This window comes from Roseateles puraquae, assembly GCF_002205845.1.
Classification (GTDB): Bacteria; Pseudomonadota; Gammaproteobacteria; order Burkholderiales; family Burkholderiaceae_C; genus Pelomonas; species Pelomonas puraquae.
The window spans coordinates 112423-169582 of sequence record NZ_NISI01000004.1 but is presented as its reverse complement, the minus strand read 5'-3'; the positions used below and the strand labels follow the sequence as shown (position 1 = coordinate 169582).

The 57160-nt window shown below is 68.8% G+C and carries 48 protein-coding genes and 1 tRNA gene (2 of these 49 running past the window's edge); 37 read left to right on the top strand and 12 right to left on the bottom strand.

Annotated features, from left to right (window positions below):
- The 14 genes from CDO81_RS12245 to CDO81_RS12180 form a co-directional block, all read left to right on the top strand.
- On the top strand, window positions 1–697 hold the 3' portion of the coding sequence (locus CDO81_RS12245; protein WP_088483502.1) for a histone deacetylase family protein. The gene continues 242 nt to the left of window position 1, outside the view; the window shows 697 of its 939 coding nt (coding positions 243–939); the start codon falls outside the window, past its left edge; the stop codon is at window positions 695–697.
- Window positions 694–1143: an acyl-CoA thioesterase gene (locus tag CDO81_RS12240; RefSeq protein ID WP_088483501.1), complete on the top strand. Its 450-nt coding sequence runs from the start codon at window positions 694–696 to the stop codon at window positions 1141–1143. Before CDO81_RS12245 ends, CDO81_RS12240 begins: the two co-directional genes overlap by 4 nt.
- Window positions 1140–1853 (top strand): nitroreductase, encoded by a 714-nt coding sequence (locus CDO81_RS12235; RefSeq protein ID WP_088483500.1) that lies wholly within the window; start codon window positions 1140–1142, stop codon window positions 1851–1853. The genes CDO81_RS12240 and CDO81_RS12235 overlap by 4 nt, the downstream gene beginning before the upstream one ends.
- Window positions 1850–2845 carry a 2-hydroxyacid dehydrogenase gene (locus CDO81_RS12230; RefSeq protein ID WP_088483499.1) on the top strand — a complete coding sequence of 332 codons (996 nt, stop codon included), beginning with the start codon at window positions 1850–1852 and terminating at the stop codon, window positions 2843–2845. Before CDO81_RS12235 ends, CDO81_RS12230 begins: the two co-directional genes overlap by 4 nt.
- On the top strand, window positions 2842–3633 hold the full coding sequence (locus CDO81_RS12225; protein WP_088483498.1) for a hypothetical protein: 792 nt from the start codon (window positions 2842–2844) through the stop codon (window positions 3631–3633). The genes CDO81_RS12230 and CDO81_RS12225 overlap by 4 nt, the downstream gene beginning before the upstream one ends.
- Window positions 3630–4997: a DNA recombination protein RmuC gene (locus CDO81_RS12220; RefSeq protein ID WP_088483497.1), complete on the top strand. Its 1368-nt coding sequence runs from the start codon at window positions 3630–3632 to the stop codon at window positions 4995–4997. The genes CDO81_RS12225 and CDO81_RS12220 overlap by 4 nt, the downstream gene beginning before the upstream one ends.
- Window positions 4994–6157: an MFS transporter gene (locus CDO81_RS12215; RefSeq protein ID WP_088483496.1), complete on the top strand. Its 1164-nt coding sequence runs from the start codon at window positions 4994–4996 to the stop codon at window positions 6155–6157. Before CDO81_RS12220 ends, CDO81_RS12215 begins: the two co-directional genes overlap by 4 nt.
- A gap of 220 nt (window positions 6158–6377) precedes the next feature.
- Window positions 6378–6779, top strand: coding sequence for a response regulator (locus tag CDO81_RS12210; RefSeq protein WP_158218259.1), 402 nt, complete (start codon window positions 6378–6380; stop codon window positions 6777–6779).
- Window positions 6780–6853: 74 nt separating this feature from the next.
- Window positions 6854–9670 (top strand): M16 family metallopeptidase, encoded by a 2817-nt coding sequence (locus CDO81_RS12205; RefSeq protein ID WP_158218258.1) that lies wholly within the window; start codon window positions 6854–6856, stop codon window positions 9668–9670.
- 9 nt (window positions 9671–9679) lie between these two features.
- Window positions 9680–10213 (top strand): hypothetical protein, encoded by a 534-nt coding sequence (locus CDO81_RS12200; RefSeq protein WP_088483493.1) that lies wholly within the window; start codon window positions 9680–9682, stop codon window positions 10211–10213.
- A gap of 4 nt (window positions 10214–10217) precedes the next feature.
- Window positions 10218–10724: a hypothetical protein gene (locus tag CDO81_RS12195; RefSeq protein ID WP_088483492.1), complete on the top strand. Its 507-nt coding sequence runs from the start codon at window positions 10218–10220 to the stop codon at window positions 10722–10724.
- Window positions 10721–11359, top strand: a complete 639-nt coding sequence (locus CDO81_RS12190; RefSeq protein ID WP_088483491.1) for a glutathione S-transferase — start codon at window positions 10721–10723, stop codon at window positions 11357–11359. Before CDO81_RS12195 ends, CDO81_RS12190 begins: the two co-directional genes overlap by 4 nt.
- Window positions 11359–12462, top strand: a complete 1104-nt coding sequence (locus tag CDO81_RS12185; protein ID WP_088483490.1) for a patatin-like phospholipase family protein — start codon at window positions 11359–11361, stop codon at window positions 12460–12462. The genes CDO81_RS12190 and CDO81_RS12185 overlap by 1 nt, the downstream gene beginning before the upstream one ends.
- A 113-nt stretch (window positions 12463–12575) precedes the next feature.
- On the top strand, window positions 12576–13394 hold the full coding sequence (locus CDO81_RS12180) for a substrate-binding periplasmic protein (protein ID WP_088483489.1): 819 nt from the start codon (window positions 12576–12578) through the stop codon (window positions 13392–13394).
- Window positions 13395–13478: 84 nt separating this feature from the next.
- On the opposite strand, the gene CDO81_RS12175 is transcribed toward CDO81_RS12180, so the two are convergent.
- The 4 genes from CDO81_RS12175 to CDO81_RS12160 form a co-directional block, all read right to left on the bottom strand.
- Entirely contained in the window at window positions 13479–15467 is a 1989-nt protein-coding gene (locus CDO81_RS12175) for a M3 family metallopeptidase (protein WP_088483488.1), read from the bottom strand.
- 19 nt (window positions 15468–15486) lie between these two features.
- Window positions 15487–16347, bottom strand: a complete 861-nt coding sequence (gene folD / locus CDO81_RS12170) for a bifunctional methylenetetrahydrofolate dehydrogenase/methenyltetrahydrofolate cyclohydrolase FolD (protein WP_088483487.1) — start codon at window positions 16345–16347, stop codon at window positions 15487–15489.
- Window positions 16348–16507: 160 nt separating this feature from the next.
- The gene (locus CDO81_RS12165) at window positions 16508–17131 is read right to left on the bottom strand and encodes a response regulator transcription factor (protein ID WP_088483486.1); all 624 of its coding nucleotides are present in this window, start codon (window positions 17129–17131) and stop codon (window positions 16508–16510) included.
- Window positions 17128–19719 carry a PAS domain S-box protein gene (locus tag CDO81_RS12160; RefSeq protein WP_088483485.1) on the bottom strand — a complete coding sequence of 864 codons (2592 nt, stop codon included), beginning with the start codon at window positions 19717–19719 and terminating at the stop codon, window positions 17128–17130. The genes CDO81_RS12165 and CDO81_RS12160 overlap by 4 nt, the downstream gene beginning before the upstream one ends.
- Window positions 19720–19914: 195 nt before the next feature.
- On the opposite strand from CDO81_RS12160, the gene aceE reads away from it, so the two are divergent.
- The 4 genes from aceE to CDO81_RS12140 all read left to right on the top strand — a co-directional run bounded on the left by aceE (window position 19915) and on the right by CDO81_RS12140 (window position 26487).
- Window positions 19915–22626, top strand: a complete 2712-nt coding sequence (gene aceE / locus CDO81_RS12155; RefSeq protein ID WP_088483484.1) for a pyruvate dehydrogenase (acetyl-transferring), homodimeric type — start codon at window positions 19915–19917, stop codon at window positions 22624–22626.
- A gap of 19 nt (window positions 22627–22645) precedes the next feature.
- Window positions 22646–24313 (top strand): dihydrolipoyllysine-residue acetyltransferase, encoded by a 1668-nt coding sequence (gene aceF, locus CDO81_RS12150; protein WP_088483483.1) that lies wholly within the window; start codon window positions 22646–22648, stop codon window positions 24311–24313.
- Between the two features lie 15 nt (window positions 24314–24328).
- The gene (gene lpdA, locus CDO81_RS12145; protein ID WP_088483482.1) at window positions 24329–26134 is read left to right on the top strand and encodes a dihydrolipoyl dehydrogenase; all 1806 of its coding nucleotides are present in this window, start codon (window positions 24329–24331) and stop codon (window positions 26132–26134) included.
- Window positions 26135–26274: 140 nt separating this feature from the next.
- A complete protein-coding gene (locus tag CDO81_RS12140; protein ID WP_088483481.1) occupies window positions 26275–26487 on the top strand; it encodes a hypothetical protein in 213 nt (70 codons plus the stop codon).
- A gap of 1 nt (window position 26488) precedes the next feature.
- Here CDO81_RS12140 and CDO81_RS12135 read toward each other — a convergent pair whose 3' ends face one another.
- On the bottom strand, window positions 26489–27055 hold the full coding sequence (locus tag CDO81_RS12135; RefSeq protein WP_088483480.1) for a hypothetical protein: 567 nt from the start codon (window positions 27053–27055) through the stop codon (window positions 26489–26491).
- A complete protein-coding gene (locus CDO81_RS12130) occupies window positions 27052–27942 on the bottom strand; it encodes an HDOD domain-containing protein (protein ID WP_088483479.1) in 891 nt (296 codons plus the stop codon). The genes CDO81_RS12135 and CDO81_RS12130 overlap by 4 nt, the downstream gene beginning before the upstream one ends.
- 65 nt (window positions 27943–28007) lie before the next feature.
- Here CDO81_RS12130 and CDO81_RS12125 point away from each other — a divergent pair, with 65 nt between their 5' ends.
- Window positions 28008–28682, top strand: coding sequence for a transglutaminase-like cysteine peptidase (locus CDO81_RS12125; protein ID WP_241516973.1), 675 nt, complete (start codon window positions 28008–28010; stop codon window positions 28680–28682).
- Window positions 28683–28695: 13 nt separating this feature from the next.
- Window positions 28696–30618, top strand: a complete 1923-nt coding sequence (locus tag CDO81_RS12120; RefSeq protein ID WP_088483478.1) for a bifunctional diguanylate cyclase/phosphodiesterase — start codon at window positions 28696–28698, stop codon at window positions 30616–30618.
- A 52-nt stretch (window positions 30619–30670) separates the two neighbouring features.
- Here the strand turns inward: CDO81_RS12120 and CDO81_RS12115 are convergent, their stop codons facing one another.
- On the bottom strand, window positions 30671–32932 hold the full coding sequence (locus CDO81_RS12115) for a TonB-dependent receptor plug domain-containing protein (RefSeq protein WP_158218257.1): 2262 nt from the start codon (window positions 32930–32932) through the stop codon (window positions 30671–30673).
- A gap of 122 nt (window positions 32933–33054) precedes the next feature.
- Window positions 33055–33954, bottom strand: a complete 900-nt coding sequence (locus CDO81_RS12110; RefSeq protein WP_088483476.1) for a DUF3034 family protein — start codon at window positions 33952–33954, stop codon at window positions 33055–33057.
- Between the two features lie 120 nt (window positions 33955–34074).
- Here CDO81_RS12110 and apbC point away from each other — a divergent pair, with 120 nt between their 5' ends.
- The 16 genes from apbC to ureC all read left to right on the top strand — a co-directional run bounded on the left by apbC (window position 34075) and on the right by ureC (window position 49915).
- A complete protein-coding gene (gene apbC / locus CDO81_RS12105; protein WP_088483475.1) occupies window positions 34075–35169 on the top strand; it encodes an iron-sulfur cluster carrier protein ApbC in 1095 nt (364 codons plus the stop codon).
- A gap of 188 nt (window positions 35170–35357) precedes the next feature.
- On the top strand, window positions 35358–38429 hold the full coding sequence (gene fdnG / locus CDO81_RS12095; protein ID WP_144397220.1) for a formate dehydrogenase-N subunit alpha: 3072 nt from the start codon (window positions 35358–35360) through the stop codon (window positions 38427–38429).
- 9 nt (window positions 38430–38438) lie between these two features.
- Window positions 38439–39332 (top strand): formate dehydrogenase subunit beta, encoded by an 894-nt coding sequence (gene fdxH / locus CDO81_RS12090; RefSeq protein ID WP_088483472.1) that lies wholly within the window; start codon window positions 38439–38441, stop codon window positions 39330–39332.
- 11 nt (window positions 39333–39343) lie between these two features.
- Window positions 39344–39967 (top strand): formate dehydrogenase subunit gamma, encoded by a 624-nt coding sequence (locus tag CDO81_RS12085; RefSeq protein WP_088483471.1) that lies wholly within the window; start codon window positions 39344–39346, stop codon window positions 39965–39967.
- The gene (fdhE, locus tag CDO81_RS12080) at window positions 39964–40971 is read left to right on the top strand and encodes a formate dehydrogenase accessory protein FdhE (protein WP_088483470.1); all 1008 of its coding nucleotides are present in this window, start codon (window positions 39964–39966) and stop codon (window positions 40969–40971) included. Before CDO81_RS12085 ends, fdhE begins: the two co-directional genes overlap by 4 nt.
- Window positions 40971–42395: an L-seryl-tRNA(Sec) selenium transferase gene (gene selA, locus CDO81_RS12075; protein WP_088483469.1), complete on the top strand. Its 1425-nt coding sequence runs from the start codon at window positions 40971–40973 to the stop codon at window positions 42393–42395. Before fdhE ends, selA begins: the two co-directional genes overlap by 1 nt.
- A gap of 121 nt (window positions 42396–42516) precedes the next feature.
- Window positions 42517–44382, top strand: a complete 1866-nt coding sequence (selB, locus tag CDO81_RS12070; protein ID WP_088483468.1) for a selenocysteine-specific translation elongation factor — start codon at window positions 42517–42519, stop codon at window positions 44380–44382.
- Between the two features lie 4 nt (window positions 44383–44386).
- Window positions 44387–44482 (top strand) — tRNA-Sec (locus CDO81_RS12065).
- Between the two features lie 129 nt (window positions 44483–44611).
- Window positions 44612–45049: a glycine cleavage system protein H gene (locus CDO81_RS12060; RefSeq protein ID WP_088483467.1), complete on the top strand. Its 438-nt coding sequence runs from the start codon at window positions 44612–44614 to the stop codon at window positions 45047–45049.
- Window positions 45049–45429, top strand: coding sequence for a DsrE family protein (locus tag CDO81_RS12055; RefSeq protein WP_088483466.1), 381 nt, complete (start codon window positions 45049–45051; stop codon window positions 45427–45429). The genes CDO81_RS12060 and CDO81_RS12055 overlap by 1 nt, the downstream gene beginning before the upstream one ends.
- A gap of 33 nt (window positions 45430–45462) precedes the next feature.
- The gene (locus tag CDO81_RS12050) at window positions 45463–46332 is read left to right on the top strand and encodes a putative selenate ABC transporter substrate-binding protein (RefSeq protein ID WP_088483465.1); all 870 of its coding nucleotides are present in this window, start codon (window positions 45463–45465) and stop codon (window positions 46330–46332) included.
- The gene (locus tag CDO81_RS12045) at window positions 46329–46970 is read left to right on the top strand and encodes a nitroreductase family protein (protein WP_241516971.1); all 642 of its coding nucleotides are present in this window, start codon (window positions 46329–46331) and stop codon (window positions 46968–46970) included. Before CDO81_RS12050 ends, CDO81_RS12045 begins: the two co-directional genes overlap by 4 nt.
- A gap of 31 nt (window positions 46971–47001) precedes the next feature.
- Window positions 47002–47304 carry an urease subunit gamma gene (locus tag CDO81_RS12040; RefSeq protein ID WP_088483464.1) on the top strand — a complete coding sequence of 101 codons (303 nt, stop codon included), beginning with the start codon at window positions 47002–47004 and terminating at the stop codon, window positions 47302–47304.
- Between the two features lie 15 nt (window positions 47305–47319).
- The gene (locus CDO81_RS12035; RefSeq protein WP_088483463.1) at window positions 47320–47895 is read left to right on the top strand and encodes a HupE/UreJ family protein; all 576 of its coding nucleotides are present in this window, start codon (window positions 47320–47322) and stop codon (window positions 47893–47895) included.
- A complete protein-coding gene (locus CDO81_RS12030; RefSeq protein WP_088483462.1) occupies window positions 47895–48200 on the top strand; it encodes an urease subunit beta in 306 nt (101 codons plus the stop codon). The genes CDO81_RS12035 and CDO81_RS12030 overlap by 1 nt, the downstream gene beginning before the upstream one ends.
- A complete protein-coding gene (ureC, locus tag CDO81_RS12025) occupies window positions 48197–49915 on the top strand; it encodes an urease subunit alpha (protein ID WP_088483461.1) in 1719 nt (572 codons plus the stop codon). The genes CDO81_RS12030 and ureC overlap by 4 nt, the downstream gene beginning before the upstream one ends.
- Window positions 49916–49937: 22 nt before the next feature.
- Here ureC and CDO81_RS12020 read toward each other — a convergent pair whose 3' ends face one another.
- The 3 genes from CDO81_RS12020 to CDO81_RS12010 all read right to left on the bottom strand — a co-directional run bounded on the left by CDO81_RS12020 (window position 49938) and on the right by CDO81_RS12010 (window position 52928).
- Entirely contained in the window at window positions 49938–50660 is a 723-nt protein-coding gene (locus CDO81_RS12020) for a hypothetical protein (RefSeq protein WP_088483460.1), read from the bottom strand.
- Between the two features lie 105 nt (window positions 50661–50765).
- Window positions 50766–52100, bottom strand: a complete 1335-nt coding sequence (locus CDO81_RS12015; protein WP_338139984.1) for an NRAMP family divalent metal transporter — start codon at window positions 52098–52100, stop codon at window positions 50766–50768.
- 339 nt (window positions 52101–52439) lie between these two features.
- Window positions 52440–52928: a nuclear transport factor 2 family protein gene (locus CDO81_RS12010; RefSeq protein WP_241516970.1), complete on the bottom strand. Its 489-nt coding sequence runs from the start codon at window positions 52926–52928 to the stop codon at window positions 52440–52442.
- Between the two features lie 253 nt (window positions 52929–53181).
- Here CDO81_RS12010 and CDO81_RS12005 point away from each other — a divergent pair, with 253 nt between their 5' ends.
- Entirely contained in the window at window positions 53182–56217 is a 3036-nt protein-coding gene (locus tag CDO81_RS12005; protein ID WP_158218256.1) for a sensor histidine kinase, read from the top strand.
- A gap of 195 nt (window positions 56218–56412) precedes the next feature.
- Here CDO81_RS12005 and CDO81_RS12000 read toward each other — a convergent pair whose 3' ends face one another.
- A protein-coding gene (locus tag CDO81_RS12000) for a M13 family metallopeptidase (RefSeq protein ID WP_206602099.1) crosses the window boundary here: on the bottom strand, window positions 56413–57160 show its end. The gene runs 1289 nt beyond the window's last position; only the last 748 of its 2037 coding nucleotides appear in the window; its start codon lies off the right edge, out of view — the gene reads right to left on this strand; it ends in the stop codon at window positions 56413–56415.

Sequence of the window (57160 nt, the reverse complement as noted above, 5' to 3'; positions counted from 1 at the left end):
GCCATCGGTCGCCGAGCGCTCGCGCCGCTCGGTCGGCGCCACGATCGCGGCCGCCCGGGCCGCGCTGGTCGAAGGTGTGGCGGCCAACATGGCCGGCGGCACCCACCATGCCTATGCCGACAAGGGGTCGGGCTACTGCGTGTTCAACGATGTGGCCGTGGCGGCCCGCCTGATGCAGGCGGAATGGGCACGCCGGCATGGCCAGTTGCTGCGGGTACTCGTCATCGATCTGGACGTGCACCAGGGCAACGGCACCGCGTCGATCTTCCGGGACGACGAGACCGTCTTCACCTTCTCCATGCACGGCCAGCGCAACTTCCCGTTCCGCAAGGAGGCCAGCGACCTGGACGTGGGCCTGCCCGACGGTTGCGGCGACCTGGAATACCTGGCGGCGCTGGATGAGGCGCTGGAGGAGGTCTGGCGCCGCTGCCGGCCCGGGCTGGCTTTCTATCTGGCGGGCGCCGACCCGCACGAGGCGGATCGACTCGGGCGGCTCAAGCTCAGCTACGACGGCCTGGCCGAGCGTGACGGCCGCGTGCTGGATGCGCTGCGGGCGCGCCGCATCCCCGTGGCACTGAGCATGGCGGGCGGCTATGGCCACGACCTGGCCACGACGGTGGCGGTGCAGGTCAACACGCTGAATGTCGCCGCCGCGTCCTGGGCGGTGTGGCAGCGCATGAAAGAATCGGCGGCATGACCTCACGCCCCCAGCCCGACAGCCGTGACGCCTACGCCCGCTTCGTGCCGCTGACCACCCGCTGGATGGACAACGACGCCTACGGCCACCTGAACAACGTCGTCTACTACAGCCTGTTCGACACCGCGGTGAACAGCCTGCTCATCGACGCGGGCGCACTCGACATCCATGCCGGCGCCGTGATCGGCCTCGTCGTCGAGACCCACTGCAACTTCTTCGAATCGCTGGCGTTCCCGCAGCGCCTCGAGGCCGGCGTGCGCGTGGCCCAGCAGGGGCGCTCCAGCGTGCGCTACGAGATCGGGTTGTTCGCCGAAGGGGCAGCCACCTGCGCGGCGCGCGGTCATTTCGTGCATGTCTACGTCGATCGCGACAGCCGCCGCCCGGTGGCCGCGCTGCCCGATGCCTACCTATCCGCTCTCGAGACCCTGAAGGCCCCGACCCCATGAACCGTTTCGACACCCCGACGCCCGAGCAGACTGCCGCGGTCGACGCTGCCATCAAGACCCGCCATTCACTGCGCGCCTTCCTACCCACGCCCGTGCCCCGCGAGACGGTGGAAGACATCCTGGAAGTGGCCCGCTGGGCGCCCTCGGGTACCAACACGCAGCCCTGGCAGGTGCATGTGCTCACCGGCGACGCCTTGAAGCGTGTGACCGGCCGCATCCATGCCGCCTACCTCGATCCGGAGCAGAACGCCGCGAACAAGGAAGAGTACGCCTACTACCCGAACGAATGGCGCAGCCCCTACATCGACCGTCGGCGCAAGGTGGGCTGGGACCTGTACGGGCTGCTGGGCATCGCCAAGACCGACAAGGCGCGCATGCAGCACCAGCATGGCCGCAACTTCGTGTTCTTCGACGCCCCGGTGGGCCTGTTCTTCACCATCGACCGCGTCATGCAGCAGGGCTCGTGGCTGGACTACGGCATGTTCCTGCAGAACGTCATGATCGCCGCTCGCGCCCGCGGCCTGCACACCTGCCCGCAGGCGGCCTTCACGCAGTTCCATCGCGTGATCGCCGACGAGCTCCAGCTGGGCGAGGAGCAGATGCTGGTGTGCGGCATGTCGCTGGGCTTTGCCGACCCGGCAGCTGTCGAGAACGGCCTCGTGACCGAGCGCGCGCCGGTGGCCGAGTTCACCCGGTTCATCGACGAATGAGCGCGCTGACCGACAAGCCCGCCGTGCTGGTGGCCCGCCGCGCCCCGGAAGCGGTGTTGCAGCGGCTGCAGGCCTCCTTCGAGGTGGACTATCACGACGGCGAGCTGCCCTTGCCGCCGGCCGAACTGCAGGCACGGCTGCACGGCAAGGCTGGCGCCTACATCACCGGCACCGAGCGCATCACGGCTGCGTTGCTCGACGCCTGCCCAGCGCTGCGCGTGGTCTGTACCATGAGCGTCGGCTACAACCACATCGACCTGGCGGCCTGTACCGCGCGTGGTGTGCTCGTGACCAACACGCCGGACGTGCTGACCGAATCGACCGCCGACTTCGGCTTTGCACTGCTGATGGCCACGGCGCGTCGGATGAGCGAAGGCGAGCGGCTGCTGCGCGATGGCGGTTGGAAGAGCTGGGCCTGGGACTTCCTCGCCGGCTCGGAGGTGCACGGCACGACGCTCGGCATCCTCGGCATGGGTCGCATCGGGCAAGCCATCGCACGGCGCGGCCACTTCGGCTTCGGGATGCCGGTGATCTATCACAACCGCTCGCGCCTGCCGGTGGACACCGAGGCTGAGCTGGGCGCTCGCTATGTGTCCAAGGAGACGCTGCTGCGTGAGGCCGACCACCTCGTGCTGGTGCTGCCCTATTCGGCTGAGGCGCATCACTGCATCGCAGCGCCCGAGCTGGCCCTGATGAAGCCCACCGCCACCCTCGTCAATGTGGCGCGCGGCGGCATCGTCGATGAAGACGCGCTGGCTCTAGCGCTGCGCGAGCGGCGTATCGCGGCGGCGGGGCTGGACGTCTTCGAAGGCGAGCCGCGTGTGAACCCTGCGCTGCTGACCCTGCCCAACGTCGTGCTCACGCCCCATATCGCGAGCGCCACCTTGCCCACGCGCCGCGCCATGGCGGGCCTGGCTGCCGACAACCTGATCGCCGCGCTGACCGGCGGCAAGCCGCCCACACCGCTGAACCCTGAAGTTCTCTCCGCATGAACCGCCGCCTGATCTGCCTGCTCTGTCTCGTTCCCGCCCTGGCCCTGGCCCAGAAACCCAAGGCACCGCCGCCACCAGCGCCCGAGCCGGTGGCTGAGGACAAGACCCCGCGCGATGCCAACAAGTTCGCCGCGCTGTCGCTGCTGGGGGACAGCGTGCAACTCATCAGCCTGAGCCCTGCGCGCGGCGACACGGTGCAGTCCGGTGAATGGACGGCGGCGCCGAGCGGCGGGCTGGACAACGCCGTGCTGCAAGCCCTGAACCAGGCCGTCACGGCGGCCGGCCCCGGTCGCGAGATCAAGCTCTACACCTCCAGCACGCGCAGCTTGTTTGGCGACCCGGCCAACCTCTTCGTCAACGGCCGCCTGAGCCTGCCCGGCAAGCTGGGCGATGCCGTGCGGCAGAGCGGCGCGGCGCATCTGCTGCTCGTCACGCGCAGCCGGCAGGAGCCGGCGCTGGCCTCGGCACTGCCGCAGCGCATCCTGACCACGCTCGAGGGCCCCGGCTTCGTGCTGGACCAGCGCCCGAGCGGCCAGATCGGCTTTGACGGGCAGGGCGGCTTGCCGGTGTTTGCGCCGTTCGTGTCCATCCGCGTGGCCCTCGTGGACCTGAGCGACCTGAAGCTGCGCCGCGAGCAGTCCATCGCCGTGGCCAGCCGCCTGCCGGTGGCGCCCGCCAATGCGGCCAACCCCTGGGCCGCCACCACGGTGGAGCAGCGCCTGCAGGCGCTGGAGGGCCTGATTGAAGCCGAACTGCCCAAGGCCGTGGCCGGACTGGTGGCGCCATGACCGGTTTCGAGCTGGTGGTGCTGGGCCTGCTGGCCCTGATCTTCCTGCTGCTGGTGCTGATCTGGGTGCGGCACAAGCCGGTGGCGGGCGTACCGCCCGAGCTGCTGCAGAGCAACGAGCGCCTGGAACGCGAACTGCGTGACGAACTCGGCCGCAGCGCGAGCGGCACGCGGCAGGAGCTGATGCAGGGCCTGGCGCAGTTCCAGCAGGTGCTGACCCAGGGCCTGCAGGGTAGCAACCAGTCGCTCGCCGCCCAGGCGCTGGCCGCACGCGAGGCGCAGGATGCCGCCGCGTTGCGCAGTGTGCAGGCCCAGGCCGAGTCCATGCAGCGCCTGAACGACGCGATGCGCGAGCAGTTGCAGGGCCTGTCCAAGCGCAACGACGAACGACTGGCCGAGCTGCGCCTGACCGTGGAGCAACGCCTCACCGCCATCCAGCAGGACAACGAGAAGAAGCTCGAGCAGATGCGCGCCACCGTCGACGAGAAGCTGCATGCCACGCTGGAGCAGCGCCTGGGCGAGAGCTTCAAGCAGGTGGCCGAGCGGCTGGAGCAGGTGCACAAAGGCCTGGGCGAGATGCAGAACCTGGCCCGCGATGTCGGCTCACTCAACCGCGTGCTGACGAATGTGAAGACGCGCGGCGTGTTTGGCGAAGTGCAGCTGGCGGGCCTGCTGGAACAGGTGTTCACGCCCGAACAGTACGCGGCCAACGTGGCGACACTGCCGGGCTCGGCCGAGCGCGTGGAGTTCGCGATCAAGCTGCCCGGGCAGCGTGACGATGGCCAGCCGCTGTGGCTGCCCATCGACGCCAAGTTCCCGCGCGAGGACTACGAGCGGCTGCTGGATGCGCAGGAGCGGGGCGACGTGGCCGCGGCGGATGTCGCCGGCAAGGCCATCGAGGCGCGGCTGCGGCTGGAAGCCCGCACTATCCGCGAGAAGTACATCGGACCGCCCCACACCACCGACTTCGGCATCCTGTTCGTGCCCACCGAGGGGCTGTATGCCGAGGCGCTTCGCCGCCCGGGCCTGGTGGAGGGCCTGCAGCGCGAGTTCAAGGTCATGCTCTGCGGCCCCACCACACTGCTGGCCACGCTGACCAGCCTGCAGATGGGCTTTCGCACGCTGGCGCTGGAGAAGCGCAGCGCCGAGGTCTGGGAGGTGCTGGGTGCCGTCAAGACGGAGTTCGGCAAGTTCGGCGATGTGTTGGCCAAGGCCAAGAAGAAGCTGGAGGAAGCTGGCAACACGCTGGATGCCGCCGAGGTGCGCACCCGCGCCATGACGCGCAAGCTCAAGGGCGTCGAGGCGCTGCCTGACGACGCCTCCCAGCAGCTGCTGCAGCTTGGCCTGGGCGAGGACGCCGAGTGAGCGACCCCGCGCCAGCGGCTCCGACCCATCTGCGCCACGCCTTCCCGTGGCTGATCGCCACCATGATCTGCGTGCATGCCTGCATGGCCACCACGCGTGTCACGGCCAGCCTGTGGGTGTTGAACCAGGGCTATGGCGAGGCGTCGGTGGGCATGCTGCTGAGTCTGTTCGCGGTGGCGCCGATCGTGTTGTCGCTGTGGGCCGGCCGACTGGCCGACCGGCACGGCTTTCACCGCCCCGTCGGTGTGGGCGTCGCGATGGCCTTCGTGGGCGCCTTGCTGGCGCTCGTCATCCCGCAGTTGTGGGCGATTGCTACCGGCTGCCTGTTGTGCGGTGGTGCGGTCGCGGTGGCCGCGGTCGCCCTGCAGCGCGAGGCGGGCCTGATGGCCGAGGCGCCCGGCGAGCTCAAGCGCATCTTCAGCTGGATGGCGCTCGGGCCGGCCATGTCCAACGCTCTGTCGCCCATCATCGCCGGCCTGCTGATCGATCTTGTGGGCATGTGGGCCGGCTTTGCGTTCGCGACCGTGCTGCCCCTGCTCGCGGGTCTGCTCGCCCGCCAGGTGCCCCGCAATCCGCCGGCCGTGCGCACCAAGAGCTTTCGCGAGCGGGCGGCCTGGGACCTGTTCCGCTTGCCGGCCTACCGCCGGCTGCTGATCGTCAATCTGGCACTGTCCGCCGGCTGGGATGCGCACAGTTTCGTGGTGCCGGTGGTGGGCCATGCGCGCGGCTTGTCGGCCTCCAGCATCGGCGTGGTGCTGGGCAGCTTTGCGGTGGCGGCGACCGTCGTGCGCCTGGCCATCGTGCGCTTTGCCGATGACATCGACGAGGCCAAGGCCCTGCGCGCGGCCATGGGGGTGGCCATGCTGACCTTCATCGCCTATGCCTGGCTGCCCGGCACGCTGGGCCTGATGTGCGGCTCGGCGCTGCTGGGTATCGCGCTGGGCTCGGTGCAGCCGATGATCCTGGCCATGCTGCACCGGGCCACGCCGCCCGAGCGCCACGGCCAGGCACTGGGCCTGCGCATGCTGACGGTGAACGGTGCCACGGTGGCCATGCCCATGGGCTTTGGCATGCTGGCTGCCGCCACCGCGCTCGCGGCGCCGATGTGGGTCATGGCAGCCGCCTTGCTCGCGGCGCAGTGGCCGGCCCGCAAGTTGTAGCGCTGGGAGACGTTACAACTTTGCGGTGCCTGTCATCGCGTCGTTTGGTGCGAGGCGGGCCTAGACTCGGCGTCTTGCGGAGTTGCATTCACTCACGTCGCCTCGTTAGGGCGCTTCGCATGGACCGGAACGCCTGATGAACACGCGAGTTGGCCTCCTCTCGGCGGGCGTGGCGCCCGACGCTGATCTGATGCCGCGAGGCCGGGAACCGGCGACTGACATGCCTTCTGGGCTGCGTGTGCTCGTGGTGGACGACAACGACGATGCCGCCACGTCGCTGGCCATGCTGTTGACCCTGTCAGGGCACGCGGTGGAGGTCGAGAACAGCGGCTCGGCGGCGTTGTGCCAGGCCGGACGCTTCCTGCCCCATGCGGTGCTCTGCGACCTGGGCATGCCTGGCATGAGCGGCCATGAGTTCGCGCAGCAACTGCGCCAGGACCCGCGTTTCGTCAGAACCCTGCTGGTGGCGCTCACCGGCTGGGGTGCGGAGGACGACAAGCGCCGCGCGCGCGCCGCAGGCTTTGATGCCCACCTCATCAAGCCGGCCAGCGTGGACGAGGTGCTGGCATTGCTCGCCCGCCTGCAACCATCAGCCGGCGCCGATTCCCCCGTTCAGGGCTGACGAACGGCCGGCCGCCGGAAACCGCGCAGAATGCGGCGGCCTGCGGACGACAGGTTGATGGTGGAGACAAGCGAATGCGCAGTTTGTGGAATGGATGCAGGCCGCTGGGCCTGATGTTGCTGGCTTGCAGTCTGGCCTGGACGCCAGCCCAGGCGCAGGTGCAGGCGCAGGTGCGGGCGCCTGTGGGCTTGGAGAAGCCGGTGCCCAAGCTGGCCCGGCCGGTGGCGGCGGCGGTGCTGCCGACGCCCGTGCGCGAGCTCGGCGGCATCGAGGAATACCGCCTGCCCAACGGCCTGCAGGTGCTGCTCTTCCCGGACGCGACGCAGACCACCACCACCGTCAACATCACCTACCGCGTGGGTAGCCGTCACGAGGCACCGGGCGAGTACGGCATGGCCCACCTGCTGGAGCACATGCTGTTCAAGGGCACGGCACGGCAGAAGGACATCCCGGGCGCGATGGCCCAGCGCGGCGTGCGTTTCAACGGCACGACCACGGTCGACCGCACCAACTACTTCGCCAGTTTCAATGCGAATGCCGACACGCTGGCCTTCCTGCTGGACCTGGAGGCCGACCGCATGGTCAACAGCCGGGTGGCCAAGGCGGACCTCGACACCGAGATGACGGTGGTGCGCAATGAATTCGAGCGCGGCGAGAACCAGCCTTTCGCGGTGCTGGTGCAGCGGGTCAATGCCGCCGCGTTCGCGTGGCACCCCTATGGCCACGCCACCATCGGGCCCAAGAGCGACATCGAGAACGTGCCGATCGAGAAGCTGCAGGGGTTCTACAAGCGCTTCTACCGCCCGGACAACGCCACGCTGCTCATCGCGGGCGCCTTCGACAAGGCCGCCACGCTGGCCCTCATCGGCCAGCACTTCGGGCCGATCGCCCGTCCTGCGGCGCCGGTACCGCAGCCCTACACGGTCGAGCCCGCCCAGGACGGGGAGCGCAGCGTGGTGGTGCGCCGCGTGGGCGGCCAGCCCATCCTGCTCGCCAACTACCACGTGCCGGCGATCACGCACCCTGACACACCGGCCCTCATCGTCTACGGCCTCCTGATGAGCCTGCAACCCAGCGGCCAGCTCTACAAGCAGTTGGTGGAACCCAAGCTGGCCGTGGCGGCCGGGCTGGCCGGCACGGGGGGCGTCGACCCCTACGTCAGCAGCGCCTATGCGGTGTTGCCGCCCGACGGCGATGTGGCCAAGGTAGAAGCCTTGCTGCTGGACCTTGCCGAAGGTCGCAATGCGCCGGCTTTCGACGAGACCGAACTCGCCCGCGTGCGTGACATCGCGGTCAATCGCTACCGGGAGCAGATGAAAAACCCTGAGGCCCTGATCCAGCAGATCTCGGGGCTGATCGCCGCGGGGGATTGGCGGCTGCTGTTCCAGCTGATGGAAGACATTCCCAAGGTCACGCTGGCGGACGTGGATCGGGTGCGCAAGGCCTACTTCAAGCCTGCCAACCGCACCCTCGGCCGCTACCTGCCGGCGCCCAGCGTGGAGCGGGTCGAGGTGCCCCCCGCGCCGCCGCTCGCCCAACGTCTGGCCGAACTCAAAGGGCCGCCGAAGGTCGAAGCGGGTGAGCAGCTGGAGCCCGTGCCCGCGGTGCTGGAGAGTCGCACCCGGCGTGCCACGCTGCCCAGCGGCATCGCGCTGCACACCTTGCAGAAGCAGACCCGAGGCAACACCGTGGTGCTGCAGATGCAGCTGCGCTGGGGCGAGCGTGAGGCCACCTATGCCCGCAACGGCACGGGCTTCGTCGGTGCGCTGATGGATGAGGGCAGCGCGGGCTACACCCGTCAGCAGTTGCAGGACGCGCTGATCAAGCTGCGCGCCAGCCTGAACATCACCAGCTACGACCAGGGTGCAACCCTCTTCCTGAGTGCCGAGCGAGACACGCTGCTGCCCGCGCTGCGCGTGGCCGCTGACGTGCTGCGCCGGCCGCTCTTCCCGCAGGAGGCCTTCGAGCGCGAGCTCAAGGCCAACCTCGCCAGCATCGAGGCCTCGCGGCAGGAGCCCCAGGTGCTGCGCCAGGAGGCCACCCGGGCCCACTACAACCAGGCCCGCGGCGTGAAGCTCGGCCACCCGGACTACGTGATGAGCCTGGACGAGCGCATCGCCAATCTCAAGGCTACGACGCTGGACGACGTGAAGCGCTTCTACGCGGACTACTGGAGCGCGAACGACGCCCAGATCAGCGTGGTCGGTGCGCTGCCCGACGGCCTGGCAGCGGAGGTGGATCGCCTTTTCGGGGACTGGAAAAAGCCCGCAGCGCCCAAGTTCGTGCGCCACGTGCCCGAGCATGTGGCGATCCCGCCGGCGCGCTTTGACGCCATCGCGCGTGACAAGGCCAATGCCATCGTTCGCCTGCACGAGAGCCTGCCGCTGAATGCCGAAGACCCCGACTACCCGGCGCTGGAGCTGGCGGTGCACATCTTTGGCGGCGGCGGGCTGGAGAGCCGGCTGTCGGAGCGGGTGCGCCAGAAGGAGGGCCTGACCTACGGCATCGGGGCATCGCTCAATGCCGGCTACTGGGGTCGTGCCGGCAGCTTTGCCATCCAGGCCACGTATGCGCCCGACAAGCGTGACCGCGTGATCGCTGTGGTGCAGGAGGAGGTGGCCCGCATGGCCGCGCAGGGCGTCACGGCCGCCGAGCTGGCCCGTGCCAAGCAGGACATCCTCGAAGGCCGCAAGCAAGGCCGGGCCGACCCCGGTGCGCTGGCCGGCGGCCTCACCAGCCTGGCCGAGCGGGGCGAGACCTGGGCGGCGGCGCAAAAGCGCGATGAGGCCCTGGCCGCCGTGACCGTGGAGCAGGCCAACGCGGCCTGGCGCAAGCACATCCGTGCCGACGGCTTCGTCATCTCGACGGCCGGTGACTTCAAGACGCCCTGAGGCGATGGCATGACGAGCACACTCACGCCTCGACTGCCGGCGCATCTGAAGGCTGACTGCTCCTCCTGCGTGGGCCTGTGCTGCGTCGTGCCGCCGTTCGACGCGGTGCAAGGATTTGGCTTCGACAAGCCGGCCGAGACGCCGTGCCAGCATCTCTGCGCCGACCACCGCTGCGGCATCCACGACGCGCTGGTGCCGCGGGGCTTCGAGGGCTGCGCGGCCTTCGACTGCCTGGGCGCGGGCCAGCGCCTGACGGCGCAAGCTAAGCAGCGCTGGGGCAGCGCCGACTGGCGCGACGAGCCCGCGGTGGCGCGCTGGCTGTTCGCGGCCTATCCGCGGGTGCGCCAGGCCCAGGCCTGGCTCGCGCAGCTCCGCCTGGCGGCGCAGGTGTCGGCCCAGGCACCGCTGCAGGCGCTGGCTGACGCCCTGGAGGCCGAGGCTCAGCGCTGGGCCGACTGGTCGCCCGACGAGCAGGTCGACTGGCAAGCCCGGGTGCAGGCAGCGCTGGCGCCGCTGGCCGAGAATCGCGGCTCAAGGACCTGAACCCATGACAGAACTCGACAGCGACCGCACCCCCGCGGTTGCGACCTGGCGCCGCTCACGCCGTATTCATTTCGTCGCTGCGCTGGTCAGCCTGCTGGCCGCGGGCTGCGTGGTGTGGCTGTTCGACACCTTCGGCATCGTCCGCGCGTCCGATGCGGTGGAGCGGCAGCTGATCGCAAGCGTCGACCTGCGCATCGGCGACCCCGAGGCGGTGGGCCAGCAGGGCGAGGCCCGGGCCAAGGCCGACCTGAAGGACGGCCTGCTGCAGCTGCAGACCTTCGCCAAGCCGCTGGCGGATGCGGCAGCCGAGTCGACTCGCGCCCAGCGCCTCAAAGACCGCTGGGGCCTGAGCTGGGTCTACAAGAAGACGACGCCCACGCCGCTGGGCGAGGCCTTCGTGAGCGGCTACAACCGCATCATGCTGGCCGAGATCGAACGCCGCCACGGCAAGGCCGCGGTGGAGGAACTGCAGCGCGATGCGCGCGCCAAGCGACCGGAGACCGCCTCATGAAGCTCATCGGCATGCTGGACTCGCCTTACGTGCGTCGCGTGGCGCTGTCGCTGCGGCTGCTGGACCTGCCGTTCGAGCATGCGTCCATCTCGGTCTTCCGCGGCTTCGACCGGTTCCGCCAGCTGAATCCGGTCGTCAAGGCGCCTACGCTGGTCTGCGACGACGGCACGCTGCTGATGGATTCTTCATTGATGCTGCAGTACGCCGAGGTGCTGGCCGGGCGCAGCCTGCTGCCGTCAGCTCCCGCTGCACTGGCGCATGAGCTGCACCTGATCGGCCTGGCGCTGGCCGCCTGCGAGAAGACCGCCCAGATCGTGTACGAACGCGGCCTGCGGCCCGCTGAAAAGCACCACGCGCCCTGGATCGAACGGGTGACCGGCCAGCTGCAGGCCGCCTACGCCGGGCTGGAGACGGCGCTGTCTCATGGGGCGCTGCCGCCTGCGGCTGCCTTGACGGAGGCGGGGCTCGGCCAGGCATCGCTGACGACCGCCGTGGCCTGGACCTTCACGCAGTTCATGCTGCCCGAGGTCGTGGATGCCTCGGCGTTTCCGGCCCTGGTGTCGCATGCCGCCGCGGCGGAAGCGCTGCCGGTGTTCCGCGCCATCCCCTGCGACGACGCGGTGGAGCTGCGCTGATGGCCCGCCGCCCGCGCCAGACCGTCTATGTCTTCCAGGGCGGCGGGGCGCTGGGGGCCTACCAGGCGGGGTTCGTGGAGGCGATGGAGGGGGCGGAGCTCGCGCCCGACTGGCTGGTCGGCACGTCGATCGGCGCCATCAACGCCACCCTGGTGGCGGGCAACGCGCCGGCCGACCGGCTGCCGGCGCTGCGCAAGTTCTGGGACGGCGTGACCCGGCCGGGCTGGTCATCTCATCTGCCGGCCAGCCCCTTCACCGCGGCCTGGCAGACCTGGCATACGCTGACCAGCGGTGTGCCCGGGTTCTTTCGGCCGCGGGGGCCGCAGGCTTGGGACATGAACCGCCGCGCGCCCCTGCCCGAGCTGGGCTTCTACGACACCAGTCCGCTGGCGGCGACGCTGCGTGAGCTGGTCGACTTCGACCGCATCGCTGCCGCCGAGACGCGGCTCACCTTGTGCGCGGTGAATGTGCGCAGCGGTGCGCTGGCGCTGTTCGACAACCGCGATGGCCACACCCGCATCGGGCCTGAGCATGTGCTGGCCAGCGGCGCGCTGCCGCCGGGCTTTGCGCCGGTGCAGATCGGCAAGGAGGCGTTCTGGGATGGTGGCATCTACTCCAACACGCCGCTGGACGTGGTGCTGGACGATGCCGAGCGCCGCGACACCCTGTGCTTCATGGTGGACCTGTGGGACGCCAGCGAGGCGGCCCCGCACACCATGGCCCAGGTGCTGACGCGCTACAAGGACATCCAGTACGCGAGCCGCATCAACGAGCACCTGGCCGACCACGAGCGCCTGCAGAACCTGCGCCGTGCGGTGCGCCTGGTGGGCCGCCGGCTTGATGCCAGGACGGCCGCCGACCCGGCGGTGAAGCAGTTGCTCGACATGGGCTGCGATTCACGCATCGAGGTCGTCCACCTCGTCATGCAGGCCCTGCCGGGCGAGGACTCCTGGCGCGACATCGACTTCAGCGACGAGCGCCTGCGCGCGCGCTGGCAGTCCGGCCTGAAGGACGGCCGGCACATGCGGGCACGCGCGCCGTGGCAGGTGCGGCCCGACGACCCCGTGGGCATGCGCGTGCATACGCTGGAGAGCACCGGCTGAGCAGCGCCGTGGGGCGGAGCGTGCGGTTTGACGACATCGGGGCTCAACCCCAGCTTGCCAAGCCCGTCGCCCGCGCGATAGCGTCCCCGCATGGCAGTCGACAGGGTGAATTGATGCACCATGGTCTTTCGCATGGCTTGATTCGATGGGGTGTGGCCCTGCTGGCGGGGGCCGTGCTGGCAGCCTCGGCACAGGCGCAGGCGGCGTGCAAGACCTTGCTGGCCTCGGGCAATCCGCAGTACCCGCCCTACCTGTGGCGCGACGCGGACCACGACACGCGGCTCATCGGCGCGATCGCCGAGCTGGCCGAATGGCTCGGCAATGAGCTGGGCGTGACGATCGAGCTGCGCTACGTGGGCAACTGGGCCCGCGTGCAGGAAGAGACGCGGGCCGGGCGTGTCGACATGATCGCCGGGGCCTTCTTCACTTTGCCGCGCACCGAGTACATGGACTACGCGATGCTGCCGTTTCGGGAGACCCGTTCGGTCATCATCCAGCGCGAGGGCGCGACCTTTCCCTATCAGCGCTGGGAGGACCTCGTCTCGCGCAAGGGCCTGACGGTGATCAACAACAGCTTCGGTCAGGCCTTCGACCGCTTCGCGAACGAGTCGCTGAGCCTGGCCAAGGTCAGCAGTCTCGACCAGGCCCTGCAGATGCTGGAGCGCGGCCGAGCGGACTACCTCGTCTACGAGGACAGCCCCGCCGAGGCCTATATCGCCCGGCTGGGGCTGCGCAGCCTGCGCCTCATGCCCACGCCGGTGGCCCAGGAGCAGCTCTACGTCACGGTCTCGCACCGCTCGCCGTGCAACACGCCGGAATTGCGCGGAGCCCTCACGCGGGCGATGTTCAAGCTGCGCCAGAACAAGCTGATGAACGGCTTCGTCGACCGTGGCGTGCAGCTCTGGAAGGAGCAGGAGCGCAAGGGCCTTTGAGGCGCCAGGCGTCCTGCTGCCCAGAGGCCGTCGGGCAGCGCGCCGGGTTGAGCGCGCTGATGTCCCCGACAAAGGCGTACGACCTCAGGCCATGCCCTGATGCCGCAGCAGTGCGTCGATCGCCGGCTCGCGGCCGCGGAAGGCTTTGAAGTTGTCGATGGCGTCACGCGCGCCACCCTGCTCCAGCACCTCCGTCAGGAAGCGCTTGCCGGTGGCCGCGTTGAACACGCCTTCCTCTTCAAAGGCGCTCCAGGCGTCGGCGCTCAGCAGCTCGGCCCACTTGTAGCTGTAGTAGCCCGCCGCATAGCCGCCCGCGAAGATGTGCGAGAAGCTGTGCTGGAAGCGGTTGAAGGCCGGCGGGATGAGCACGGCCACTTCCGCACGCACGTCGTCCAGCACCTTTTGCACGTCGGCTTCCGCGCCCGGCTCGCCATGCAGGCGCATGTCGAAGAGGGCGAACTCGATCTGGCGCAGCGTCATCAGGCCGCTCTGGAAGTTCTTGGCGGCGGTCATCTTGTCGAACAACTCGCGGGGCAGGGGTTCGCCGCTGTCGACATGGCCGCTGAGCTGCTGCAGGACTTCCCATTCCCAGCAGAAGTTCTCCATGAACTGGCTGGGCAGCTCCACCGCATCCCATTCCACGCCTGAGATGCCCGACACGCCCAGGTCGTTCACCTGCGTGAGCATGTGGTGCAGGCCGTGGCCGAATTCGTGGAAGAGCGTGATGACGTCGTCATGCGTCAGCAGCGCGGGCTTGCCGCCCACGGGCGAGGCGAAGTTGCAGGTCAGCAGGGCCACGGGCGTCTGCTGCTCGCCGCCGGGCTTCAGCCAGCGGCTGCGCACCTCGTCCATCCAGGCGCCGGGGCGCTTGCCGGTGCGGGCGTAGAGGTCGAGGTAGAACTGCGCGATCCGTTGGCCGCCGCGCGTCATCTCGTAGAACTTGACGGTGTCATGCCACACCGAGGCCTGGGCCTCGCTGATCTTGACGTCGAACAGGCGCTCGATGATCGAGAACAGGCCCGCCACCACCTTGGGGGCCGTGAAGTACTGCTTCACGGTCTGGTCGCTGAAGGCGTAGCGAGCTTCCTTGAGCTTCTCGCTCCAGTAGGACACATCCCAGCTCTCCAGCGGCTGGCCCTTGGCGAACTCACGCAGCTCGGCCAGATCCTTCTCCGCGAACGGACGCGCACGCTTGGCGAGGTCGCGCAGGAAGCTCGTCACTTCAGCGGGCGACGAGGCCATCTTGGGCGCGAGGGACACATCGGCGAAGCTGGCGTAGCCGAGCAGCTTGGCCTCTTCCTGGCGCAGCGCGACGATCTCGCGCATGGCGGCGGTGTTGTCCCACTCGGGCTTGCCCTGCTCGCTGGCGCGGGTCACGTAGGCACGGTAGAGCGTCTCGCGCAGTGCACGGTTTTCGGCGTACTGCATGACGGGCAGGTAGACCGGGAAATGCAGCGTCAGCTTGTGGCCGCCGTCATCCAGCCGGGTGGCATCCAGCACGTCCTGCGGCACGCCGGCCAGTTCTTCGGTGCTGACGATGTGGCTCCAGCCGTCGGTCGCGTCCAGCACATGCTCGCTGAACTGCTGCTGCAGCTCGGCACTGCGCTCCTGGATGGCCGCGTAGCGCTCGCGGGCCTCGCCCTGCAGTTCGGCGCCCGACAACACGAAGTTGCGGATGGCGTGCTTGAGCACCTGCCGGCGCGGGGCGCTCAAGCGGTCGCCCTGGGCCGCGACGATGGCCTTGTACTTGGCGAACAGGGCCTCGTTGGCGCCGAGCGCGGTGTAGAACTCGGTGATCACCGGCAGCATGCCGTTGTAGGCCTCGCGCAGCGCCGGCGTGTCCGCCACGGCATTGAGGTGACCGACGGCGCCCCAGGCCGTGCCCAGGCGCTCGGTGGCCGTGTCCAGGATGCGGGAGAGAGTGTCGTAGTCCGCCGGGGTGTCAGCCTTGACGGCTTCATCCAGCGCGGCCTGCGCGGCCGCCAGCAGTTCGGTGATGGCCGGCTGCACATGCTCCGGGCGGATGGCCGCGAAGTCGGGGAGGGCGGCGGTGGAGAGGAGCGGGTTCGTCATGGGGTGGCAGCGGTCAAGGTCACGCGGACTTGAGGGAACGTTCCGCGGATTCAAGGGTATTGACCAGCAACATGGCAATCGTCATGGGGCCCACGCCACCGGGAACGGGCGTGATCCAGCCGGCGACTTCCTTGACGCCGTCGAAGTCAACATCGCCGCAGAGCTTGCCTTCGTCGTTGCGGTTCATGCCCACGTCGATGACGACGGCACCCGGCTTGACCATGTCAGCCGTCAGCACATTGCGCTTGCCCACGGCGGCGACGACGATGTCCGCCTGGCGCGTCATCGCAGCAAGGTCGGCTGTGCCGCTGTGGCAGATGGTGACGGTGGCGTTGGCCGCCAGCAGCATCATGGCCATCGGCTTGCCGACGATGTTGCTGCGGCCGATCACGACGGCGTGCTTGCCCTTGAGGTCTTTCATGCCGATGCTTTCCAGCATCTTCATGCAGCCGTAGGGGGTGCAGGCCTTGAAGCCCGCCTCGCCCACCATGAGCGCACCGGCGCTGGCGACGTGAAAGCCGTCGACGTCCTTGGCCGGGGAGATGGCTTCGATGACCTTGTGGTCGTCGATGTGCTTGGGCAGGGGCAACTGCACCAGGATGCCGTGGATCGTCGGGTCGTTGTTCAGCGCGTCCACGCGGGCCAGCAGCTCGGCCTCGGTCATGCTGGCGTCGTACTTCTCGAGCACCGAATGAATGCCGGCCTCCTCGCAAGCCTTGACCTTGTTGCGCACGTAGACCTGGCTGGCCGGGTTGTCGCCGACGAGCACGACGGCGAGGCCCGGGCGGCGGCCTTGGGCGGTCAGGGCAGCGGCGCGGGCGGCGACATCGGCGCGGGTCTGCTTGGCGAGGGCAAGGCCGTCGATCAGTTGTGCGGTCATGGTGGGGTTCCGGTCAAGCGAAAGAAACAAAGCCACAGAGACACGGAGGCACAGAGAGCGTGGTGATTTCCCTGTGCCTCTGTGCCTCTGTGGCTGTGTTCCAAGATCAGAAAACAAAAAGCCGCTGACGATTCAGCGGCCTTTCGGTGTCAGATGAGTATCAAGCCTTGGCCGTGGCGCCCAGTGCAATCTTGAGCAGATCGGCCACGGTGTTGGCGTTGAGCTTTTCCATGATGTTGGCGCGGTGCGCCTCCACCGTCTTGATGCTGATGCCGAGGTCGTCGGCGATCTGCTTGTTCAAGCGGCCCGCCACGATGCGCTCCAGCACCTGGGCCTCGCGCGTGGTGAGGCGGGCGAGCAGGGCGTCGCGGCTGGCGGCTTCCTGGTGGCTGGAGAAGGCGTCACGGGCCTGGTCGAGCATGCGCTCGACAAGCGCCAGGAGTTCTTCTTCCTTGAAGGGCTTCTCGATGAAGTCCATCGCGCCCTTTTTCATCGTCTGCACGGCCATCGGCACGTCGCCATGGCCGGTGATGAAGACGATGGGCAGCGGGCTCTTGCGTTCGATCAGGCGATCCTGCAGTTCCAGGCCCGTCATGCCGTCCATGCGGATGTCGGCGATCAGGCAGGCCACTTCGCGGGGGTCGTAGCGGGCGAGGAAGGATTCGGCGGAATCAAAGCACTTGACCCGGTAGTCCTTGCCTTCCAGCAGCCATTGCAGGGAGTCGCGGACCGCTTCGTCGTCATCGACAACGTAGACGTTGCCCTTCTTCGGGATCAAGCTCATGGTGCTGTGGGTTCAGTTCTCGGAGCGCCGCCGGGCGTGCCTGGGGTGGCTTCCTGGCGCAGGTGTTCGGAAGTGATGGTGACCGGGATCGTGAAGGCGAACCGGCACCCGACAACCAGGGCGCCATTGTAGAGGTTCTCCGCTTTTATCCGGCCCTGGTGGGACTCCACGATGGACCGGCATAACCCTAATCCGATGCCCAGGCCATCGGCCTTGGTGGAGAAGAAGGCCTCGTACATGCGCGCCAGCACTTCGTCCGGCAGGCCCGGGCCCATGTCGGTCACCGAGAACTCGATCTGGCCGCCCAGCTCCGCGCTGTGCTTGGGCACCACGCGCAGCTCGATGTGGCGGCGCGAGGTCGGCAGCGACGCGTTGTCGATGGCCTCCGCCGCGTTCTTCAACAGGTTCATCAGCACCTGCTCGATGAGGATGGGGTCGACCATCATCTGCGGCAGGCGCTGGGCGACGTAGGTGTGGATGGCCACATTGCGCCGGCGCAGCTCGATGCCAGCGAGCTCCACCGCATCCTCGACGATGTCGGCCGCATGCGCCGGCTGGCGCTGGGGCTCGCTGCGCTTCACGAAATTGCGGATGCGGTGAATGATCTGTCCGGCGCGCTCGGCCTGCTTGGCGGTCTTGGTCAGCGCCGCCATCAGCGCTTCCTTGTCGATGCTGTCGCTGCGCACGCGGCTGACCATGCCATTGCAATAGTTGGTGATGGCCGTCAGCGGCTGGTTCAGCTCATGGGCCACGCTGGAGGCCATCTCGCCCATGGTCATCAGGCGGCTGGTGACCTGGGCCTTCTCCGCCTGCAGCGCCGCCTGGGCCTCGGCGTGCCGGCGCATGGTGATGTCCGTCGCGATCAGCATCTGCGCCAGGCGCCCGTCGGTCCATTGCAGGTAGCGGGCGCGCACGTCGAACCACATCGCCAGCGATTCGACATACACCTCGCGCGGGTCGGAGCCCACGTCGGTCAAAGCCTCCGCGGGCAGGCCGGAGTAGTCGTCGACTTCGTCCGCACCGCCGTCCAACTCTCCATGCCGGCTGGTGGTGCCGGACAGCTGGCCGCCAGCCAGCAGCGCGTGCCCGGCCGGGTCGGCCCCGAACCACAGCCGGTAGCTGCGGTTGGCGAACAGCAGCTCCGGCGGCTGCACCGACAGCACCGACACCGCCGCGTCCAGCCCTTCCAGCACGGTGGTGAAGCGCTCGTGCGAAGCCGACAGCTGGTCGCGCACGCGCTTGGCCTCGGTGATGTTGGTCATCGAGGTCATCCAGCCGGTCTGCTTGCCCTTGGTGTCGACCAGCGGCGACACGTAGACGCGGGCATCGAACTGGCTGCCGTCCTTGCGCTGGATCTTCACTTCCACGCCGCCCGACGGGCTCTTGCCCTGGAGCTCTTGCTGCAGCAGCCGGGCGTTCTCCTCGCGGCGGTCGGTCGGCCAGAAGGGGTAGGGCGGCGTGCGGCCCACCAGGTCGGCCTCCGAGAAGCCGGTCATCGCGCAGAAGGCCGGGTTCACGTAGGTGATGCGCGTGTCCATGTCCATGGCGCGCATGCCGGTCAGCATGGAGTTCTCCATCGCCCGGCGGAAGTTGGTTTCCAGCGTCAGCGCGTTCTGGATCTGGGTGCGGCGGCGCATGTGGCGCCAGGTGCCCAGCAGCATCCACACCGTCATGCCGGCCAGTGCCAGCACCAGCCAGAACAGGGCGTTGTTGATCAGGCCGATGGAGGTGCGCCAGCCCTGGCCGCGCAGCACCAGGCCATTGAGCGCTGGCGCCAGCGGCACGTCATGCAGCAGCGAGGTGCGCCGCAGCCCCTGGCCCGGCATGGGCGTGACCGTGCTGCTGACGATCTGGTCGCGGGCATCCAGCACGGCGATGCTGTGCCGCGTCGCTACTTCGCTCGGCACGTAGTAGCGCAGCAGCGCCTCGACGGTGTACTCCGCAATCAGCACCCCGGCGAAGCCGCCCCGGTCGATCAGCGGGATGTGCAGTTGAAAGACCGTGGTGCCGTTGGCATCGGTGAACGGCGGCGAATAGACCGGCTGGCGGCGCTCCTTGGCAGCCTCGAAGGCGATGGCCGCGGCGTTGGACTGGTTGGGGCGCGGCATGGACGGGTCGTCACCGTCCGCCTGCATCAGCCCGTCGGCCTGGAAGCCGGCCGCCCCCACACTGCTGCGGCGCTCTCGCTTGGCGCTCAGCCAGGTGACGTGGGTCAGCTCCGGCCGCTCCCGGGCAAAGGCCTGGGCCTGGGCCGAGAACTCATGGGCATCGATCTGCCGCGTGACCACCTCGCGCGCGATGCGCACCAGCTGCTCCTGGTTCTCGATCAGGCGCAGCCGGATCTGCTGCTGCGCGATCTCGGTGTCACGCTTGACCGACTCGGTCTCGCGTTCGATTTCCTCGTTGCGGAGGTACCAGAAGGCCGAAATGATGGCGGCCAGGAACAGCAGCACCGAGATCAGGGGCCCGAGCGTGGCCAGCCGGTCCTGGCGTGACGGCGACTGGCGAGTCCACCAGCTGGTGACCAGGCGACGCAGTGTCGCGATCCAGCGTTGGCTGCGGTTGAGCGGGGCGGAGGCAGGGGACATGGGCGCGGATTATCCGGGGGTGCTTGACGGCTCGCGCGGCTTCTGATTTCGCATTAAGAAACGACTTCGCACCATTTGGGAAACGCGGCGGCTTATGAGACACTCCGCCCGCTCGCGGGTTTGGCCCGCGGTTTGCCCCCGCTTGTTGAACAGCGACTTCCGCCCGACAGAGGCGAAATCACCAGGAGACCGGCCATGTCCGCCCAGCCGCAACACTTTCTAGGCGCCGCTTCGAACGACGCTGACCCCCAGGAAACCAAGGAGTGGCTGGACGCGCTGTCCGCCGTCATCGACCGTGAAGGCGCCGAGCGCGCCCACTTCCTGATCGAGGAGATGCTGGAGCACGCCCGCCAGCACAGCATCGACCTGCCGTTCTCGGCCACCACCGGCTACGTCAACACCATCGAGCCGTCGGCCGAGGCGCGCTGCCCCGGCAACATCCAGATCGAGAAGCGCCTGCGCGCCTACATGCGCTGGAACGCCATGGCCATGGTCGTGCGCGCCAACCGCCTGAACCCGGCGGATGGCGGCGACCTGGGCGGCCACATCGGCTCGTTTGCGTCGCTGGCCTCGATGCTTGGCGCCGGCTTCAACCACTTCTGGCACGCCGAGAGCGAGAACCACGGGGGCGACTGCCTCTACATCCAGGGCCACAGCGCGCCTGGCATCTACGCCCGCGCCTTCCTGGAAGGCCGGCTGACGGAGGAGCAGCTCGACAACTTCCGCCAGGAAGTCGACGGCAAGGGCCTGTCCAGCTACCCGCATCCGAAGCTGATGCCCAACTTCTGGCAGTTCCCGACGGTGTCCATGGGCCTGGGCCCGCTGATGGCCATCTACCAGGCGCGCTTCCTGAAGTACCTGCACGCCCGCGGCATCGCCAACACCGAGAACCGCAAGGTCTGGGCCTTCATGGGCGACGGCGAGATGGACGAGCCCGAGAGCCTGGGCGCCATCGCCCTCGCCGCGCGCGAAGGGCTGGACAACCTCGTCTTCGTCGTCAACTGCAACCTGCAGCGGCTGGACGGCCCGGTGCGCGGCAACGGCAAGATCATCCAGGAGCTCGAAGGCGAGTTCCGCGGCAGCGGCTGGAACGTCATCAAGCTGATCTGGGGCAAGGGCTGGGACGAACTGCTCGCCCGCGACAAGAGCGGCAAGCTCAAGCAGCTGATGATGGAAACGCTGGACGGCGACTACCAGGCCATGAAGGCCAACGACGGCGCCTACGTCCGCAAGCACTTCTTCGGCAAGTACCCCGAGACCGCCAAGCTGGTGGCTCACATGACCGACGACGAGATCTTCGATCTGCGCCGCGGCGGCCATGAGCCCGAGAAGGTCTATGCCGCGTTCCACGCGGCCCACCACAACACGACGGGCCAGCCGACCGTGCTGCTGGTCAAGACCGTCAAGGGCTACGGCATGGGCAAGGCCGGTGAGGGCAAGAACACCGTTCACCAGACCAAGAAGCTGACCGACGACGACATCAAGTACATCCGCGACCGCTTCAACATCCCGGTGCCGGACAGCGAGCTGCCCAAGATCCCGTACTACAAGCCGGCCGACGACACGCCGGAGATGCGCTACCTGCACGAGCGCCGCCAGGCCCTGGGGGGCTACCTGCCCAGCCGCCGCGCCAAGGCGGACGAGCAATTCAAGACGCCGGATCTCGCCACCTTCCAGGCCATCCTCGACCCGACCGCCGAAGGTCGTGAGATCTCGACGACCCAGGCCTATGTGCGCTTCCTGACGCAGCTGCTGCGCGACAAGGACATCGGCCCGCGCGTGGTGCCCATCCTCGTGGACGAGGCCCGCACTTTCGGCATGGAAGGCCTGTTCCGCCAGATCGGCATCTACAACCCCAAGGGCCAGCTCTACACCCCGGTCGACAAGGACCAGGTGATGTACTACCGCGAAGACAAGGCCGGCCAGATCCTGCAGGAGGGCATCAACGAAGCCGGCGGCATGGCCAGCTGGATCGCAGCCGCCACGAGCTACTCGACGAACAACCGGATCATGATCCCGTTCTACGTCTACTACTCGATGTTCGGCTTCCAGCGCATCGGCGACCTGGCCTGGGCGGCGGGCGACATGCAGGCGCGCGGCTTCCTGCTCGGCGGCACCTCGGGCCGCACCACGCTGAACGGCGAAGGCCTGCAGCACGAGGACGGCCACAGCCACATCCTGGCCGGCACCATCCCGAACTGCATCTCCTACGACCCGACCTTCGCGCACGAAGTGGCGGTCATCATGCACCGGGGCCTGAAGCGCATGGTGGAAGACCAGGAGAACGTCTTCTACTACATCACCCTGCTCAACGAGAACTACCCGATGCCGGGCCTGAAGGCCGGTACCGAGGAGCAGATCCTCAAGGGCATGTACCTGCTGGAAGAGGCGGATGCGAGCAAGCCGGTCACGGTCAACCTGCTGGGCTCGGGCACCATCCTGCGCGAGAGCCAGGTGGCCAAGATGCTGCTGGAAGAAGACTGGGGCGTGGGTGCCCACGTGTGGAGCTGCCCGAGCTTCAACGAGCTGGCCCGCGACGGCCAGAACGCCGAGCGCTGGAACCTGCTGCACCCGACCGAACTCGCCTGCGTGCCCTTCGTGACGCAGCAGCTCGGCCAGACCAAGGGCCCGGTCATCGCGTCCACCGACTACATGAAGAACTATGCGGAGCAGATCCGCGCCTTCGTGCCCAAGGACCGCTCGTACAAGGTGCTGGGCACCGACGGCTTCGGGCGGAGCGACTTCCGCTCCAAGCTGCGCCAGCACTTCGAGGTGAACCGCCACTACATCGTGGTCGCCGCGCTCAAGGCGCTGGCCGACGACGGGGCGATCCCGGCGGAGAAGGTGGCCGAGGCGATTGCCAAGTACGGCATCGACGCGAACAAGATCAACCCGCTCTACGCCTGAGCGCCGGGGGAGACAACAAATGGCATTGGTTGAAGTCAAGGTTCCCGACATCGGCGATTTCGACGAGGTCGGCGTCATCGAGGTGCTGGTCAAGGTCGGCGACACGGTCAAGGTCGAGCAAAGCCTCGTGACCGTGGAGAGCGACAAGGCCTCGATGGAGATTCCCTCGTCCACCGCTGGCGTGGTCAAGGAGATCAAGGTCGCCGTGGGCGACAAGGTCAAGGAAGGCAGCCTGCTGGTGCTGGTGGAGGCCGAAGGCGCTGCGGCGCCAGCCCCGGTGGCGGCGGCTCCTGCGCCCGCAGCGGCCGCCCCGGCGCCCGCCGCCGAGCCGGCCCCTGCTCCGGCGGCGGCACCGTCGGCGGGCGGCTCGGTCACCGTCGAAGTGCCCGACATCGGTGACTTCGACGAGGTCGCCGTCATCGAGGTCCTCGTGAAGGTGGGCGACACCGTCAAGGTTGAGCAGAGCCTCATCACCGTCGAGAGCGACAAGGCCTCGATGGAGATCCCGTCGTCGACCGCGGGTGTCGTCGAGGAACTGCTGGTCAAGCTGGGCGACAAGGTCGCCAAGGGCACGGCCCTGGCTCGCGTGAAGGCGGCCGGTGGCGCTGCCGCACCTGCGCCCGCCGCGCCCGCACCTGCTGCCGCAGCGCCGGTGGCCGCCGCGTCGGCACCGGTCGCCGCCGCGCCGACCCAGGCCGCAGCACCTGCTGCCGCGCTGCCGGCTCACCAGCCCACCGCGCCGACCGGCCAGTTGCCGCATGCCTCGCCCAGCATCCGCAAGCTCGCCCGCGAGCTGGGCGTGCCGCTGGCCGAGGTCAAGGGCAGCGGCCCCAAGGGCCGCATCACCGAGACCGACGTGCAGGGCTTCGTGAAGGCCGTCATGGCCGGTGCCGTGCAGACGGCGGCTCAGAAGGCCGCCGCGCCGGCTGCTGCCGCTGGCGGCGGCGGTGCGGGCCTGAACCTCCTGGCCTGGCCCAAGGTCGACTTCGAGAAGTTCGGCCCCGTCGAGCGCAAGGAGCTGTCCCGCATCAAGAAGATCTCGGGCGCCAACCTGCATCGCAACTGGGTCGTGATCCCGCACGTCACCAACCACGACGATGCCGACATCACCGAACTCGAAGCCTTCCGCGTCCAGCTGAACAAGGAAAACGAGAAGGCCGGCATCAAGGTCACGATGCTCGCGTTCATGATCAAGGCGGCAGTGGCCGCGCTGAAGAAGTTCCCCGAGTTCAACAGCTCGCTGGACGGCGACACGCTGGTGCTGAAGAACTACTTCCACATCGGCTTCGCGGCAGACACGCCCAATGGCCTGGTCGTGCCGGTCATCAAGGACGCCGACAAGAAGGGCATCTTCCAGATCAGCCAGGAGATGTCGGAGCTGGCCAAGAAGGCGCGCGACGGCAAGCTCGCGCCGGCCGACATGAGCGGCGGCTGCTTCTCCATCTCGTCGCTTGGCGGCATCGGCGGCAAGTACTTCACGCCCATCATCAATGCGCCCGAAGTGGCCATCATGGGTGTGTGCAAGAGCAGCACCGAGCCGGTGTGGGACGGCAAGCAATTCGTGCCGCGCCTGATCCTGCCGCTGTCGCTCTCCTGGGACCACCGCGTCATCGACGGGGCAGCGGCCGCCCGCTTCAACGTCTACTTCGCGTCGCTGCTGGCGGACTTCCGCCGCATCGCCTTGTGATCGGAGGCTGAACTCATGGCACTCATTGAAGTTCAAGTTCCGGACATCGGCGACTTCGACGAAGTCGGCGTCATCGAGGTGCTGGTCAAGGCCGGCGACACCGTCAAGGTCGAGCAGAGCCTGATCACCGTCGAGAGCGACAAGGCCTCGATGGAGATCCCGTCGTCGGCAGCCGGCGTGGTCAAGGAGCTCAAGGTCAAGCTGGGCGACAAGGTCAGCAAGGGCTCGGTCATCCTGACCGTGGAGGCCGATGCGGCGGCTGCACCGGCACCTGCCGCGGCTGCCCCGGCGCCTGCACCCGCAGCACCTGCCCCGGCCCCGGTGGCGGCGCCTGCGGCCGCGACCTACACCGGCAGCGCCGACCAGGCCTTCGACCTCGTCGTGCTCGGCGGCGGCCCCGGCGGCTACTCGGCCGCCTTCCGCGCGGCCGACCTCGGCCTGAAGGTCGCCCTGGTCGAGCGTTATGCGACGCTCGGCGGCGTCTGCCTGAACGTCGGTTGCATCCCGTCCAAGGCGCTCCTGCATGTGGCGGCGGTGATGGACGAGGTGAGCCACATGGCCGACCTGGGTGTGGCCTTCGGCGAGCCGACCGTGGACATCGACAAGCTCCGCGCCCACAAGAACAAGGTCACGGGCAAGCTGACCGGCGGCCTGGCCGCCATGGCCAAGATGCGCAAGGTCACCGTGCTGCGCGGCGTGGGCACCGTGCTGGACGCCCAGCACCTGAAGGTGGAAGCCACGGAGGGCGCGGTCGGCCAGGCCAAGACGGGCGCGGTGCAGACGGTGGCCTACAAGCGCCTCATCATCGCGGCGGGTTCGCAGGCCGTGCGCCTGCCTTTTCTGCCTCAAGACCCGCGCATCGTCGACTCGACCGGCGCGCTGGAGATGCAGGTCAAGCCGCAGAAGATGCTGATCGTCGGCGGCGGCATCATCGGCCTGGAGATGGGCACGGTGTATTCCACGCTGGGCGCCCGCTTGGATGTGGTGGAGATGCTGCCCACGCTGATGACCGGTGCCGACCGTGACCTGGTCAAGGTCTGGCAGAGGTTCAACCAGCACCGCTTCGACAACATCCTGTTGAACACGAAGACGGTGGCGGCCGAAGCCAAGCCGGACGGCATCTACGTGACCTTCGAGGGCGAGGGCGCCCCGAAGGAGCCCCAGCGCTACGACCTCGTGCTGCAAGCGGTGGGCCGCACGCCCAACGGCAAGAAGATCGGCGCCGAGAACGCCGGCGTGGCGGTGTCCGACCGCGGCTTCATCCCGGTGGACGTGCAGATGCGCACCAACGTGCCCAGCGTCTTTGCCATCGGCGACATCGTCGGCCAACCGATGCTGGCCCACAAGGCGGTGCACGAGGGCCACGTGGCGGCGGAAGTCTGCGCCGGCGAACTGCTGGGCGACGACAAGCTGGCCAAGAGCCAGTTCGACGCCCGCGTGATCCCGAGCGTGGCCTACACCGATCCCGAGGTCGCCTGGGTAGGCATGACCGAGGACGAGGCCAAGGCCAAGGGCATCAAGATCACCAAGGGCCTGTTCCCGTGGACGGCTTCAGGCCGCGCCATCGCCAATGGCCGCGACGAGGGCTTCACCAAGCTGATCTTCGACGAGGAAAGCCACCGCATCATCGGCGGCGGCATCGTCGGCACGCATGCCGGCGACATGATCGGCGAGATCGCGCTGGCCATCGAGATGGGCGCCGATGCGGTCGACATCGGCAAGACCATCCACCCGCACCCGACGCTCGGCGAAAGCCTGGGCATGGCGGCCGAGGTGGCCCATGGCTCCTGCACGGACGTGCCGCCGGTGCGCAAGAAGTAGCGCGCCGCCGCCGCAAAGACAGGCCCGGTCCGGCAACGGCCCGGGCCTTTTCGTTAGGGTGGCCGGCTTGAGGTGTTAGGGGTGTCTCGTGCGGGCTAACGCGGGCTCAGGTGGGGCTTCAGTCTGGCCACAATGTGCGCATGAAATTTTTCTACTGGACGATGGTCTTCGTGATGGCGGCCACCTTGCTGCCATCGGCCTTCTACATGGGGTTGTACGTCTTCACCGGGTCGGACGTGGCCCTGGATCGGGCGCGCAAGTTCTGGAACTTCCTGCGTGTCTTCACGCTGCTGGCCTTCAACATCACCGTCTGGGGCAATGTGCTGGTTGGCGCCTGGGAGCTGATGCGCTGACCTACAGCCGCGACTCGTACATCCGCGGGCAGTCCGCGGTGCCGAAGCGGTCGACCGGGATGCGAAAGCGCTGGCCTACGCGCAGCGTCTGCCAGTGCGCCAGGTCGACGCGGCAGGTCCAGAGGTGGTCGCCGCCGTCGCTGAGCTCGATTTCATAGAAGGCCTCCCGCTTGCCCAGGCGCTCGCTGCCCGGCTGGCCGGGCGGCGCCAGGCGCAGCGGTGGGTTGGGCCATGTGGGTCGATCGCCGGGCCCGCCCTCGGTCTTGACGATCCAGCTGCGTCGCCAGGCCAGCAGGTTGTAGCGGCAGTGCTCGCCCGGCTCGGCGCGCTTGCCGGTCGGGTCGGTGACCATGCGGCGCGTGATGTCGAAAGCGCCCGCGGGCAGCTCATCGCACCAGTCGGAGCCTGACTCGGTGCGCAGCCGCTCCACGATGATCTCCATGCGCCAGCTGCGCCGGGTCAGCTCCACCGCCACGCCGGGCGGCCCGAAGATCCACCAGCCCACCGTGCCCAGCGACGCCACGATCATGGCGACCAGCACGAGCACGCGCAGGCGGGGCAGCTTCACGCGGCGTCGAACTGCGCGATGACGGCCTCTTCCCAATGGGCCAGGTCGTCCCAGCCAATGTGCAGCCAGTCCATCGCGTCCTGGTGGTGGCCAGCCCAGTCGGCGTCTTCCGGCAGGCCCTCGTGGCGGCGCATCAGGTGCTCGGCGATCAGGCCGGCCGCCACCAGGGTGTGCACCTCGGGGTCGATGTCGGCATTGCCCAGGGCGGCGAAGTCATGGTGCAGCCGGATGGCCGCCATCAGCACGGGCGGCAGGTTCCAGACCCGCACGACCAGCGCGCCGACCACGGCGTGGTCGGTCTTGTGGTTGGCGTTCTCGGTGGCGATGTAGGGGCGGTCGATGCGCGCGGCGGCCTCGACCATCGTCGAGGCGTAGCCACGCACGCTTTGCAGCAGCACCGGCATGCCGACGTGCAGGAACAGCCCGAAGCTGTGCGCCAGGTCCGGCGAGAGGCCCGGCAGCTGCTGCGCGATCGTGGCCATCGCGATGGCGCGCTTGGTGCTCCGCTCCCAGAAGCGCGCCAGCTGCGGCGCATTGACGGGGATGGCGTGCCGCGCCAGAAAGCCCGTCATCACCGCGATGCTCTCGCGCAGGCCGATGCGGGTCATGGCCTGGCCGACGGTGGTGCAGGGCAGGCCGACCGGCTTGAACAGCGGGCCATTGGCAATGCGCAGCAGCGTGGCCGCCATGGCCACGTCGCTGGAGGCGATGCGGGCGACGAGGTTGAGGTCGGGCTCGTCCCCGCTCATGGCCTGCTGGAGCTGGGCCAGCAGTTCGGGGCAGGGGGGGATCTGGATCTGCTGGAGCGCGCCGCGGCGGCGTGACTGGTCGAGGTCGTCCCGGATCTGCTGGGTGCGAGTTGTGTGAGTTGAGGCCGGGTTCTGCATGATCCGAAAATCTTAGGCGGGCAACACACGGTTACAGTGATTTGAGTTGCCCGCCTTCGTCAATCTTGCCCACTTCCATCGTCCACGTCGCCACCGTCGCCCGCCTGCGCTGGGGTTGGCTGGCCGTTCTGGCGCTGCTGCCCTGGGTGGCGGCGGCTGCCTATGACGCCGCGCGGGTGCTGGATGTCGCCACGCAGCGCGGCCCGCGCGTCGCCGAGCAGGCGCAGGCGCTGGTGCAGCAGATCGAGCGCAGCAGCACCCACGAGGAGGCCCAGCGGCTCAAGGAGATCAATGATTTCTTCAACCGCCGGCTGGCCTTTCGCGACGATGCGCTGACCTGGGGCGTGCCGGACTACTGGGCCACGCCGCTGGAGAGCCTGGAGAAGCGTGCCGGCGACTGCGAGGACTACGCCATCGGCAAATACTTCAGCCTCGCCGCCACCGGCGTGCCCACCACCCGTTTGCGCATGGTCTACGTGCGGGCGCGCCAGCAAGGTCAGTCACTGGCGCATATGGTGCTCGCCTACTATCCCCAGCCGGGCGCGGAGCCGCTCATCCTGGACAACCTGCGGCCCGACGTGCTGCCTGCCTCGCAGCGGCCCGATCTCACGCCGGTCTTCAGCTTCAACACCGAGGGCCTGTGGCAGGGCGCGGGGGCGGTCACGGCAGGTGACCCGATGGCGCGGCTGTCGCTGTGGCGCGAACTCGTGGCCAAGGTCCGAGCGGAGGGCTTCATCTGATGGAGAGTGAGACATGTCGTTGATGCGCCAGATCGCCTGGTTGCTGCTGGGCGTGGTGTTGGCGGCCTTGGGGGGCGTCGTCGGCCTGTCCACGCTCGCCACCCAGCAACTCATGCGCACCCAGCTCGAGCTCAAGAACGCCGACAACGCCCAGACGCTGGCCCTGGCGCTGTCGCAGCAACAGGGTGACGGTGAGTTGATCAAGCTGCTCGTGTCTGCCCAGTTCGACACCGGTGCCTATGAGTTCGTCCGATGGCGCGATCCTGCCGGTGTCACGCTGTACGAGCGCGCTGAGGCGCCGCGCGCAGGCCAGGCCCCGGCGTGGTTCAAGTCGTTGCTGCCCATCGAGGCCGCGTCCGGCCTGGCCCAGGTGTCGGACGGCTGGAAGGCCATCGGTTCGGTCGAGGTCAAGAGCCACGCCAGCTATGCGCACGATGCGCTCTGGCTTGGCACCCGGCGGCTGGTGGCGTGGATGCTGGTGGTCGGCATGGTGGCCGCCGTGGCCGCGTGGGCCGGGCTCAGGCGCATCCGCCGGCCGCTGGACGCCGCGGTGGCGCAGGCCGAGGGTGTGCTGGCGGGCAGCTATGGCCAGGTTACCGAACCGCGCGTGCCCGAGCTGCAGCGGCTGACACGCGCCATGAACGCGATGGTGCAGCGGGTCAAGGACCTCTTCGAAGCGCAGGCCGGCCAGTTGCTGGTGCTGCGTCAGCAGGTGCACCACGACGCGCTGACCGGGGTGTCCACGCGCCAGCACTTCCTTGCTGAACTCGACGCCGCGCTGCAACGGGACGATGGACCCGTGGTGGCAGGCCTGGTGCTGGTGCGCCTGCGCGACATCGCCGGCCTGAACACCCGCCTGGGCCGGGCCACGGTGGACGAGGTGCTGCTGACGGTCGTGTCAGCGCTGCAGGCGTATCCCGAGTCGGTGCCAGGCTGCCGCGTGGGTCGGCTCAATGGTGGTGATTTCGCGCTGTGGTTGCCGGCCCAGGGCGTGGCCGCCGAGACGGCGCATGCCCTGGCGGACGCGCTGCGTGCCAGCCTGCCGGCCTACGGCGCCGGCGTGCAGGTCGCCCTTGGCGCCATCGAGCTGCCGCGCGAGCGGCCGAGCAACGTCTGGCTCGGTGAGGCCGATGCGGCGCTGGCCCGCGCCGAGCACCTGAGCGAGGCGCACGGCGGTTTCGTCATCGAGATCGTGGCCGAGCCCGGCATTGGTCGAGAGCAAGGCGAGGCGCTCTGGCGTGCCCAACTGCAGCAGGCCATCGGGCAGGCGCAGGGCCGGCTGGTGGAGTTCCCGGTGCGCGATCGCGCGGGGCGGCTTCTGCACCTTGAATGCCCGCTGCAGTTGCAACTCGACGGCGAGTTCCGCGCGGCCTCCGGCTGGTTGCCGCTGGCGGTGCGTGCGCGCTTGACGGGGCAGGCTGACCTGTTCGCCGTGCGGCTGGCGCTGCAGGCCATCGCCGGTGACGGGCAGGCGCGCTGCATCAACGTGGCGCCCGCGTCGCTGGCCGACGGCGCTTTCCTGCCCCAGCTGCGCGAACTGCTTGACCAATGGCCACAGGCCGCCCGCGCCCTGCTGCTGGAAGTGACGGAGGCGGCGGCCACCGAGCACTTCGACCGGCTGCTGGAGATCGGCCAGCAACTGCGCCCGCTGGGGGTGAAGCTGGGCCTTGAACACGCGGGTGCGGGTCTCGCGCACGTCGAGCGGCTCTACCAGGCGGGCCTGGACTACGTGAAGCTCGATGCCTCGGTTCTGCTGGGGGTCGCGGGCGAAGCCGGCCGGGCCGCCTTTGTGCGGGGCATGGTGATCATGCTGCGCAGCCTCGCGCTGAAGGTGTACGGCGAGGGCGTGGTGGATGAGATGGATGCCCAGGCGTTGTGGGACTGTGATCTGGACGGGATCACGGGGCCGTGGGTCACGGAGAGTGGGGCGGCCTGAAACCTTCAGCCACCGTCACGCGGCGCAGCCTCACCAGCACGCAGCCCCCACCTCAGATCTTCATCTCCCACCTCAGCTGCCACTGCGTATAGCTCGGCCCCCCGCTGCGTGACGTGATCAGCTGATCTCCCGTGCTGATCACGCTGCCGGTGAAATAGTCCATCGCCGACAGATTGGTGGCCGACAGTCGCAGCGATTGCTCGGTGTTGATGGCCCACAGCGCGAAAGCGTCCAGCACGGCCTTGCGGCTGGCGGTGGACTCGGTGATCAGCGTCTGTTGGATGGTGGTGGCCGGCGTCCAGTTCAGCGAGGCGCCCAGCGTCAGGGGCAGAGAGCGCAGCCGGTAGTCGGCCCCCAGGTTGGCCGTGCCCTTGGGCTGGCCGTCAATGTGGTTGTTCGGGCCCGGGATGCCGTCGACCTTGGACGTGAAGAAGCTGAAGTTGCTGCGCACATTGATAGGCAGGGCGTCTTCAAAGTACTCGTCGAGCCGGAAGCGCGCTTCCAGCTCCAGCCCGGCGGTGGAGGCCTTGCCGATGTTCTGCGGGCGCGCCACCCAGCGCGGCGTGGCAGACCAGGGCACCGTCTCCAAGGCGGTCACGGTGCGCATCAGGTTGCTGATGCGGCGGGCGAAGAAGTTGGCGCTGAGCAGGCCGCCCTTGGTGAGGTAGTGCTCGTAACCGATCTCGAATCCGGTGGCGAGCTCGGGCTTGAGGTCGGGGTTGCCCGCGCGGTCCGGGGTGTTGGCCTGATGCGGGACCTGGCTGTTGATGGTTGGCCGGGCAATCAGGTCCTGCAGTTGCGGGCTGCGGTAGCTGCGGGTGAGGCTCGCGCGGATCATGTCGCGGCCGCGCTCGTCGAGCTTGTAGCGGGCGTGGGCCAACGGGGTGAAGACGCTGGAGCGGTTGCGCGCGTCATAGCTCGCACCGGTGGAGCGGGTGGTGATGCCTTCCCAGCGCGCGCCGGCGTAGAAGTCCCATTGCTTGCCCACGTTCCACTCGTCTTGCGCATAGGCGGCATAGCGGGTGCTGGAGGCATCGAGGTCGTCGCCGAAGTCATCCAGCCCGGGCTGCGGCAGGCCGTTGACGAGGGTCACGCGGTTCTGGTGGCGGGTGGTGCCTTCGGCTTCGACGCCGGTCACCAGCGCGTGGTCGTTGCCGAGGTTGTGCGAGAGCTTGGCCAGCGCGCTCCAGTTGCTGTCCTGGCTGGCGGTGGTGTCGTCCTGCAAACGGGTGGCGGCGCCGGCCAGGCGCTCCTGGCGCAGGCTGTGGCTGTCAGCACGCGCACGGCCGATGCCGGCGCGGGCCTCCACGCGGGTGTCGGTGCTCAGGCGGCTTTGCCATTGCGCGTTCAGTCGCGCCATGTTGAAGCGGGTGTCGCCGTCGGTGTCGGCCTGGTCGTAGAAGCCAGCGGGCCTGGGGTTGGGTGTCGGCGTGGTGGTCTGCAGCAGTTGTGACTGCGTGGTCGACTTGCTGGACACGACAAAGGGCTGCAGGGCCAGCGTGTCGGTGGCGTTGAGCTTGAACTGCACCCGGCCTGTCAGGTTCAGGGCCTTGCGGTCTTCGTCGCTGCGGCCGCGCGACACCACCAGGCTGTCGGTGCCGGTGACCAAGGTGCGGGTGACGGTGTCGTTGATGACGTCGTCGATGCGCTTGGCCTGCATGGCATTGACGGTCAGGTTGTAGGCATGCCCGTCACCGAAGTTGTCGTTGCGGCTCCAGCCGATGCCGGGGCTGATCTGGCCGCGTTCGGTCGCGAAGCCGGCGCGGAACTCGTTCAATCGCTTCTTCAGCGCCTCGCGCAGCACGACGTTGATCGTCCCGGCCACGGCGCGTGTGCCGTACTCGGCCGTCGGCGCACGCAGCACCTCGATGCGCTCGACCTGTTCAGGGGGCAACTGGTCCAGCGAGAAGCCCGGCGGCATGCGCTCGCCATTGACCAGGATCTGCGTATAGCCGCCGCCCATGCCGCGCATGCGGATGTCGCCCCCGCGGCCTGGGCGGCCGCCGGTGGTGACGCCAGGCAGGCGCTTGAGCACCTCACCCAGCGTGGAGTCGCCGAACTTCTCGATCTCCTCGCGCGTGACGACGATCTTGCTGGCGGTGGACGCCTTGCGGATGGACTCGTCGCTGGCCGTGCCACTGATCTCCACGCGCTTGAGCTGCTCGCCCGCACGCGGTGCCGGGCGCGGCGTCGGTTGCGTCGGCGCGGATGCCGCGGCGTCGGGCGCCGCCGGGGGCGCGGTCTGGGCGAGGGCGGGCGGCAGGGCGCCGCAGGCAAGCAAGGCGGCAGTGGCGGTCAGGCGGAGCGGGTGCATAGCCTGCCAGCTTGCCATGCACCGCTGGGGCGGGTGTGGCGTGGGTGTCAACGCAAATCTTCTTTACCCGGTCTGCGTCGAAACGATCAGGGCGGTGACGGATCAGCGCGCTTCGGGCGCCGTCAGAGCGCGAGCTGCAGGGACAGGTAGCTGCCCCTCTGGCGCCGTGGCTGCAGCGCGGGGGCGATGCGGCCGAGGTCGACCCAGGCGGCTGTCAGCGAGACGTGCTTGTTCGGTGCCCACGCGATGAAGATGTCCTTCCAGTCGTCTTCCTTCAGCGCGCCGGTGCCCAGCACGGACGCGTTCAGGTTGTCCGGCTTGGCCCGGAACTCCAGGCCCACGGCCAGGTCGCGGCGCAGCAGCTTGGCCAGCGAGATCTCGGGCTGCCACCGCCGGCCCGCGCCTTGGGCGCCGCCGAAGCCCAGCAGGCCGTTCTGGTTGGCCTGGGTCGAGCGCAGGGTCAGGTTGACGAGCACGCCTTCGGCCAGGAAGAGCTTGGTGGCGCTGACGTAGAGATCGGTGCCCGAGCGCTTGGCGCCCAGGGCGCCGTACAGCGTCGGGCCCAGGTTGCCGGTGTCGCTGCGCTTGGATTCGACGCCGAAGGCGACCTGCGGCATCAGGGTGTCGCTGTCGAGCACCGCATCACCGGCCACGCGCAGCTTCAGCCCGGCGATGTCCTGCTTGAGGTGCAAACCATCGAGCCCCAGCGGCGCGAGGTTGCCGCGGGTGTCGAAGTCCTGGCGCGCGAGCGAAAGCTCCACGCGGTCGTGCAAACCCAGGGCTGCGCCGTAGGTGATCAGGCCGTAGTCGCCCGTCTGCACACGCGTGACGAACGCGGTGGCGCCCAGTTGGCCGGCGCTGGCATAGCTGCCTGTCACGGCCCAGGGCGTGAGACCGCCCCCAGCGGCGCCGTCGATGCTGGACACGCCGCCCGTCAACAGCAACTTGCCGCCGCCCGGCTGGGCGAAGGCAGGCATGCCGAGGGTGGCAGCGCTGATCAGCAGGGCGGCGAGGCGGGGCATCCAGGAGTCTCCAGCGACGGTGCAGGGGTTTGCCACTCTACGCACAAAGCCCCCTGCGCAGGCGCGAGGCCCAGTCGCCGCTAGACTGCCGGCCCCGATTCCCGTGAACTCCTGCCTGTCATGACCGCCATTTCCGATGCCCAGCTGCAACCCCTCCTGCAAGCCGTCGTCGACCCGGGCAGTGGCCGCACGCTCGGCGAAGCGAAGGCGCTGAAGTCGGTGCGCATCGAGGGCGCCGATGTGAGCGTGGAGGTCGAGCTGGGCTACCCCGCTGCCAGCCAGCATCCGGCGCTGCGGGCCGCCCTCATCGCCGCGGCGCGGAGCCTGCCCGGCGTGGGCAACGTGAGCGTCAGCATCGGTACCAAGGTCGTAGCGCACGCGGTGCAGCGCGGCGTGCAGCTGCTGCCGGGTGTCAAGAACATCATCGCGGTCGCATCCGGCAAGGGCGGCGTGGGCAAGAGCACGACGGCTGCCAACCTGGCGCTGGCGCTCGCGGCCGAAGGCGCCAAGGTCGGCGTGCTGGACGCCGACATCTACGGCCCCAGCCAGCCCACGATGCTCGGCACCAGCGGCAAGCCCGAGACGCTGGACGGCCAGACCATGGAGCCGCACATCGCCCACGGCCTGCAGGTCAACTCCATCGGCTTCCTGGTGGACGACGACCAGGCCATGATCTGGCGCGGCCCCATGGCGACCCAGGCGCTGGAGCAACTGCTGCGCCAGACACGCTGGCAGGAGCTGGACTACCTCGTCGTCGACATGCCGCCCGGCACCGGTGACATCCAGCTGACGCTGTCGCAGCGGGTTCCCGTGACCGGCGCGGTCATCGTCACCACGCCGCAGGACATCGCGCTCATCGACGCCAAGAAGGGCCTGAAGATGTTCGAGAAGGTGGGCGTGCCCATCCTCGGCATCGTCGAGAACATGGCGGTGCACATCTGCTCCAACTGCGGCCATGCCGAACACATCTTCGGGGCCGAGGGCGGCCAGAAGATGGCGGCGCAATACGGCACCGAGCTGCTCGGCTCGCTGCCGCTGGCGATGAACATCCGCGCCCAGGCCGACTCGGGCGCCCCGACCGTCGTGGCCGAGCCCGACAGCGACGTCGCAGCGCTGTACAAGGCGCTGGCGCGCAAGGTGGCCGTGAAGATCGCGGCCCAGGGCAAGGACTACTCGTCCAAGTTCCCGACGATCGCCATCTCCAAGACCACCTGAGCCCTGAATTAGGGGGTGGTGGGAAGCTGACGTCATCCTGACGCCTGAACATTCCCGACCCTATCGCCGGGGCGGCCAAATCCCTATTGGACAAGCCCGGTCGATTGTGGAGAAATCCCGTGTGCTGCCGCGTGCCGGCGACACCTATCGAAGTTCGACGGGGCGTTGGGCCCCAGGAGACGATATCCATGGACATGAACCGGAGGCAGTTCTTCCGGGTGAGCGGCGCAGGGCTGGCAGCATCCAGCCTCGTGGCCTTGGGGTTTTCGCCAACGGCGGCTCTCGCCGAGGCACGCAACTTCAAGCTCTCCCGGGCGACAGAAACCCGCAACACCTGCCCGTATTGCTCGGTGGGCTGCGGCATCATCATGTACTCGCTGGGCGACAAGGCGAAAAACGTCACCTCGTCCATCATCCACATCGAAGGTGACCCGGATCACCCGGTCAACCGTGGCACGCTCTGCCCCAAGGGCGCCGGCCTGCTGGACTTCGTGCACAGCCCCAACCGGCTGAAGTTCCCCGAGATCCGCGAGCCCGGCAGCAAGGAATGGAAGCGGGTCAGCTGGGACGAGGCGATGGATCGCCTGGTCAAGCTGATGAAGGCTGACCGCGACGCCAACTTCCAAGCCACCACGGCCGACGGCAAGACCGTCAATCGCTGGCTGACCACCGGCATGCTCTGCGCGAGCGCATCGTCCAACGAGTCGGGTTACATCACCCACAAGGCGATGCGGTCGATGGGGATGCTGGTCTTCGACAACCAGGCGCGCGTTTGACACGCCCCGACGGTGGCCAGTCTGGCCCCGACGTTTGGGCGCGGTGCGATGACCAACCATTGGGTGGACATCAAGAACGCCGATCTCGTGCTCATCATGGGTGGCAATGCCGCCGAGGCCCACCCCTGCGGTTTCAAGTGGGTCATCGAAGCCAAGCATCACAACAAGGCCAAGCTGGTCGTGGTCGACCCGCGCTTCACGCGCTCGGCTGCGATGAGCGACTACTACGCGCCCATCCGCGCGGGCTCTGACATCGCCTTCCTGGGCGGCGTCATCAACTACCTCTTGTCCAACGACAAGATCCAGCACGAGTACGTCAAGAACTACACCAACGCCAGCTTCATCGTCGGCGAGGACTACAAGTTCGAGGACGGCCTGTTCAGCGGCTACGACGAAAGCAAGCGCCGCTACGACAACAAGAGCTGGGGTTACGAGCTCGACGACAAGGGCTTTGCCAAGGTCGACCCGACCCTGCAGCACCCGCGCTGCGTGCTCAACGTGATGAAGGCGCACTACGCCCGCTACACGCCCGAGCAGGTCAGCAAGATCACCGGCACGCCGAAGGACAAGTTCCTGAAGGTGTGCGAGATGATCGCCGAGACGTCCAAGCCCAACCGCGTCATGACCATCATGTACGCGCTCGGCTGGACGCAGCACAGCCAGGGCTCGCAGATGATCCGCACCGGCGCGATCATGCAGCTGCTGCTGGGCAACATCGGCCTGCCAGGTGGCGGCATGAACGCGCTGCGTGGCCACTCCAACATCCAGGGCCTCACGGACCTGGGGCTGCTCTCCACCTCCATGACGGGCTACATGAGCCTGCCGCGCGAGACCGAGCAGGACCTGGAGACCTACTACAAGCCCCGCGCCGTCAAGCCACTGCGTCCCAACCAGATGAGCTTCTGGCAGAACTACCCCAAGTTCTTCGTCAGCCATCAAAAGGCGTGGTGGGGCAAGGCGGCGACCGCCGAGAACAGCTGGGCCTACCACTACCTGCCGAAGTGGGACAAGGCCTATGACGTGCTGCAGGCCTTCGAGCTGATGAACCAGGGCAAGCTCAACGGCTACATCTGCCAGGGCTTCAACCCGGTCGGCTCCTTCCCCAACAAGAAGAAGATCGTCGCGGGCCTGTCCAAGCTCAAGTACCTCGTCATCATCGATCCGCTCATCACCGAGACCGCCGAGTTCTGGAAGAACTACGGCGAGCACAACGACGTGAAGAGCGAGGAGATCCAGACGACGGTGTTCCGCTTCCCGAGCACCTGCTTCGCCGAGGAGGAGGGGTCGCTGACCAACTCCGGCCGCTGGCTGCAGTGGCACTGGAAGGGCGCCGAGCCTCCGGGCGAGGCCAAGGGCGACCCGGAAATCATTGCCGAGATCTTCACCCGCATGAAGGCGGCCTACGTGAAGGACGGCGGTGCCTTCCCGGACCCCATCCTCAACCTGACCTGGAACTACGCCCAGCCGCACAACCCATCGCCCGAAGAGCTGGCCAAGGAATACAACGGCAAGGCGCTGGCCGACGTCACCGACCCCAAGGACCCGACCAAGGTGCTGGTGAAGGCGGGCGACCAGCTTGCCGGCTTCGGCCAGTTGCGCGATGACGGCTCCACGTCCTGCGGCTGCTGGATCTATTCCGGCGCCTGGACGCAGGCCGGCAACCAGATGGCTCGCCGCGACAACAGCGACCCGTTCGGCATCGGCCAGACGCTGAACTGGGCCTGGGCCTGGCCGGCGAACCGCCGCGTGCTCTACAACGCCGCGTCCTGCGACCCGAACGGCAAGCCCTGGAACGCCAAGCGCCGCCTCGTGGCCTGGAACGGCGAGAAGTGGGGCGGCTCCGACGTGCCCGACATCCGCCCGGATGCCAACCCGACGGATGCCGACGCGGTGCGCCCGTTCATCATGACCGCCGAGGGCGTGGCTCGCCTGTTCGCGCCCACCGGCATGGTCGACGGCCCGCTGCCCGAGCACTACGAGCCCTTCGAGACGCCGCTCGAGGCCAACCCCATGCACCCGAAGAACGCCAAGGCCAAGAGCAATCCGGCCGCCCGCGTGTTCAAGGGCGACATGGAGGCCTTCGGCACGGCCAAGGACTTCCCGTACGTGGCCACCAGCTACCGCCTGACGGAGCACTTCCACTACTGGACGAAGAACGTGCGCACGTCGGCTGTCGTGCAGCCGCAGCAGTTCGTCGAGATCGGCGAGGAGCTTGCCAAGGAGAAGGGCGTTGCCAATGGCGACTGGGTCAAGGTGAGCAGCAACCGCGGCTTCATCAAGGCCGTGGCCGTGGTCAGCAAGCGCATCGCGTCGCTGGATGTGGACGGCAAGCGCGTGCACACCGTGGGCCTGCCCAACCACTGGGGTTTTGTCGGGGTGGCCAAGCCCGGGTATCTCGTGAACACGCTGACCCCCTTCGTGGGCGACGCGAACACGCAGACGCCCGAGTTCAAGAGCTTCACCGTCAACCTCGAGAAGGCATAAGGAGCGCCCATGTCTTCACTCCAATCGCTAGACATCGCCAAGCGCTCCGCGACGACCACCAACCCGCCGCAAGCGCGCAAGACCATCGAGGTCGCCAAGCTCATTGACGTGTCCTCCTGCATCGGCTGCAAGGCCTGCCAGGTCGCGTGCATGCAGTGGAACGACCTCCGTGACGAGGTGGGCGAAACCCATGGCACCTACGACAACCCGCGTGACCTGACACCGCAAAGCTGGACGGTCATGCGCTACTCGGAGGTCGAAGTCGAAAAGGACAAGCTCGAGTGGCTGATCCGCAAGGACGGCTGCATGCACTGCGACGACCCGGGCTGCCTGAAGAGCTGCCCGGCCCCCGGCGCCATCGTGAAATACACGAACGGCATCGTGGACTTCATCTCGGAGCACTGCGTGGGCTGCGGCAACTGCGTGACGGGCTGCCCGTTCGATGTGCCGCGACTGTCCAAGGTCGACAACAAGGCCTACAAGTGCTCGCTGTGCTCCGACCGCGTCGGTGTGGGCCTGGAGCCGGCTTGCGCCAAGGCCTGCCCCACGGGCGCCATCCGTTTCGGCACCAAGGAAGACATGCTCGACTACGGCGCCGAGCGCGTGACCGACCTGAAGGACCGCGGCTATGCCAACGCGGGCGTCTATGACCCGCAAGGCGTCGGCGGCACCCACGTCGTTTACGTGCTGCAGCATGCGGACAAGCCTGAGCTCTACCACGGCCTGCCGGCTGATCCCAAGATCAGCCCGTGGGTGTCGCTGTGGAAGGGCGCCGCCAAGCCGCTGGCCGTGGCGGCGATGGTGGGGGCGGCCGTTGCCGGCTTCTTCCACTACATGAAGGTCGGCCCGGTCGAGACCAAGGACGAGACCGACGACAAGGTCGACAACAAGGCCGACGCCTGAAGGAGCACGACATGGCAACTCGATACCTGCGTCGCTATGAAGACCGGGACCGCATGAACCACTGGCTCATTGCGCTCCTGTTCGTGCTCGCCGGCCTGTCTGGCCTGGCCTTCTTCCACCCGAGCCTGTACTTCTTCAGCAGCCTGTTCGGCGGTGGCGTCTGGACCCGCATCCTGCACCCCTTCTTCGGGGTGGCCATGGTGCTGGCCTTCGCGGTCATGTTCTTCCGCCTCTGGCGCGAGAACGTGTTCGTGCCGGCTGACCGTGAATGGGTGGCCAAGAGCGGCGACATGCTGCGTGGCGACAAGGCGGCCTTGCCACCGGTCGGCAAGTACAACGCCGGCCAGAAGGGCGTGTTCTGGCTGATGAGCGTGTGCCTCGCGGTGCTGCTGATCACCGGCGTGATGTTCTGGCAACCCTGGTTCGCCAACAGCTTCCCGATCCTGCTGCGCCGGATCGCGGTGGTGCTGCACGCGGCCAGCGCGGTGGCCCTGGTCCTCGGTGTCATCATGCACGTGTATGCGGCCATCTGGGTCAAGGGCACCGTGCGCGCCATGACGCGCGGCACGGTCACCGAAGCCTGGGCGCGCCAGAACCACGCGCTGTGGCACCGTGAGATGACAGGCAAGCAGTGACCTCCACGACGACGACCTCCCAGAAGCTCCTCAGCCCGGAAGAAATCGCGGTTCGCGCGGGCGAACAGCTGACCTTCCTGCACCTGCCCGATGCCGGCGTTTTCGCCGCGCGGGCGGTGCGCCTGCGCCAGCTCGCCGAGGGGCATGCGATGCGCGACTTTCTGCTCTTCGCCGCGGAACTGGCCGATGCCCAGCACCGCGCGCTGAAGGCGGGTGTCGCCGTGCCGCTGCCCACGGCCGAGCAGGTGGAGGCGGCTGCGAGCGCCGGCCTGCCGTTGTTGCCGGCCGAGACCTGGCCCCGTGCCGCAGTCTGGCGCGAGTCGCTGCGCTCGATGCTGCAAGACCTGACTGCCCACCTGCCCGAAGGGCCGGCGCGCTCGACGGTGCGGCAACTGGCTGACGCCAGCGACGAGCACCTGGAGACGCAAGCCGGGCGCCTGCTGACCGGCGTGATGTTCGGGCTCGACATGGCGGCAGCCCCGCTGCTGGCGGCGGGCCTGCAGCTGCACTGGGTTCGCCTCGCGCAGCAGACGGCAGCGGCGCACACGGGCGGCCAGCTCGCACCCTTCGGCCGCATCGACGACCCGACCGTCTGCCCCTGCTGCGCCTCGCGGCCGGTGGCCTCGGTCGAGCGGTTGGGTGCCGACGGTGCCCGTTACCTGGCCTGCGGCCTGTGCGCCACACAATGGCACTACGTGCGCATCAAGTGCAGCCACTGCCAGAGCACCAAGGGCATCTCGCTGCAGAACCTCGTGGCCGCTGACGCCGCCGCGGCCGAAACCCAGCCGGCCGTCCAGGCCGAGTGCTGCAGCGAATGCGGCCACTACCTGAAGCTGATGCACCCCGCACGTGACAACGGCATCGAGCCGGTGGCGGACGATCTCGCCACGCTGACGCTCGACCTGCTCGTCAGCGAAGAGGGCCAGCAACGCCACGGGGTGAACCTGCTGCTGCTCTTCGGCGAACCCGAAGACGCGCCACCACCGCCCGGTCGAGGCCACTGATGGCGACGCCCGACGAATCCGTGGTTCACGGTTCCAAGGCCAGCCCCAAGGACCTGCCCGCCCTCGACAAGCTGCTGCGCGAATGCGCGCCCTTGGTGGCGGAGCATGGTCATACGCTGGTCGCGCGTGAGGCGCGGGCCTTGCTGGACGGCGTGCGCGCCCGGGCCGTGGCGGGCGAGCTGCCGCGGGCCGAGCTGGCCCTGTTGCCGCAGTCCCTCGCCACCCGCGTGAGCCAGCGCATGCAGCCCAACATGCGGGCGGTGCTGAACCTCACGGGCACGGTCATCCACACCAACCTCGGGCGCGCGCTGCTGGCCGACGCGGCGCTGGCCCAGGTGCTGGCCCTGACCGGCGCGCCGAACAACCTCGAGTTCGATCTCGACAGCGGCGGCCGCGGCGATCGCGATGACCTGATCGAGTCGCTGCTGTGCGAGCTCACGGGCGCCGAGGCGGCCACCGTCGTCAACAACAATGCCGCCGCGGTGCTGCTCGGCATCGCAGCGCTCGCGCGGGGCAAGGAAGCCATCGTGTCGCGCGGTGAGCTGGTGGAGATTGGCGGCGCCTTCCGCATGCCCGACGTGATGGCCGCGGCGGGCGCCACCCTCGTGGAGGTGGGCACCACCAACCGGACGCACCCGCGTGACTATGAGGGCGCCATCAGCCCGCGCACCGGCCTCATCGTGAAGGTGCACACCAGCAACTACGCGGTGCAGGGCTTCACCGCTGCGGTCGATGAAGCCACGCTCGCGCCGATTGCGCGCGCCGGTGGCGTGCCGTTGATGACCGACCTGGGCAGCGGAGCCCTGGTCGACCTCGCCAAATGGGGCCTGCCGGCCGAACCGCTGCCTCAGGCCATGCTGGCCGCCGGCTGCGATGTGGTCACCTTCAGCGGCGACAAGCTGCTGGGCGGCCCGCAGGCCGGCCTCATCGTCGGCAGCAAGGCGGCCATCGGCCGTATTCGCAAGTTCCCCATGAAGCGGGCGCTGCGCCTGTCCAAGCTGCCGTTCGCTGCCCTGGAGGCCACGCTGCGCCTGTACCAGCGGCCCGAGCGCCTGGTGCAGGACCTGCCCACGCTGCGCCTGCTGACCCGGCCCCAGTCCCAGATCGCCACACTCGCCCAACAGTTGCTGCCCGAAGTGGCGGCGGCCGTGGCGCCGCGGTTCAGCGTCGAGGTGGTGGCGCTGCAGAGCCAGATCGGATCGGGCTCACTGCCGGTGGAGCGCCTGCCCTCGGCCGGCCTGGCCCTGACGCCGGCCGACGGTCGGGGCCGGTCCCTCGACGCGCTGGCCACCACGCTGCGCGAACTGCCCCGCCCGGTCATCGGCCGCATCCACGAAGGCCGGCTGCTGCTCGATCTGCGCTGCCTGGAGGAGCCGGCGCTGCTGACATCTCAGCTGACGACGTTGAAGGAAGCACTGGCGTGAACACAGCCGCCGTTGAACACAGCCACAGAGACACAGAGGCACAGAGGCGCTGCGCGTCATCGCGGCCTCTGTGTGCCTCTGTGTCTCTGTGGCCTCGGTCCTTTGCGAGCGAGCCCACGCCATGATCATCGGTACCGCTGGCCACATCGACCACGGCAAGACGACCCTGGTGCGCGCCTTGACCGGCGTGGACACCGACCGCCTGCCGGAGGAGAAGGCGCGCGGCATCAGCATCGAACTGGGCTACGCCTACCTGGACGTGCCCGGCGCCAAGGAGCGCGTGGGCTTCATCGACGTGCCCGGCCACGAGAAGCTCGTGCACACCATGCTGGCGGGCGCGAGCGGCATCGATTTCGGGCTGCTGCTCGTGGCGGCGGACGACGGCGTCATGCCGCAGACGCGCGAGCACCTGGCGGTGTTGAGCCTGCTGGGCCTGACGCGCGGCGCGGTGGCGATCACCAAGGCCGACCGCGCGGAGCCCGGGCGCATTGAGTCCCTGACGGCTGAGGTGCGTGAACTCCTGGCCGGTACGGGCCTGGCCGAGGCACCCATCGTGGCGGTCTGCGCGCAGACCGGGCAGGGCGTCGAGGCATTGCGGGAGCTGCTGTTCAACGCGGCTCGTCAGATGCCGCCGCGTGCGTGGCAAGGCCTGGCCCCGCGCCTGGCGGTGGACCGCGCCTTCACGCTCGATGGCGTGGGTACGGTCGTGACGGGCACCCTGCATGCGGGCGAGATCGCCGTAGGCGATGAACTCGTGCTGGCCGGGCGCCGCGCCCGGGTGCGCAGCCTGCATGCCCAGAACCGTGTGGTTGAACGCGCCCAGGCCGGCCAACGCTGTGCCGTCGCGCTGGCGGGCATCGCCAAGGACGAGGCACCGCGGGGCGCCTGGCTCACGGCGCCGCATGTGGCCCTGGCCACTGACCGCTTCGACGCCCGCCTGCAGCTATGGCCCGGCGAGGCCCGGCCGCTGCGCTCGGGCGCGCGGGTCCACTTGCACCTGGGCGCGCAGAGCACCATGGCCAGCGTGGCGGTGCTGGATGGCGACCTGATCGAGCCCGGCGCTGCGGCCCGCGTGCAGCTGGTCTGCCATGGCCCCGTGGGCGCCTGGCGCGGCGACCGCCTCGTGCTGCGCGACGCCGGTGCCACGCGCACGCTGGCCGGCGGCATCGTGCTGGACCCGTTTGCCCCCACGCGCTACCGCCGCACGCCGGAGCGGCTCGACGAGCTCGCGGCTTGTGAGCTGCCCACCACGGCGCGCCGCCGTGAACGGCTGCTGGTGCTGTCCCAGCTCGGCCTGGACCTCGCCCGCTTCGCGCAAGCCGAGGGCCTCGCCGAGCCGCTGCAGGGCTGGGCCCTGGGTGACGAGGCCCATGCGGCGCTGACGCATCGGCTGCTGGGCGCGTTGGCCGACTATCACGCCAAGTCACCCGACGAGCTCGGGCCTGACGCGGCCCGGCTGCGCCGCCTCGTGTCGCCACGCATGGCCGAGCCGCTGTGGCGCCAGGTGCTGAACGAGCTGCGGGGCCGCGGACAGGTCGCGGTGCGCGGTGCCTTCGTGCATTTGCCAGTGCATGGCGTTCAGCTGTCGGCCACCGAGCAGCGCATTGCGCAGAAGGTCGCACCTCGCCTGGCCGCAGCCGGGGCCGAAGGCGCCTGGGCGCGCGACCTCGCCAAGGACTGCGCCGAGCCTGAGCCTCTGATGCGCACGACGCTGGCGCGCCTGGCGCAGCAGGGCGATCTGCATCAGGTCGTGAAGGACTTGTACCTGGACACGCCCACGATGACCGCACTCGCGGCTACAGTGCGCCGCCTGGCGACGGAACAGGGGCATGTGGCCGCGGCCGCCTTCCGCGACGCGACCGGCCTGGGCCGCAAGCGTGCGATCCAGATCCTGGAGCATTTCGACCGCGTCGGTCTGCTGCGCCGGGTGGGCGATGAACATCGGCTGCGGGCTGACAGCGCGCTGTTTGCGCCGCTGGAGCATTGAACATGGAAAGAGAACGACACCGGTGTGTCGGCCGGGCTTCAAACCCGGTGGGTGGCGCCATGCGTTGCCGGGTAGGTTCGACTCCTACCTCTTTCCGCCACGATGGCCCGTCCGGCTACTGCGCGGACACATCTTGGCCCTGCGCTCCTCGCCGTACGCCAGTACGGCTGCGGTGCTCGAACCAACCTGTGCCCGCTCGCGACGCCGGCCGAACCATCGTGGGGGCGCCATGCTGATCGCGGGCGCCGAGCTGCCGGAGCATCTCTGGTACTGGATCGACGACCAGACCTGGGCGATGCCGCTGGATGGGGGGCGGGTGCGTGTGGGGATCACGGCGCTGGGCTTGAAGGCGTCGGGGGACATCTACATGTGCCGGCCGAAGTCGGTGGGCAGCGAGGTCGAGCAAGGGCGGTCACTGGGTGTGGTGGAGTTGTCCAAGTCCATCGTGTCGGTGAAGTCGCCGTTGTCGGGCACGGTCATGCGGGTCAATGAAGCGCTGGAGGAGCGGCCGGAGTTGGTGCACCAGGCCCCCTACGAGGCGGGTTGGTTGCTGGAGCTGGCGCCGGCGCGACTGGACGAGGAGCGCGCCCAGCTTGTCGTGGGTGAGGCCAACATCCGCGCCGCAATGCAGCGCTGGGCCTGGCTCAACCAGTTGGAAGGTGCCTGATGTCGCGCCAGGGCCTGGCCATTTTGTTGTGGGCTGCGGACCCGGCGGACCCGGTGCGTCTGGCCACGCCGTTCGCGCAGGCGGCGGCGGGCGCTGCTCTGGAGCTGCAGGTGGAGGTCTACTTCACGGCGCGCTCGGTGTTGTTGCTGCAGCCGGGCGTGGCCGACGCGCTGCGCGCGTCCACGCGTTTCGACAAGACCATCGCCAGCTGGATGCAGGATGCCCTCGACCATGGCGCGCGCTTCCTGGCCTGTACGGATGCGTTGGCCGCTCACGGCCTCACGCATGCCGACCTCATCCCTGCCGCCCGCCAGCATGGCGGTGCGGTGCAATTCGCTGCCCGGGCTGCTGATCCGGCCTGGGCCACCCTGGTGTTCTGACCGGACACCGTTCTTCCCTCAGGAGACTTGATCATGGCCCTTTCTCGTGTTGTCGCCAGTCTGGCGCGTGGTGTGGTGGCGTCGCTCGCCCTGGCGGGCGCCGTCGCGCAGGCACAGCAGGTGCTGCGCGTGACCGCCATCCCCGACGAGTCGCCCACCGAGCTGGCGCGCAAGTTCGCGCCGCTGGGCCAGTACCTGGAAAGCAAGCTGGGCATGAAGGTCGAGTGGACGCCGGTGACCGACTACGCGGCGGCCGTCGAGACCCTGGTCAACAAGAAGGTCGACCTGGCCTGGTTCGGGGGCTTCACCTTCGTGCAGGCGAACGTGCGCTCGGGCGGCAAGGTCGTGCCGCTGGTGCAGCGTGAGGAGGACGAGAAGTTCCGCTCGGTGTTCATCACGGACGCCAAGAGCGGCATCGCCAAGCTGGAAGACCTCAAGGGCAAGACCCTGTCCTTCGGCTCGCAGAGCAGCACCTCGGGCCACCTGATGCCGCGCAGCTTCCTGCTGGCCGCCAAGATCAACCCGGATGCCGACTTGAAGCGCGTGGCCTTCAGCGGCGCGCATGACGCCACCATCGCCGCCGTCGCCAGCGGCAAGGTGGACGCCGGCGCGCTGAACATCTCGGTGTGGGAGAAGTTCGTCACCGAGAAGAAGGTCGACCCGGCCCAGGTCAAGGTCTTCTACACGACCCCGGCCTACTACGACTACAACTGGTCGGTGCACGCCGAGATGCCGCAGGCCCTGCAGGACAAGATCAAGGCCGCCTTCCTCGCCCTGGACCCCGCCACGCCGCAAGGCAAGGAGATCCTGGGCCTGCAGCGCGCCACCAAGTTCATTGCCACCAAGCCGGCCAACTACGACGGCATCAAGGCCGCGGCCGAGAACGCCGGGCTGCTGAAGTGAACCTCGTGCCGCCCTCGCTGGAGGCGCTGCTGACGCGCTATTCGGTCGGCCCCAAGTACCTCACGGAACCCGGGCCGAGCGACGCGCAGCTGGCGCTGATGGCCGAGGCGGCCCTGCGTGCACCCGACCACGCCGAACTGGTGCCTTACCGATTCAAGGTGGTGCGTGGTGCCGCAAAAGAGGGCATGGCTGCCCTGTTTGCCGACGCTGCCCGTGCCGCAGGCAAGGGGGAGGAGGGCGCCGCGATGGACGCCGAGCGGGCGCTGAAGCCGCCGCTGACGGTCGCGGTGGTGGCCCGCATCGATCTCGGCCATCCCCAGGTGCCGGCCCACGAACAGTGGGCGGCCGTGGGCGGCGCGCTGGCCAACTTCCTGACGGCGGCCCATGCCCTGGGCTTTGGCGGCAAGATGCTCAGCGGCGCCAAGGTGCGCAATGCCGCGGTGGCTGCAGCCTTCTGCGAGCCGGGCGAGACGCTGCTGGGCTGGATCGCGCTGGGCACGCCTACCCGCCAGGCGGCGGGGCCGGCCCGCAAGGGTGAGGGGGGCGCCGTGCTCGTCGACTGGCATCCGCCTTGCAAAGCCCACCCTGAACGAACCGATGGGCCGGGGCCTCGCAGCCCTGAGACGCCACCGGCCTGATCGACCTGTACGCCTGAAGAGCTGGCCCCCGATGGAACTCACACCCCGAGAAAAAGACAAGCTGCTGCTCTTCACCGCCGCGCTGCTCGCCGAGCGCCGCAAGGCCCGGGGGCTCAAGCTGAACTACCCCGAAGCCGTCGCGCTGATCAGCGCCGCCATCCTGGAGGGCGCGCGTGACGGCAAGACCGTGGCGCAGCTGATGAGCGAAGGCCGCGAGGTGTTGACCCGCGCCGACGTCATGGAGGGCATCCCCGAGATGATCCCGGAGATCCAGGTGGAAGCCACCTTCCCGGACGGCACCAAGCTCGTGACCGTGCACCAACCGATTGCCTGAACCCTGCGAGACGCCATGAAGACCCTGCACCGCTGGCTTGCCGCCTTCTCCTTGCCCCTGCTGGCCACGGCCGCGCAGGCCCACACGGGCGATCACAGCCGCCTCCACGGCTTCGTCGAAGGCGCCCTGCATCCGCTGACCGGGCCCGACCACCTCGCGGCCATGCTGGCCGTGGGCCTGTGGAGCGCCATGGCGCTGAAGCAGCCGCTGCGTGCGCCCCTTGCCTTTGCCCTGTCGTTGCTGGCGGGCGCCGGCTTGTCCATGGCCACCGGCTGGCAGATGCCGGCGATGGAGGCCGCCATCACCGTGTCGCTCGCGGTGCTGGGCCTGCTGGTGGCCTTGCGCCTGGCCATGCCGCCAGCGGCTGGCGCTGCCACGGCCGCCATCCTGGCCTTCAGCCATGGCGCGGCCCACGGGCTGGAACTGCAAGGCGCCGCCGCCCTGGCGGGCGTGGTGCTCAGCACCGTGGCCCTGCACGGCGCTGGTCTGGCGATGGGCTGGAAGCTGCGCCATGCGCCGGTGCTGGCGCGCGCACTGCTGGGCGCCAGCGTGGCCGCCCTGGCCGTGGCCCGGCTGGGTGGGGTCGCCTGATGATTCCCGGCGAGCTGATCACCGCCGAGGGCGAGCATGAGCTCAACCCCGGCCGCCGCACGCTGACGCTGAAGGTGGCCAACGCCGGCACCCGGCCCATCCAGGTCGGTTCTCACTACCACTTCGCCGAAACCAATGCTGCGCTGAGCTTCGACCGCGAGGCGGCGCGTGGCATGCGGCTCAACATTTGCAGCGGCACCGCGGTGCGCTTCGAGCCGGGGCAGACGCGCACGGTCGAACTCGTCGACCTGGACGGCGAACGCGCCGTCTGGGGCTTCCGCGGCCTCGTGCAAGGCAAGCTATGAAGATCTCCCGCCGTGCCTACGCCGAGATGCTCGGCCCCACCGTCGGCGACAAGCTGCGCCTGGCCGACACCGCCCTGGTCATCGAGATTGAGCAAGACCTGACGCTGCGCGCTGGCGGCTATGGCGAGGAGGTCAAGTTCGGTGGCGGCAAGACGGTGCGCGACGGCATGGGCCAGTCCCAGCGCCCGAACGGCCCGGGGCCGGGTGATGCGGTCGACACCGTCATCACCAACGCCGTCATCATCGATCACTGGGGCATCGTCAAGGCCGACATCGGCCTGCGCGGCTGCCGCATCGCCGCCATCGGCAAGGCCGGCAACCCCGACGTGCAGCCGGGCGTGGACATCGTCATCGGCCCGGGCACCGAGATCATCGCGGGCGAGGGCTTCATCGTCACGCCCGGCGCCATCGACACCCACATCCACTTCATCTGCCCGCAGCAGATCGAAGAGGCGCTGATGAGCGGCGTGACCACCATGATCGGCGGCGGTACCGGCCCGGCCACCGGCACGCTGGCCACCACCTGCACGCCCGGGCCCAGCCACATTGCCACCATGCTCAAGGCCGCCGAGGCCTTCCCCATGAACCTGGGCTTCCTGGGCAAGGGCAACGCCTCGCGTCCCGAGGGCCTGATGCAGCAGATCGAGGCCGGTGCCATCGGCCTGAAGCTGCACGAGGACTGGGGCACCACGCCCGCCGCCATCGACAACTGCCTGAGCGTGGCCGAGCTCACCGACACCCAGGTCGCCATCCACACTGACACGCTCAACGAGAGTGGGTTCGTGGAAGACACCATCGCCGCCTTCAAGGGCCGCACCATCCACAGCTTCCACACCGAAGGCGCGGGCGGCGGCCATGCGCCCGACATCATGAAAGTGGTGGGCGAGGCCAATGTGCTGCCCAGCTCCACCAACCCCACGCGGCCGTTCACCGTCAACACGCTGGACGAGCACCTCGACATGCTGATGGTGTGCCACCACCTGGACGCCGGCATCGCCGAAGACCTGGCCTTTGCCGAGAGCCGCATCCGCCGCGAGACCATCGCGGCCGAAGACATCCTGCACGACCTGGGCGCCATCAGCATGTTCTCGTCGGACTCGCAGGCCATGGGCCGCGTGGGCGAGGTTTCGTTACGCTGCTGGCAGACCGCGCACAAGATGAAGGTGCAGCGCGGTGCCTTGCCTGACGACGGTGCCGGCAACGACAACGCGCGGGTCAAGCGCTATCTCGCCAAACTGGCCATCAACCCGGCGCTGGCCCACGGCATCAGTCATGAGGTGGGCAGCATCGAGGTGGGCAAGTGGGCCGACCTCGTGCTGTGGAAGCCGGCCTTCTTCGGCGTGAAGCCCAGCCTCATCTTGAAGGGCGGCTTCATCGCGGCCGCAGCCATGGGCGACGCGAATGCCTCCATCCCGACGCCTCAGCCGGTGCACTACCGACCGATGTTCGGCAGCTTCGGCGGCGCGCTGTCGCAGGGCTCACTCACCTTCGTCAGCCAGAGCGGCCAGGCCAGCGCTGAGAAGCTCGGCCTGGCCAAGACCCTGGTGCCGGTGAAAGGCTGCCGCACGGTCAGGAAGGCAGACATGGTCCACAACGCCTACCTGCCGACGATGGAGATCGACGCGCAGACCTACGAGGTGCGGGCCGATGGCGTGCTGCTGACCTGCGAGCCCGCCAAGGAGCTGCCGATGGCGCAGCGCTACTTCCTGTTCTGACGCGCCCGGCGGATGCACCCCGTCAACGTGCCCAGACCCAGCTGACCCCCACGGTCCACCAGGCGGGTGAGCCGCCTCGCCAGCCGCTGGCACGACTGATGTCGACGTTGACTGCGTCGTTCAGGGACCAGCGCGCGCCGGTGCGGCCGTAGTCGCCGCCGCCTTCCCGAAAGCGCTCGGCGACGAAGGACCAGCGCGGGGTGGCCTGCCACTCGATGGCGGCGCCCGCGTGGGTGCTGCTGAGGCCTCCGGGCCGGAAGTCCCGGCCGGCGTTGGCGTGGACCAGCCAGCTGTCGCTGGGCTGCCAGGTCCCCAGCAGCAGGAGCGTGCGGCTCGCTTGGCGCGGCGCCCGGTCCTGCAGGGCCGCGGAGGCGGCGAGCCCGACGCTGAGGCTGTCGCTCACCGGCGTCGCCCATTTGACCTGCGGGCCGGCCACGGTGGTGGTGTCGGCGGACCGGACGCGATCCAGGTTCAGGCTCAGCTCCACCGGGCCGACGCGGCAGCCCGGTCCGACGTGCGCGGACGAGCGGGCGCCGTCGGTGGTGCGGTCGGCCCAGGTTTCGAGCTGGCATTGGCCCGGCTCAAGGATGCTGGCATCGTCCACGGCATGGTGGCCGCCTGCCGCATGGGCTGCGTGGGCGGCGGTGAGCAGCAGCCCTCGCATGAGGAGCCGCAGCGCGCGTGCGGTGCGGGCCATCAGGCGGTGGCCGGTCGAGGCGGCCCCGCGGGCAAGGAACTTGTTCATGAGCAATCTCTTTGTGGTCGTCACGGAGCCCGGCTCGCGACCGGGGTGCGCGAGCCGGGACGGCGTTGCGGCGCTGGCTGCAGCGCCGAGGGGCTCAACCGAGCGTCAAGCCGTGGCGAACATCACCACCACGGCCACGGCCATGACGCCGGTCGCGGCCCAGCCGAAGCAGCGGTGGCGGCGCGACATCGTGAGCTCGCCCATCACGCGCGGCGACTGGCCGATCCACATCATGACGACCATGATGGGCACCGAGATGACACCATTGACGATGGCGCTCCAGACCAGGGCCTTGATCGGGTCCAGCTCGAACACGCTCATCAGGGCGCCGATGCCGGTGGCCGCGATGATGATGGCGTAGAAGCCCCGCGCCTCGCGCAGGCCGTGGGCGAGGCTGGCCTTCCAGCCGAACACCTCGCTGACCGCATAGGCGGCCGAGCCGGCCAGCACCGGCACCGCCAGCAGCCCCGTGCCGATGATGCCCAGCGCGAAGACGGCGAACGCGAACTCACCCGCCACCGGGCGCAGGGCCTCGGCGGCCTGGCCGGAGGTCTGGATGTTGGTGACGCCATGCAGGTTCAGCGTCACGGCCGTGGCCAGCACGATGCACAGCGCAATCACGTTGGAGAAGGACATGCCGATGTAGGTGTCCTGCTTGATGCGATACAGATGCTCCTGCGCATACGCCGGCACCAGCCGCAGCTCCGCGGCCTGCGGGCGGGCATGCATTTCCTCCACCTCCTGCGAGGCCTGCCAGAAGAACAGGTAGGGGCTGATCGTGGTGCCCAGCACGGCCACCACCATGCTGGCGTAGTCGCTGAGGCTGGCGGTCGCCGGAAAGAAGGCCCAAGGCTGCAGCGACTCCGCGGTGGCCTGTCGCCACGGCACCTGCACCACCAGCACGACGGCGACGTACGAGAACAGGGCCAGCGTCAGCCACTTCAGGATGCGCACCGAGCGCTCATACGAGAAGTACACCTGGCCCAGCACGCACAGCGCGCCAAAGCCGACGATGTACAGCACCCGCGAGCCGCCCGCAAGCAGCCGCGCAGCTTCGGCCATGGCGCCGATGTCGGCGGCGATGTTGATGGTGTTGGCCACCACCAGCAGAGCCACGAGCCCCATCGTCAGCCAGCGCGGGCAGACCTTGGCGATGTTGGCCGCCAGGCCCTGGCCGGTGACCCAGCCGATGCGGGCCGACAGCATCTGGATGCCGATCATCAGCGGCGTGGTCAGCAGCAGTGTCCATACGAGGCCGAAGCGGAACTGCGAACCGGCCTGCGAATAGGTGGCGATGCCGCTCGGGTCGTCATCGGCGGCGCCGGTGATCAGGCCGGGGCCGAGACGCCGGGCCAGGGCCTGGGTGTCGGGCAGGCGGTTGCGGGCGTTCGAGAACGCGCGGGACAGCAGGAAAGCGTTGCGCAGGAGGAGGTGTTGCACGGGTGTCTCCCCGCCACCATGCGTCAGGCATGGCGGCAGCGGGCGGCGCGGGTGCGCCGCTGGGTCACGAGAGTGTCCGGGGAGAAGGCAGCACGGCAGAACGCCGCACGCAGGGAGCCCGCTGTCCCGGGGGGTGGAAGGTCGTCAGAGCCCCCACCGCCCGAGATGCAGCCGCTCGATGAAGGCAGGCTACAGACGGTGCGGTGAAGGCCAGCAACTAGGCGCTGGGTTCATGGCAAAGCCGTCAGTGAAGGAGCGCGGATTGTCGGCAGCGGCGCAGCGCCGGGTCAACCCGCATGGGGTGCACGGACACCTGGCTGCAAGGAAAGGTGCTGACCCTCACTCGGCGCGGTGACCGTAGCTGAACACCCGGGTGATCAGCCACCGGTCGCCATCACGGCGCCAGGCGATCAGGAAGTCCGCAGCGCCCTCGCATCGCGTTGCGCCCATCTGGCAGAAGCGGTGAGTGCCCTGGGCGATGGCGCCGAAGTCCTTGATGGAATACACGCGCAACGTGCCCGGCACCAGCTCCCGCCGGTAGTTGCCGCAGGCATGCTGCCGGGTGTTGGCCAGCATGTCGGCGCGGTTCCAGGTGACGCCGCCGTTGTCATGGTAGAACTCGACGCCCTCGGCGAAGTAGCTGGCATGCCGTTGCAGTTGCGCCGGGTCCGCGCAGCGGTTGAAGGCGTCGAACACCGCGGCGTCGAGGGCCGCGATCTGCTCGTGCAGGGGTGGAGACGGCGCAGCATCGACAGCGGTGGCATGCAGCGGCACGGCGGCGAGCAGGCTGGCGATGAACAGGGCAGGCATCAGGCGGTGGGTCTTCAATTCAGGCTCCTCGGTTGGCGCTGATGGTGACGCGGCTCCATCGAATTGGCACGCCGCTTGTGACACGTTCACCCATGGGATGCATGAACGGCAGATGGCGGCGCTGGACGGAGCTGATGCGTCGGCTGACGTCTCGCCGCCCGGCTCATCACGGTTGGGCCTGACGGCTGGCATCGGCACCCCGACCTGCGGAGATACTTTCGCGCTCCGAAACTCGCGACGTCGCTGCCCGGCGCCGCCACCCCGCCCGGCGATGAGGTTCGCTGACCGTTTGCTTCTCTGGCTGGCTGCGGCGCTGCTCGTTGGCGCAGCCCCCGCCTTGTCACAAGCCCAGCCCGCCCGGCCCTTGGCCGACTTCGCCCATGCGCGCTGGATGGTGGACCAGGGCGCGCCGGCCGACATCTGGACCTTGGCCCTGTCGCCCTCGGGCGTGCTGTGGCTGGGCACGGGCCAGGGCCTGTACCGGTTCGACGGCGTGCGCTTCGAGCCCTACCCGCTGCGGGAGGGGGAACGGCTCGCCTCCAACAACATCAATGCCCTGCACCTGGAGGCCAACGGCGACATCTGGATCGGCTTGTTTGCGGGGGGAGCGGTGAGGCTGCGTGATGGTCGCATCGCCGCCTTCAATGAGGGCCAGGGCTTGCCCGGCGGGCGTGTGCTGCGCTTCGCCCGCGGGCCGGACGGCGTGCTCTGGGCCGCGGCCGGGGAGGGGCTGGCGCGATTCGACGGCCAGCGCTGGCAGCGCATCGGTCGCGAGCGTGGCTACCAGGACGAGGGCGCCGACTACGTCTTCACCGACCGTCGCGGCAATCTTTGGGTGGCCGGCATTCAGCGGCTCTATTGGCTGCCGCCCGGCGAGACGCAGTTCCGCGATACCGGAGAAGTCATCTCGCGCAATGCCGTGCTGGTGGAGGACCGCGCGGGCCGCGTCTGGATGTCGGAAGGCCTGCGCGGCATCCGGCCGTTGCCGGACTACCCGGGCGGCGCACCCACCGCCTCCTCGCGCCAACTGCCGCCCGCCTTCAACGGCGACCAGAGCCACGAGCTGCGCGCCAAGCAGTTGCTGTTTGCTGACGATGGCAGCCTGTGGATGACGCAGGCTGGCGTGGGCGTGCGGCGCGTGCGGGAGGCTGCTTCGGTGCCCACCGACCACAGCCTGACGGAGGCGGACGGTGTCGAGCTCTTTGCGCGCCGCGATGGCCTGCCGGCCAATGTCGTCGTGCCGCTGGTGCAGGGCATGGACGGCGAGGTCTGGGTGGGCAGCAACCACGGCCTGAGCAGCTTCCGGTTGCAGCGGCTTCAGCGCCTGCAGGGTTTTGACAGCAGCGAGCCCGCCGGCTTTGCCGTGGCGCTGGCCGGCGACGGCGTGCTGGCCTTGAGCGGGCGGCGGGCCTTGACCTGGTCGCCACCGCGCCCGCCTGAGCCGGCACCCGTGGAGCGCGAGTTCCGGGCGGCGGTACGGGACGCCACCGGCACGCTGTGGTGGGTGCACGGCGACGGCGTCTGGCGCGAGCGTGAGGGCCGGCGAGAGCGTGTCTGGCTGTATGAGCAGCGCCGCCAGTACGTGGCGAAGGCCCTGGCACCCGACCAGAAAGGTGGCGCGTGGGTCGCCGCGCAGGGGGCGGGCGTGTTTCGCATCGATGCCGACGGCAGCACGCACCGTGAGCCTCGGCTGGAGCTGCAGGGCAACCTGCCCACGGCCATCGTCGTGGCCGCAGACGGCACGGCCTGGTTCGCCTACGACGACTTGCTGCTGAGCCTCAAGGGTGCCGAGCTGCGCCGCCATGGCGCGGCGCAGGGGCTGCATGTGGGCCGGGCCACCACGTTGCTGGTGGACCGCCGCGGGCAGGTCTATGTAGGAGGTGAAGCCGGGTTCGCGCGTTTCGACGGACGCCAGTTCGTGACGCTCACCAACGAGCAGGAAGATGTGTTCACCCATGTCACCGGCGTGGTGGAGTCAGCCTCGGGTGACCTCTGGCTGAACGGCGGACGCGGCCTGGTGCAGCTGGCGGCGCGTGAGCTCCCCGCGCTGCCGGCGTCAGGCCAGGCGCGCCCCAACTACCGCCTGCTGGACTGGCGCGACGGCCTGCCCGGCATCGCTTTGCAGGCCACGCCCGTGCCGACCCTCGTGGTGGATGCGCAGCAACGGCTGTGGGCGGCCACCAATGGGGGGGTCGCCTGGCTGGATACCGCGCACGTCACCCGCAGTGAACGCGCCATCGGCGTGGACATCCTCGGTCTGCGGGCCGCCGATCGGAGCTTTCGCCCCGAAGCCGGGCTCACCCTGCCGGCCGGTACGCGTGCGGCGGTGATCCGCTATTCGGCGCTGACGCTGGCGGCAGCCGACCGGGCGCGTTTTCGCTACCGGCTCGATGGCGTCGACACCGATTGGCAGGACGCAGACACCCGCCGCGAGGCGGCCTACGCCAACCTGGGGCCAGGCGACTATCGCTTTCGCGTGGTGGCGGCCAATGCCGACGGCGTCTGGAGCACGCGGGAGGCCACGCTGGACTTCCGCATTGCTGCCTATGCGTGGCAAACGCGCGGCTTCGTGCTGGCCTGTACGCTGCTGGCGCTGGCTCTGGTGGCAGGAACCTATCTGCTGCGCACGCGGGCGCTCGCGGCCCATGTGCGCCGCGAACTGGAGGCACGGCACCGCGAGCGCGAGCGCATTGCCCGCGAGTTGCATGACACCTTGCTGCAGAGCACGCAGGGGCTCATCCTGCACATCCAGGGCGTGGCCAGCAGCATGCCGGCAGTCGACCCCACTCGTCAGCGCATCGAGGCGTTGCTGGACCGCGCGGACCAGGTCGTGATCGAAGCCCGCGAGCGGGTGCTGGACCTGCGTACGCTGCAGGCCGATGGCACGGAACTGCTGGACAGCCTGCGCTCGGTCGGTGAAGAGCTGCACCGCGAGGGCGTGGACTTTCAGGTGGTGAGCCATGGCACGCCCCGCCCGTTGGACCGAACGGTCATCGACCAGCTCGGCTGCATCGGGCTGGAGGCGCTGCGCAATGCGTTCGCGCATGCGCAGGCGACGACGATCCACGTCGAGGTGAGTTTCGGCGCTCAGGAGTTCCAGCTGAGCATCCGCGACAACGGCGTCGGCCTGCCTGCCGCCTGGCAGATGGACGGTGGCCGCGAGGGGCACTGGGGGCTGGCCGGCATGCGCGAGCGTGCGAAGCAGATCGGCGCGCGCCTGACGTTCAACAGCGGCGCCGAAGGTGGCACGACGGTGGAGGTGCGTGTACCCGGCCGTGTGGCCTACGTCGCGGTCGACCGCCCTTGAAGAAGGCCGGTGCTGCTCAATCCGTGAGCAGCCCAGGCTCAGCCGGCGGCTGACAAGCACTTGCGAGCGCGCCCCAGCGCTTATCCACAGCCTTGTCCACGAGGGTTGTGATCAACCGCCGAGGCGGGGATTGGGCGGGCCTGCACCGCAGGCCCGCGTGGCCTCAGTGCCGGCGCAGGGCCGGGTCGGTCGGCCTCACCAGATCACGACCCGCTTGTCCTCCGGACGCACCATCGCATCGCCCGCCTTGCAGCTGAAGGCCTTGGCAAACGCCGGCATGTTGGACGGCGCGCCATTGGTGCGGAAGCCGGCCGGCGCGTGCGGGTCGGTGTTCAGGCGCACCAGTTGCGCTTCGGGGCGGATGGCGCCGGCCCAGACCTTGGCCCAGTTCATGAAGAAGCGCTGGTCGCGGCTCAGGCCGTCGAGCATCGGGTCCGGCTGGCCGGCCGTAGCCTTGACCATCGCGTCGTAGGCCATGTTCAGGCCGCCGAGGTCGCCGATGTTCTCGCCCAGTGTCAGGCGGCCGTTGGCATGCTTGTCGGGGTATTGCGGCAGTGGCGCGTACTCGTCGGCCTGGGCCACCAGCTTGTTGGCACGGGCCTCGAAGCGCTGGCGGTCCTCGGCCGTCCACCAGTTGGCGTTGTTGCCCTCGCCGTCGAACTGGCTGCCCTGGTCATCAAAGCCATGGCCCGCCTCGTGGCCGATGACGGCGCCGATGCCGCCGTAGTTGATGGCGTCGTCGCCCTTGGCGTAGAAAAACGGCGGCTGCAGGATGGCGGCCGGGAAGTTGATCGTGTTGGTGGAAGGGCTGTAGTAGGCGTTGACGGTCTGCGGCGTCATGCTCCACTCGTAGCGGTTGGTGGCCTTGCCGATCTTGGCCAGTTGGTGACGCTGGTTGAAGACACGTGCCGCGCGCAGGTTGGCGTAGTGGCTGTCGGGCGTG

What these genes read in the sequence shown, in the direction of transcription:
- CDO81_RS12240 (WP_088483501.1), top strand. Translation starts at nt 694, where the DNA reads ATGACCTCACGCCCCCAGCCCGACAGCCGTGACGCCTACGCCCGCTTC.
- CDO81_RS12235 (WP_088483500.1), top strand. Translation starts at nt 1,140, where the DNA reads ATGAACCGTTTCGACACCCCGACGCCCGAGCAGACTGCCGCGGTCGAC.
- CDO81_RS12230 (WP_088483499.1), top strand. Translation starts at nt 1,850, where the DNA reads ATGAGCGCGCTGACCGACAAGCCCGCCGTGCTGGTGGCCCGCCGCGCC.
- CDO81_RS12225 (WP_088483498.1), top strand. Translation starts at nt 2,842, where the DNA reads ATGAACCGCCGCCTGATCTGCCTGCTCTGTCTCGTTCCCGCCCTGGCC.
- CDO81_RS12220 (WP_088483497.1), top strand. Translation starts at nt 3,630, where the DNA reads ATGACCGGTTTCGAGCTGGTGGTGCTGGGCCTGCTGGCCCTGATCTTC.
- CDO81_RS12210 (WP_158218259.1), top strand. Translation starts at nt 6,378, where the DNA reads ATGCCTTCTGGGCTGCGTGTGCTCGTGGTGGACGACAACGACGATGCC.
- CDO81_RS12205 (WP_158218258.1), top strand. Translation starts at nt 6,854, where the DNA reads ATGCGCAGTTTGTGGAATGGATGCAGGCCGCTGGGCCTGATGTTGCTG.
- CDO81_RS12200 (WP_088483493.1), top strand. Translation starts at nt 9,680, where the DNA reads ATGACGAGCACACTCACGCCTCGACTGCCGGCGCATCTGAAGGCTGAC.
- CDO81_RS12195 (WP_088483492.1), top strand. Translation starts at nt 10,218, where the DNA reads ATGACAGAACTCGACAGCGACCGCACCCCCGCGGTTGCGACCTGGCGC.
- CDO81_RS12190 (WP_088483491.1), top strand. Translation starts at nt 10,721, where the DNA reads ATGAAGCTCATCGGCATGCTGGACTCGCCTTACGTGCGTCGCGTGGCG.
- CDO81_RS12185 (WP_088483490.1), top strand. Translation starts at nt 11,359, where the DNA reads ATGGCCCGCCGCCCGCGCCAGACCGTCTATGTCTTCCAGGGCGGCGGG.
- CDO81_RS12180 (WP_088483489.1), top strand. Translation starts at nt 12,576, where the DNA reads ATGCACCATGGTCTTTCGCATGGCTTGATTCGATGGGGTGTGGCCCTG.
- CDO81_RS12175 (WP_088483488.1), bottom strand. Translation starts at nt 15,467, where the DNA reads ATGACGAACCCGCTCCTCTCCACCGCCGCCCTCCCCGACTTCGCGGCC.
- folD (WP_088483487.1), bottom strand. Translation starts at nt 16,347, where the DNA reads ATGACCGCACAACTGATCGACGGCCTTGCCCTCGCCAAGCAGACCCGC.
- CDO81_RS12165 (WP_088483486.1), bottom strand. Translation starts at nt 17,131, where the DNA reads ATGAGCTTGATCCCGAAGAAGGGCAACGTCTACGTTGTCGATGACGAC.
- CDO81_RS12160 (WP_088483485.1), bottom strand. Translation starts at nt 19,719, where the DNA reads ATGTCCCCTGCCTCCGCCCCGCTCAACCGCAGCCAACGCTGGATCGCG.
- aceE (WP_088483484.1), top strand. Translation starts at nt 19,915, where the DNA reads ATGTCCGCCCAGCCGCAACACTTTCTAGGCGCCGCTTCGAACGACGCT.
- aceF (WP_088483483.1), top strand. Translation starts at nt 22,646, where the DNA reads ATGGCATTGGTTGAAGTCAAGGTTCCCGACATCGGCGATTTCGACGAG.
- lpdA (WP_088483482.1), top strand. Translation starts at nt 24,329, where the DNA reads ATGGCACTCATTGAAGTTCAAGTTCCGGACATCGGCGACTTCGACGAA.
- CDO81_RS12140 (WP_088483481.1), top strand. Translation starts at nt 26,275, where the DNA reads ATGAAATTTTTCTACTGGACGATGGTCTTCGTGATGGCGGCCACCTTG.
- CDO81_RS12130 (WP_088483479.1), bottom strand. Translation starts at nt 27,942, where the DNA reads ATGCAGAACCCGGCCTCAACTCACACAACTCGCACCCAGCAGATCCGG.
- CDO81_RS12120 (WP_088483478.1), top strand. Translation starts at nt 28,696, where the DNA reads ATGTCGTTGATGCGCCAGATCGCCTGGTTGCTGCTGGGCGTGGTGTTG.
- CDO81_RS12115 (WP_158218257.1), bottom strand. Translation starts at nt 32,932, where the DNA reads ATGCACCCGCTCCGCCTGACCGCCACTGCCGCCTTGCTTGCCTGCGGC.
- CDO81_RS12110 (WP_088483476.1), bottom strand. Translation starts at nt 33,954, where the DNA reads ATGCCCCGCCTCGCCGCCCTGCTGATCAGCGCTGCCACCCTCGGCATG.
- apbC (WP_088483475.1), top strand. Translation starts at nt 34,075, where the DNA reads ATGACCGCCATTTCCGATGCCCAGCTGCAACCCCTCCTGCAAGCCGTC.
- fdxH (WP_088483472.1), top strand. Translation starts at nt 38,439, where the DNA reads ATGTCTTCACTCCAATCGCTAGACATCGCCAAGCGCTCCGCGACGACC.
- CDO81_RS12085 (WP_088483471.1), top strand. Translation starts at nt 39,344, where the DNA reads ATGGCAACTCGATACCTGCGTCGCTATGAAGACCGGGACCGCATGAAC.
- selA (WP_088483469.1), top strand. Translation starts at nt 40,971, where the DNA reads ATGGCGACGCCCGACGAATCCGTGGTTCACGGTTCCAAGGCCAGCCCC.
- selB (WP_088483468.1), top strand. Translation starts at nt 42,517, where the DNA reads ATGATCATCGGTACCGCTGGCCACATCGACCACGGCAAGACGACCCTG.
- CDO81_RS12060 (WP_088483467.1), top strand. Translation starts at nt 44,612, where the DNA reads ATGCTGATCGCGGGCGCCGAGCTGCCGGAGCATCTCTGGTACTGGATC.
- CDO81_RS12055 (WP_088483466.1), top strand. Translation starts at nt 45,049, where the DNA reads ATGTCGCGCCAGGGCCTGGCCATTTTGTTGTGGGCTGCGGACCCGGCG.
- CDO81_RS12050 (WP_088483465.1), top strand. Translation starts at nt 45,463, where the DNA reads ATGGCCCTTTCTCGTGTTGTCGCCAGTCTGGCGCGTGGTGTGGTGGCG.
- CDO81_RS12040 (WP_088483464.1), top strand. Translation starts at nt 47,002, where the DNA reads ATGGAACTCACACCCCGAGAAAAAGACAAGCTGCTGCTCTTCACCGCC.
- CDO81_RS12035 (WP_088483463.1), top strand. Translation starts at nt 47,320, where the DNA reads ATGAAGACCCTGCACCGCTGGCTTGCCGCCTTCTCCTTGCCCCTGCTG.
- CDO81_RS12030 (WP_088483462.1), top strand. Translation starts at nt 47,895, where the DNA reads ATGATTCCCGGCGAGCTGATCACCGCCGAGGGCGAGCATGAGCTCAAC.
- ureC (WP_088483461.1), top strand. Translation starts at nt 48,197, where the DNA reads ATGAAGATCTCCCGCCGTGCCTACGCCGAGATGCTCGGCCCCACCGTC.
- CDO81_RS12020 (WP_088483460.1), bottom strand. Translation starts at nt 50,660, where the DNA reads ATGAACAAGTTCCTTGCCCGCGGGGCCGCCTCGACCGGCCACCGCCTG.
- CDO81_RS12005 (WP_158218256.1), top strand. Translation starts at nt 53,182, where the DNA reads ATGAGGTTCGCTGACCGTTTGCTTCTCTGGCTGGCTGCGGCGCTGCTC.